The 57,400-nt window shown below is 74.1% G+C and carries 43 protein-coding genes, 3 tRNA genes and 2 pseudogenes (1 of these 48 cut by a window edge); 22 read left to right on the top strand and 26 right to left on the bottom strand.

Translation table 11 applies throughout. The annotated features are described in order from the left end of the window. The 4 genes from ACH4J0_RS20240 to ACH4J0_RS20225 all read left to right on the top strand — a co-directional run. Positions 1–469, top strand: the 3' portion of a protein-coding gene (locus ACH4J0_RS20240; protein ID WP_396241918.1) for a snapalysin family zinc-dependent metalloprotease. The gene continues 236 nt to the left of window position 1, outside the view; the window shows 469 of its 705 coding nt (coding positions 237–705); its start codon lies beyond the left edge, outside the window; it ends in the stop codon at positions 467–469. A 330-nt stretch (positions 470–799) separates the two neighbouring features. Beyond that, positions 800–1,429 (top strand): snapalysin, encoded by a 630-nt coding sequence (gene snpA, locus ACH4J0_RS20235; RefSeq protein ID WP_396241917.1) that lies wholly within the window; start codon positions 800–802, stop codon positions 1,427–1,429. A gap of 175 nt (positions 1,430–1,604) precedes the next feature. After that, entirely contained in the window at positions 1,605–2,264 is a 660-nt protein-coding gene (locus tag ACH4J0_RS20230) for a pentapeptide repeat-containing protein (protein WP_396241916.1), read from the top strand. Between the two features lie 193 nt (positions 2,265–2,457). Continuing rightward, positions 2,458–4,515, top strand: a complete 2,058-nt coding sequence (locus ACH4J0_RS20225) for a phosphocholine-specific phospholipase C (protein ID WP_396241915.1) — start codon at positions 2,458–2,460, stop codon at positions 4,513–4,515. Positions 4,516–4,528: 13 nt separating this feature from the next. Here the strand turns inward: ACH4J0_RS20225 and ACH4J0_RS20220 are convergent, their stop codons facing one another. Further along, positions 4,529–5,308 (bottom strand): phosphoribosyl-dephospho-CoA transferase MdcG domain-containing protein, encoded by a 780-nt coding sequence (locus ACH4J0_RS20220; RefSeq protein ID WP_396241914.1) that lies wholly within the window; start codon positions 5,306–5,308, stop codon positions 4,529–4,531. A gap of 227 nt (positions 5,309–5,535) precedes the next feature. On the opposite strand from ACH4J0_RS20220, the gene ACH4J0_RS20215 reads away from it, so the two are divergent. Further along, the gene (locus ACH4J0_RS20215) at positions 5,536–5,751 is read left to right on the top strand and encodes a hypothetical protein (RefSeq protein WP_396241913.1); all 216 of its coding nucleotides are present in this window, start codon (positions 5,536–5,538) and stop codon (positions 5,749–5,751) included. Between the two features lie 12 nt (positions 5,752–5,763). On the opposite strand, the gene ACH4J0_RS20210 is transcribed toward ACH4J0_RS20215, so the two are convergent. Continuing rightward, entirely contained in the window at positions 5,764–8,991 is a 3,228-nt protein-coding gene (locus ACH4J0_RS20210) for a S41 family peptidase (RefSeq protein WP_396241911.1), read from the bottom strand. Between the two features lie 213 nt (positions 8,992–9,204). On the opposite strand from ACH4J0_RS20210, the gene ACH4J0_RS20205 reads away from it, so the two are divergent. Both ACH4J0_RS20205 and ACH4J0_RS20200 read left to right on the top strand, forming a co-directional pair. Further along, a complete protein-coding gene (locus ACH4J0_RS20205) occupies positions 9,205–10,869 on the top strand; it encodes a chitinase (RefSeq protein WP_396241909.1) in 1,665 nt (554 codons plus the stop codon). 60 nt (positions 10,870–10,929) lie between these two features. After that, positions 10,930–11,322 carry an MFS transporter gene (locus tag ACH4J0_RS20200; RefSeq protein WP_396241907.1) on the top strand — a complete coding sequence of 131 codons (393 nt, stop codon included), beginning with the start codon at positions 10,930–10,932 and terminating at the stop codon, positions 11,320–11,322. 29 nt (positions 11,323–11,351) lie between these two features. Here the strand turns inward: ACH4J0_RS20200 and ACH4J0_RS20195 are convergent, their stop codons facing one another. From ACH4J0_RS20195 to ACH4J0_RS20180, 4 genes are all read right to left on the bottom strand, one after another. Further along, positions 11,352–11,981 (bottom strand): DJ-1/PfpI family protein, encoded by a 630-nt coding sequence (locus ACH4J0_RS20195; protein WP_396241905.1) that lies wholly within the window; start codon positions 11,979–11,981, stop codon positions 11,352–11,354. Continuing rightward, positions 11,981–12,952, bottom strand: a complete 972-nt coding sequence (locus tag ACH4J0_RS20190; protein ID WP_396241903.1) for a GlxA family transcriptional regulator — start codon at positions 12,950–12,952, stop codon at positions 11,981–11,983. Before ACH4J0_RS20190 ends, ACH4J0_RS20195 begins: the two co-directional genes overlap by 1 nt. Positions 12,953–13,093: 141 nt before the next feature. Continuing rightward, positions 13,094–13,167: transfer RNA gene (locus tag ACH4J0_RS20185), tRNA-Lys, on the bottom strand. Positions 13,168–13,193: 26 nt separating this feature from the next. Beyond that, positions 13,194–13,847 carry an NADP-dependent oxidoreductase gene (locus ACH4J0_RS20180; RefSeq protein ID WP_396241901.1) on the bottom strand — a complete coding sequence of 218 codons (654 nt, stop codon included), beginning with the start codon at positions 13,845–13,847 and terminating at the stop codon, positions 13,194–13,196. 249 nt (positions 13,848–14,096) lie between these two features. On the opposite strand from ACH4J0_RS20180, the gene ACH4J0_RS20175 reads away from it, so the two are divergent. Together ACH4J0_RS20175 and pgi are read left to right on the top strand one after the other, a co-directional pair. Further along, positions 14,097–15,680, top strand: coding sequence for a Na+/H+ antiporter (locus tag ACH4J0_RS20175; protein ID WP_396241899.1), 1,584 nt, complete (start codon positions 14,097–14,099; stop codon positions 15,678–15,680). A 228-nt stretch (positions 15,681–15,908) separates the two neighbouring features. Next, positions 15,909–17,570 (top strand): glucose-6-phosphate isomerase, encoded by a 1,662-nt coding sequence (pgi, locus tag ACH4J0_RS20170; RefSeq protein WP_396241897.1) that lies wholly within the window; start codon positions 15,909–15,911, stop codon positions 17,568–17,570. 161 nt (positions 17,571–17,731) lie between these two features. Here the strand turns inward: pgi and ACH4J0_RS20165 are convergent. From ACH4J0_RS20165 to ACH4J0_RS20155, 3 genes are all read right to left on the bottom strand, one after another. Beyond that, positions 17,732–17,805 (bottom strand) — tRNA-Lys (locus tag ACH4J0_RS20165). A 68-nt stretch (positions 17,806–17,873) separates the two neighbouring features. Continuing rightward, on the bottom strand, positions 17,874–18,431 hold the full coding sequence (locus ACH4J0_RS20160; RefSeq protein WP_396241895.1) for a bifunctional DNA primase/polymerase: 558 nt from the start codon (positions 18,429–18,431) through the stop codon (positions 17,874–17,876). Between the two features lie 147 nt (positions 18,432–18,578). Beyond that, a complete protein-coding gene (locus tag ACH4J0_RS20155; RefSeq protein WP_396241893.1) occupies positions 18,579–18,935 on the bottom strand; it encodes a hypothetical protein in 357 nt (118 codons plus the stop codon). A gap of 248 nt (positions 18,936–19,183) precedes the next feature. On the opposite strand from ACH4J0_RS20155, the gene ACH4J0_RS20150 reads away from it, so the two are divergent. Continuing rightward, positions 19,184–19,495 (top strand): hypothetical protein, encoded by a 312-nt coding sequence (locus ACH4J0_RS20150; RefSeq protein ID WP_396241891.1) that lies wholly within the window; start codon positions 19,184–19,186, stop codon positions 19,493–19,495. A gap of 30 nt (positions 19,496–19,525) precedes the next feature. On the opposite strand, the gene ACH4J0_RS20145 is transcribed toward ACH4J0_RS20150, so the two are convergent. From ACH4J0_RS20145 to ACH4J0_RS20135, 3 genes are all read right to left on the bottom strand, one after another. Further along, positions 19,526–20,878, bottom strand: coding sequence for an AAA family ATPase (locus ACH4J0_RS20145; RefSeq protein ID WP_396241889.1), 1,353 nt, complete (start codon positions 20,876–20,878; stop codon positions 19,526–19,528). After that, complete coding sequence (locus tag ACH4J0_RS20140) at positions 20,875–22,482, bottom strand: hypothetical protein (RefSeq protein ID WP_396241887.1); 1,608 nt, start codon at positions 22,480–22,482, stop codon at positions 20,875–20,877. Before ACH4J0_RS20140 ends, ACH4J0_RS20145 begins: the two co-directional genes overlap by 4 nt. Positions 22,483–22,588: 106 nt before the next feature. Then, on the bottom strand, positions 22,589–23,875 hold the full coding sequence (locus ACH4J0_RS20135; RefSeq protein WP_396241885.1) for a hypothetical protein: 1,287 nt from the start codon (positions 23,873–23,875) through the stop codon (positions 22,589–22,591). A gap of 177 nt (positions 23,876–24,052) precedes the next feature. Between ACH4J0_RS20135 and ACH4J0_RS20130 the strand changes: the two genes are divergently transcribed. Then, complete coding sequence (locus ACH4J0_RS20130) at positions 24,053–24,709, top strand: histidine phosphatase family protein (RefSeq protein ID WP_396241883.1); 657 nt, start codon at positions 24,053–24,055, stop codon at positions 24,707–24,709. A gap of 21 nt (positions 24,710–24,730) precedes the next feature. On the opposite strand, the gene ACH4J0_RS20125 is transcribed toward ACH4J0_RS20130, so the two are convergent. Further along, the gene (locus tag ACH4J0_RS20125; RefSeq protein ID WP_396241881.1) at positions 24,731–26,359 is read right to left on the bottom strand and encodes a tetratricopeptide repeat protein; all 1,629 of its coding nucleotides are present in this window, start codon (positions 26,357–26,359) and stop codon (positions 24,731–24,733) included. A 266-nt stretch (positions 26,360–26,625) separates the two neighbouring features. On the opposite strand from ACH4J0_RS20125, the gene ACH4J0_RS20120 reads away from it, so the two are divergent. From ACH4J0_RS20120 to ACH4J0_RS20110, 3 genes are all read left to right on the top strand, one after another. After that, positions 26,626–27,138 carry a hypothetical protein gene (locus ACH4J0_RS20120; protein ID WP_396241879.1) on the top strand — a complete coding sequence of 171 codons (513 nt, stop codon included), beginning with the start codon at positions 26,626–26,628 and terminating at the stop codon, positions 27,136–27,138. Positions 27,139–27,244: 106 nt separating this feature from the next. After that, positions 27,245–28,150 carry a spermidine synthase gene (locus ACH4J0_RS20115; RefSeq protein WP_396241877.1) on the top strand — a complete coding sequence of 302 codons (906 nt, stop codon included), beginning with the start codon at positions 27,245–27,247 and terminating at the stop codon, positions 28,148–28,150. A 103-nt stretch (positions 28,151–28,253) separates the two neighbouring features. After that, positions 28,254–28,715, top strand: a complete 462-nt coding sequence (locus ACH4J0_RS20110) for a GNAT family N-acetyltransferase (RefSeq protein ID WP_396241875.1) — start codon at positions 28,254–28,256, stop codon at positions 28,713–28,715. A gap of 116 nt (positions 28,716–28,831) precedes the next feature. Here the strand turns inward: ACH4J0_RS20110 and ACH4J0_RS20105 are convergent, their stop codons facing one another. The 5 genes and pseudogenes from ACH4J0_RS20105 to ACH4J0_RS20085 form a co-directional block, all read right to left on the bottom strand. After that, positions 28,832–29,692, bottom strand: a complete 861-nt coding sequence (locus ACH4J0_RS20105; RefSeq protein WP_396241873.1) for a hypothetical protein — start codon at positions 29,690–29,692, stop codon at positions 28,832–28,834. 109 nt (positions 29,693–29,801) lie between these two features. Further along, a complete protein-coding gene (locus ACH4J0_RS20100) occupies positions 29,802–30,248 on the bottom strand; it encodes a DUF4442 domain-containing protein (protein ID WP_270146831.1) in 447 nt (148 codons plus the stop codon). 132 nt (positions 30,249–30,380) lie between these two features. After that, positions 30,381–30,456 (bottom strand) — tRNA-His (locus ACH4J0_RS20095). A gap of 144 nt (positions 30,457–30,600) precedes the next feature. Beyond that, positions 30,601–31,203 (bottom strand): oligoribonuclease, encoded by a 603-nt coding sequence (orn, locus tag ACH4J0_RS20090; RefSeq protein ID WP_396241871.1) that lies wholly within the window; start codon positions 31,201–31,203, stop codon positions 30,601–30,603. Between the two features lie 871 nt (positions 31,204–32,074). After that, positions 32,075–33,080, bottom strand: a pseudogene (locus tag ACH4J0_RS20085) (helix-turn-helix domain-containing protein); the annotation flags it as partial. A 1,013-nt stretch (positions 33,081–34,093) separates the two neighbouring features. Here ACH4J0_RS20085 and ACH4J0_RS20080 point away from each other — a divergent pair. Beyond that, complete coding sequence (locus ACH4J0_RS20080; protein WP_396241869.1) at positions 34,094–34,906, top strand: GNAT family N-acetyltransferase; 813 nt, start codon at positions 34,094–34,096, stop codon at positions 34,904–34,906. Between the two features lie 45 nt (positions 34,907–34,951). On the opposite strand, the gene ACH4J0_RS20075 is transcribed toward ACH4J0_RS20080, so the two are convergent. Beyond that, a complete protein-coding gene (locus ACH4J0_RS20075) occupies positions 34,952–36,142 on the bottom strand; it encodes an HAD family hydrolase (protein WP_396241867.1) in 1,191 nt (396 codons plus the stop codon). 807 nt (positions 36,143–36,949) lie between these two features. On the opposite strand from ACH4J0_RS20075, the pseudogene ACH4J0_RS20070 reads away from it, so the two are divergent. Continuing rightward, positions 36,950–37,402: pseudogene (locus ACH4J0_RS20070) on the top strand (universal stress protein); the annotation flags it as partial. Positions 37,403–37,501: 99 nt separating this feature from the next. Here the strand turns inward: ACH4J0_RS20070 and ACH4J0_RS20065 are convergent. The 4 genes from ACH4J0_RS20065 to ACH4J0_RS20050 all read right to left on the bottom strand — a co-directional run bounded on the left by ACH4J0_RS20065 (position 37,502) and on the right by ACH4J0_RS20050 (position 44,047). Beyond that, positions 37,502–38,692, bottom strand: coding sequence for an acyl-CoA dehydrogenase family protein (locus ACH4J0_RS20065; protein ID WP_350504891.1), 1,191 nt, complete (start codon positions 38,690–38,692; stop codon positions 37,502–37,504). Between the two features lie 166 nt (positions 38,693–38,858). Then, entirely contained in the window at positions 38,859–39,803 is a 945-nt protein-coding gene (locus ACH4J0_RS20060; protein ID WP_396242055.1) for a hydroxymethylglutaryl-CoA lyase, read from the bottom strand. A gap of 77 nt (positions 39,804–39,880) precedes the next feature. Then, positions 39,881–42,163: a biotin carboxylase N-terminal domain-containing protein gene (locus tag ACH4J0_RS20055; RefSeq protein WP_396241865.1), complete on the bottom strand. Its 2,283-nt coding sequence runs from the start codon at positions 42,161–42,163 to the stop codon at positions 39,881–39,883. A gap of 171 nt (positions 42,164–42,334) precedes the next feature. Further along, entirely contained in the window at positions 42,335–44,047 is a 1,713-nt protein-coding gene (locus tag ACH4J0_RS20050) for a carboxyl transferase domain-containing protein (protein ID WP_396241863.1), read from the bottom strand. 133 nt (positions 44,048–44,180) lie between these two features. Between ACH4J0_RS20050 and ACH4J0_RS20045 the strand changes: the two genes are divergently transcribed. Further along, positions 44,181–44,900 carry a TetR/AcrR family transcriptional regulator gene (locus ACH4J0_RS20045; RefSeq protein ID WP_396241861.1) on the top strand — a complete coding sequence of 240 codons (720 nt, stop codon included), beginning with the start codon at positions 44,181–44,183 and terminating at the stop codon, positions 44,898–44,900. Positions 44,901–45,207: 307 nt separating this feature from the next. Beyond that, complete coding sequence (locus ACH4J0_RS20040; RefSeq protein ID WP_396241859.1) at positions 45,208–49,359, top strand: ABC transporter transmembrane domain-containing protein; 4,152 nt, start codon at positions 45,208–45,210, stop codon at positions 49,357–49,359. Positions 49,360–49,495: 136 nt separating this feature from the next. Here the strand turns inward: ACH4J0_RS20040 and ACH4J0_RS20035 are convergent, their stop codons facing one another. After that, positions 49,496–50,473 (bottom strand): ATP-grasp domain-containing protein, encoded by a 978-nt coding sequence (locus ACH4J0_RS20035; RefSeq protein ID WP_396241857.1) that lies wholly within the window; start codon positions 50,471–50,473, stop codon positions 49,496–49,498. A 135-nt stretch (positions 50,474–50,608) separates the two neighbouring features. Between ACH4J0_RS20035 and ACH4J0_RS20030 the strand changes: the two genes are divergently transcribed. Continuing rightward, on the top strand, positions 50,609–51,133 hold the full coding sequence (locus tag ACH4J0_RS20030) for an NUDIX hydrolase (protein ID WP_396241855.1): 525 nt from the start codon (positions 50,609–50,611) through the stop codon (positions 51,131–51,133). 22 nt (positions 51,134–51,155) lie between these two features. Here the strand turns inward: ACH4J0_RS20030 and ACH4J0_RS20025 are convergent, their stop codons facing one another. Beyond that, a complete protein-coding gene (locus ACH4J0_RS20025) occupies positions 51,156–52,388 on the bottom strand; it encodes a hypothetical protein (protein WP_396241853.1) in 1,233 nt (410 codons plus the stop codon). A 147-nt stretch (positions 52,389–52,535) separates the two neighbouring features. Then, positions 52,536–53,606 (bottom strand): ABC transporter substrate-binding protein, encoded by a 1,071-nt coding sequence (locus ACH4J0_RS20020; RefSeq protein ID WP_396242054.1) that lies wholly within the window; start codon positions 53,604–53,606, stop codon positions 52,536–52,538. Between the two features lie 468 nt (positions 53,607–54,074). Between ACH4J0_RS20020 and trpS the strand changes: the two genes are divergently transcribed. The 3 genes from trpS to ACH4J0_RS20005 all read left to right on the top strand — a co-directional run bounded on the left by trpS (position 54,075) and on the right by ACH4J0_RS20005 (position 57,017). Beyond that, the gene (gene trpS / locus ACH4J0_RS20015; protein ID WP_396241851.1) at positions 54,075–55,172 is read left to right on the top strand and encodes a tryptophan--tRNA ligase; all 1,098 of its coding nucleotides are present in this window, start codon (positions 54,075–54,077) and stop codon (positions 55,170–55,172) included. Between the two features lie 143 nt (positions 55,173–55,315). After that, positions 55,316–56,302, top strand: coding sequence for an LD-carboxypeptidase (locus ACH4J0_RS20010; RefSeq protein ID WP_396241849.1), 987 nt, complete (start codon positions 55,316–55,318; stop codon positions 56,300–56,302). Positions 56,303–56,342: 40 nt separating this feature from the next. Further along, complete coding sequence (locus ACH4J0_RS20005) at positions 56,343–57,017, top strand: nucleoside/nucleotide kinase family protein (protein WP_396241847.1); 675 nt, start codon at positions 56,343–56,345, stop codon at positions 57,015–57,017. Positions 57,018–57,400: the final 383 nt, after the last annotated feature.

Here is a 57,400-nt window from a genome sequence, read left to right as displayed (position 1 = left end):
CCAGGCCGTGATGGCCTCGGCCAGGGCCAGGCACGCCGCCGACCCGTGGCTGCAGACCGTCACCGTCACCTACGACACCACCAACGCGCCCTCCTTCACCGGCGACATCGCCAACGCCGTGCAGATCTGGAACAGCTCGGTGCACAACGTCCAGCTCCAGGAGACCAGCGGCACCGGCGACTTCTCGTACACCGAGGGTGACGGCAGCGGTTCGTACGCCAGCACCGACGGGCACGGACACGGCTACGTCTTCATCGACCACCAGCAGGCCCAGGAGTACTACTCGCTCCGGATCGTCGCCCACGAGACCGGGCACGTGCTCGGCCTGCCCGACGACTACTCCGGGCCGTGCAGCGAACTGATGTCCGGCCACGGCCCCGGACCGTCCTGCACCAACGCGCACCCCGACGTCAACGAGAGCGCCCAGGTCGACGCGCTCTGGGCGAACGGCGTGGCGGCGGCCAACTGACCTGCCCCCAGGGCCAATCGGGTGCGGCGACCCGCCCGGCCGGAAACGGGCGGGTCGCCGCATGGGTACTTCCCCGACGGGGAGCCTAGCCGCCACCGGAACGGAATGCCAGGGGCATGGCTGAGTCAAGACGAGTAAAAGACGGCTCAAATCCGCGGGCTCCGGGGGTATTGCACCGGGCTATCGCGAGTTGACATCATCCGCACCGCCGCCGGGCTGCCCGAAGCTCTGGGGACACCCGGTCACCAGGTGCCCCCCCGAGGCCGACCCCAACGGCCGCGGCACCGGGGACCGGAGCCCCCACTCCAGGACCCCTTCAGGAGCCCCCACATGAAGCGATCCGTGCTGTCCGCAACCCTCGGCCTCGCCCTCGCGGCCGGCCTCGCCGTGCTGCCCACCACCGCGGCCGCCGCCCCGGCGGGCCCGTCCACAGCGGCCGTGCAGGGCTACACCCCCTCGACGTACGCCGGTTCGGCCCAGGAGGCCGCGGACAACCAGGCGTTCTTCCAGGCCGTGATGGCCTCCGCCAAGGCCAAGCAGGCCGCCAACCCGGGCCTGGCCACCGTCGTGGTCACCTACGACGCCAGCTCCGCCCCGTCCTTCCGCACCCAGATCGCCAACGCCGCCCAGATCTGGAACAGTTCGGTCAGCAACGTCCAGCTGCGGGCCGGCTCCGCCGCCGACTTCCGCTACTACGAGGGCAGCGACAGCCGCGGCTCGTACGCCAGCACCGACGGGCACGGGCGCGGCTACGTCTTCCTCGACTACCAGCAGAACCAGCAGTACAACTCGGTCCGGGTCACGGCCCACGAGACCGGGCACGTGCTCGGCCTGCCGGACCACTACTCCGGTCCGTGCAGCGAGCTCATGTCGGGCGGCGGCCCCGGCCCGTCCTGCACCAACCCGTACCCGAACAGCACCGAGCGCAGCCGGGTCAACTCCTTCTGGGCGCGCGGCTGACGCGCCACCGGTGAACGCCCCGGCCCGGCCGAGTCCGCAGCGGCCGGGCCGGGGCGCGCCCGCGTCGGGGCGCCGCGGTGTTGTCGGTGCCGCGTGCGAGCATGCGGGCGAGACCCTTTGCCCCGCTCCGTTCGCCCCTGCTCCCTTCGCCCCGGATCCGTGAGGTGCCGCCGCCATGCCCCGCCCCGTCCCCGAACAGCTCGCCGACCTCCCGTACGCCGAACTGCTGCGCCCCCACAGCGGCCCGCTGCGCACCGACGCCCGGTACGACACCACGCACTTCGACGACGGCGGGCACACCGACGAGTCCGGCGCCGGCGCCGTCTTCCTGGAGTGCGCCTTCACCGGGGTCGCGCTCAGCGGGGTCAAGCTGCGCCAGGCCCGGTTCAACGAGGTCTGGGTGCAGGCCGGCCGCTGGGTGGCCTGCGACCTGAGCGACACCGAGTGGCAGGACAGCGTCTTCCTCGGCGGCGTGCTGGCCGGGGTCGCCGGGTACGGCTCCGCGCTGCGCCGGGTGGTGTTCCGCGGCTGCAAGCTGGAGGCCGTCAACCTGCGGGCGGCCGTGCTGCGGGACGTGGTGTTCGAGGACTGCCTGCTGCGCGACGTGGATTTCGGCGAGGCCAAGCTGACCGGGGTGTCCTTCCCCGGCTCGACGCTGGAGGAGGTCCGGCTGCGCGGAGCCGTGCTGAGCGGGACCGACCTGCGCGGTGCCACCCGGCTCGGCCTGGCGGACGGCCACCAGGGCCTGCGCGGAGCCGTCATCAGCTCGTCCCAACTGCTGGAGCTGGCACCGCAGTTCGCCCATGCGCTGGGTATCGAGGTCAAGGACCGCTGAGCCTGCACCGTCCCTCCCCGGCGGATCCGTCGGGCGTTCAGCCGTGCGTCGCTCGGTGACACCCGGCCGAACAGTCCGACAACCCTGCTGCGCGCATCTGGTGGCCCGCTCGGGCCGAGGTGGAGACTGCTCCGCGATCGATGAGCCCCGACTTGTGTACACAACATCGCCAGCGAAGGGACGGACCGGGCTGATGGCCGAGTTGAGTCGTAGGAAGTTCGTCACGCTGTCCGGCGCCGCCGCGGCCGGTCTCACGGTGGCCGGCACCGGTGCCGCGGGGGCCGCCGCCGGGACCGCCTCCACCACCGCGCTCAGCACCACCGGCACCATCACCGACGTGCAGCACGTGGTGATCCTGATGCAGGAGAACCGCAGCTTCGACCACTACTTCGGCACCCTCAAGGGTGTGCGCGGCTTCGCCGACAAGGCCACCATCCAGATCTCCGGCGGCTACAGCGTCTTCAACCAGCCGAACGGCCTGTTCGCCCGGCAGTACCCGTGGGCCTTCAACCCCTCCGGCGCCGGCGGCTCCCCGGAGACCCAGGCGCAGTGCAACGGCGACCTCTCGCACGCCTGGTCCGACCAGCACAGGGCCTGGAACGGCGGCAAGATGGACTCCTGGGTGTCCGCCAAGGGCACCGTCCGCACCCTCGGCTACCTCCAGCGCGGCGACATCCCGTTCCACTACGCGCTGGCCGACAACTGGACCATCTGCGACGCCTACCACTGCTCGGTGCTGAGCGCGACCGGCCCCAACCGCACCTACCACTGGTCGGGTTGGATCGACCCGAGTGGCACCGCCGGCGGCCCCGCCTACGACGGCGGGTCCGAGTCCAACCTGCGCTGGCAGACCTACGCCGAGGCGCTGGAGAAGGCAGGCGTCAGCTGGAAGGTCTACCAGAACGCCAACGACAACTTCGGCGACAACGCCCTCGCCTACTTCAGCCAGTTCACCGGCGCCGCGGCCGGCAGCCCGCTCGCCGTCAAGGGCATGGGCTCCGTCCCCGCCGCCACCGGCCGGACCCCGGACGACATAGCCGCCGCGATCCGGGCCGACGTGCTGAACGGCACCCTGCCGCAGGTCTCCTGGATCGTCGCCGACCAGCAGTCCTCCGAGCACCCCTACGCCACCCCCGAGGACGGCGCGCACTTCGTCCACCTGGTGATGGACGCCCTGAACGCGGATCCCAACGTGTTCAACTCCACCGTCCTGCTGATCAACTACGACGAGAACGACGGCTTCTTCGACCACGTCCCGCCGCCGGCCGCGCCCTCCGGCACCGCGGACGAGTTCTACAACTCCACCAACATCGGCCTCGGCTTCCGCGTCCCGCTGATCGCCGTCTCCCCGTGGAGCCGCGGCGGGTGGGTCAACTCCGAGACCTTCGACCACACCTCGGTGCTGCGCTTCCTGGAGGTGTGGACCGCCGCCATCGGCAAGCCGGCCACCAGCCCCAACATCAGCGCCTGGCGCCGCCAGGTCTGCGGCGACCTCACCTCGGTCTTCGACTTCGCCAACCCGGTGTACGGCATGCCCGCGCTGCCCGACACCTCCCAGACCATCGGCCTGTCCACCTGTGGCCCGCTGCCCAACCCCTCGCCGAGCAACAACGCCCTGCCCGCGCAGGAGCCCGGCACCCGCCCGGCCCGCGCCCTGCCGTACCAGCCCAACGCCAACCTGGACCACTGGGACACCGACGCCGGCGGCGTCATGCACGTCTGGCTGAAGATGTCCAACGACGGCGCCGCCCGGTCCGCGCACTTCGCCGCCTACGCCAACGCCTACCGCAGCGGCGGCCCCTGGCAGTACACCGTCGGGTCCGGAAGCCCGGTCACCGACTTCTTCAACTGCGGCACCAACGGCTTCGGCAACGGCAAGTACGACCTCACCGTGGTCGGCCCGAACCGCTTCCTGCGCCGCTTCACCGGCGACCTCACCCAGCCGGGCAAGAACGCCGCCGTCACCGCCTCCTACGCGGTCGAGCCGGGCAGCGGCAAGTTGGCGGTCTACTTCACGATGGCCAACTCCGGCAGCACCCCGATGACCTTCACCATCACCTCCGGCAACTACCGGACGGACGGCCCCTGGACCTACCGGGTGCCGGCCGGCGGCAGCACCAGCGACTTCTTCAACGCGGTCGCCTACAACAACGGCTGGTACGACTTCACCGTCACCGTGGACGCCGACAGCAGCTGGACCCAGCGCTTCACCGGCCACCTGGAGACGGGCGCGCCCAGCGTCAGCGGCTGACCCCGGCCGGCGCTCACCCGTACGGGCCCCGCGGGAACCACGGATCGTGGACCTCGCGGGGCCCGTACGGCGTCAGCAGGGTGAAGGTGTGCGCCCCCGCCGCGTACTCGGCCAGCTGGACCGCGCCGTAGCGGGTCTCCAGCTCGGCCTGCACCGGCACCGGCAGCTTGCTCAGCGCCCGCCGCAGCTGCAGCGCGTCCCGGCGGCTGACCGGGTGCGGGGCGCGCAGCACCAGCCGCAGCGGGCTGAGCGGCCCGGCGACCGGGACGCCGGTGCCCAGTTCGTAGCCGACCGCGCCGATCGGGCCCCAGGCGAGGCGGTGGTCCGCGACCAGCCGGCCGACCTCGGGGAGCAGGGCCAGCGCCGGGATGTCGGTGATCCGCCCGGGGGCGAGCCGTGCCCGCCGTTCGGCCAGCTGCTCGGGCCGCAGGCTGCGGGCCACCGCCGCCCAGGGGGCCAGCGCGTCCAGCCGCTGCCCGGGGCGCGGGCCGCGCGCGGTCACCGGCATCCAGTGCTCGGGCGCCGCCTCCGGGTCCCGGGTGCAGCGCTGCGGCTGCGGGACGTCCACCGGGGTGCCGACCACCGAGGGAGCCCGGCCGACCGTCACCCACGGGTGGGCCCGCAGGACCGTCCGGGCCCAGTCCGGCAGTCCGCCGCCGGTCAGCGGGCGCAGGGAGCCGGGGCACTGCATCAGCAGCAGGTCGTGGGTGCGGGGCAGCCGCCCGTCCAGCGCGGCCAGCGGACCGACCCGCCGGCGCGGCCCGTCGTGCAGTTCCTCGGTCGAGTTCCTCACACCGCCCACCTTCCGCCTGTCGGGCGCCGCCGACCACGGCCCTTCGACGTGTTCCCCACACCGCCCACCTTGCGCCCGCCGGGCGTCCCCGACCACGGCCCTTCGACGCCTTCCACCGGGACCAAAGGCTCAAGGTGCACCCGTGCGCGCCCGGTGTGAGAGTGGGGGCAGCCCGAAAATTCCGTCGGTCCGTCCGCAAGAACGTTCCGTTCGTACAAGGAGGAGCCATGGGCATCTTGGACAGGTTGTTCCACCGGCCGCCGCAGCACGAGAGCACGGGGGAGGGCGCCCAGCGCGCCGCCCTCGCCCACGACGAGGCGGCCGACGCGTTCGGTGACGACGTCGAGCGCTCCAGGGAGACCCAGGAGCGGCGCGCCGCCCAGGAGGAGGCCGACCGGCGGGCCGCCGAGAACATGACGGCCGAGGGCGATCCCTGGGACTGAGGAGTCCGCAGGTCACTCCGCCCGCGGCGGCAGCGGCGGGCGGCGCAGGTCCGGCCGGGGCGTGGACTCCGGCGGGGGTGCCGCCGCGGGCGCGTCCTCCAGCAGCTCCAGGGTTAGCTGGACGGCGGTGACCAGCTCCGGGTGGCGCCCCCGGGCCCAGTCCCGCGGGGTGCGCAGCACGTGCACGTCCGGCTCGACGCCCCGGTTCTCCACCGACCAGCCGAGCCCGCCGCCGAACCAGGAGGCGTTCTTCGGCACCGAGATCTGGGTGCCGTCGCCCAGGGTGTGCCGTCCGGTCATCCCGACGACCCCGCCCCAGGTGCGGTTGCCGATCACCGGACCGAGGCCGAGCAGCTTGATCGCCGCGATGATCACGTCCCCGTCCGAGCTGGTGGCCTCGTCGGCGAGTGCCACCAGCGGTCCGCGCAGCGCGTGCCGGGGCCAGCGGACCGGCTGGCGGTCGCGACTGAAGTCCCAGGCCAGGACGTGCCGGGTGAGCTTCTCCAGGACCAGTTCGGAGACGTTGCCGCCGGCGTTGCCGCGTACGTCCAGCACCAGCGCGGGCTTGTCGAGTTCGCGCCGCAGGTCCCGGTTGAACTGCGCCCAGCCGGAGCCGCCGAGGTCCGGGATGTGCAGGTAGCCGCACCGGCCGTCGCTCAGCTCCCGCACCAGGGAGCGCCGTTTGGCGACCCAGTCCTGGTAGCGGACGGCCCGTTCGTCGGTCAGCGGGGTGACGGTGATCCGCCGCACCGGGCCGTCCGGGCCGCTGCGCAGGGTCAGTTCGACGGTGGTGCCGCCGGTGCCGGCCAGCAGCGGCAGCGGTCCGCGCACCGGGTCCACCGGGCGGCCGCCGACCTCCAGCAGCTCGTCGCCGTTCCGGACGCCCTGGGCGGCGAGCGGGGCGCGGGCGCGCGGGTCGGAGGACTCGCCGGGCAGGATCCGGTCGACCAGCCAGCGGCCGTCGGGGGAGCGGTGGGCGTTGGCGGCGAGCAGGCCGATCGGCTGCTGGACGAGGGTGGGGCCCTCGGCGCGCCGGGAGGGGGTGACGTAGGCGTGCGAGGTGCCGAGTTCGCCCAGGAGTTCGCGCAGCAGGTCGGCGAAGTCGTCGGGTGAGCAGACCCGTTCCAGGAGCGGCTCGTACTGGGCGACCAGCGCGGGCCAGTCCAGGCCGGACATCCGCTCGTCCCAGAACTGGTCCCGGACGATCCGGGCCGCCTCGTGGTACGCCTGGCGCCACTCGGCGGCCGGGTGCACGGTGTGGGTGATCCGACGCAGGTCGACGCCGGTCCCGGCGGAGGGGGCGCCGACCGGGATCACCCGCAGCGTCCCGGCCGAGTAGACGGCGATCGAGCCGCCGTCCCCGGAGACCGCGTAGCCGTCCAGCTTGTCCACCAGTGTGGTGCGGCTGCCCCGAGCCAGGTCGAAGTACTCCAGCGAGGGGCGGCCGGAGGTGTCGTCGGGGCTGGCGAAGGTCTGCCCGAGGGTGCCAGAGATCGGCCAGCGCAGCCAGAGCAGGCCGCCGCGCACCGCGTCGGTGGCCGAGTACTTGGACGCGATGACCGGGAACTGCAGCAGCCGGTCGCCGATGCCCTCGGGGTCGACCCGTACGGTGCCGTCACCGCCGCCGTCCCCGCGCGGGACGCCGTCCTCGGCGGGCGCGGCGAACGGGGAGGGCGTGTCGGCGGTGAGCGGGACGAGGTACGGGCGGCAGCCCACCGGGAAGGAGAGGTCCCCGGTGTGCACGTCGTGCACCGGATCGAAGCCGCGCCAGGACAGGAAGGCCAGGTAGCGGCCGTCCCGGGTGAACACCGGCTGCTCGTCCTCGAAGCGGCCGTCGGTGACGTCGGTGGTCGGTGCGGTCGCATCGGTGCGGGTGAGCCGGATCCGGCGCAGCGAGCGCCCGGCGGCCGGCTGGGACCAGGCGATCCAGTGCGAGTCGGGGGAGAAGCGGGCGCTGGAGACGGGCCCGTGGCCGGAGGCGGCGAGCTCGCGGACCTCGCCGTCGGTGGCGGAGACCAGCAGCAGCCGGCCGTCCGAGGTGGTGGCGGCGAGCCGGGCGCCGTCGGGGGAGGCGGTGAGCTCCAGGACCCGGCCGATCTTCCCGGCGGCGAGCACCCGGTGGTGGTGCCTGCTCCCGCCGGTGAGTTCGGAGGGGGCGTCGTGTCCGGGCAGCGGCATCACCTCGATCGCGTCGGCGCCCCGGGCGTCGGTGATCCAGGCGGCCTCGCCGGTGTGCCCGAGCACCACCGGCAGCCGGGTCCGCACCCCGGGGGTGTCGACGAGCACCCGGGCCGGGCCGTCCTTGTGGGTGAGCCAGTACTGGCTGCCGCGCACGGTGATCACCCCGGCCCGGCCGGTCCGGTCGCAGGCCAGGTCCTTGACCTGGTTGGCCGCATTGACCTGGTACGGGCGGCGGCCGGCCCGGGCGCCGCCGAGCGGGACGTGCAGCCGGCGCGGGGCGGGGGCGTCCAGGCCGTCGAGCAGCCAGAGGTCGCCGGCGTGCTGGTAGACGATCCGGGTGCCGTCGGAGGCGGCCTCGCGGGCGTAGTAGGAGGCGTGGTCGGTGTGCCGGCGCAGGTCGGTGCCGTCGGGCCGGCACGAGTAGAGGTTGCCGACTCCCTCGTGGTCCGAGAGGAAGGCGATCCGGTCGCCGACCGGCATGGGGGAGGAGAGGTGGCCGGTGTGCTCGGGCAGGATCAGTTCGCCGTCCACCCAGAGCCGGCCGATCGCGCCGCCGCGGTAGCGCTTCCAGGCGGCGGGCTCGTGCGGGGCGGAGCCGGTGAGCAGGACGGTCCGCTCCCGGCTCATCTGGGCGTCACCGACCGGGCCCCAGGGCATCCGGCGGCCGGGGGAGCCGTCCGGGGGCAGGGCGTGCGCCCAGGTGTAGTGGCTGAAGGGCTCGTGGTGGGAGGTGACGGCGAGCACCTCGCCGTCCGGCAGCCAGCCGCGCACCCGGGTGTCCAGGCTGCCCCAGTAGCTGAGCCGGCGGCCCTCGCCGCCCTCGACCGGGGCGGTCCACACCTCGGGGGTCAGGCCGAGCCAGCTGGTCCAGGCGAGGGTGGTGCCGTCGGGGGAGAACCGGGGGTGGCTGACGCGGGTGCGGTCGCAGCCGACCCGCCAGGCCCGGCCGGTGGCGGCGGCCTCGGCGTCCAGCGGGGCGAGCCAGACGTCGTCCTCGGCGGTGAAGGTGAGCAGGCCGCCGTGGAGGTGGGGGTGGCGGAGGTAGCCGGGCGGGGTCACCCCTCCATCCTTCGACGGGGTGTCACCCGCGGCAACCGGGGACCGCCGCCGGGATGCCCGAACCGGTCTGGATCATTGACAGCGCACAGTCGGATCCACTTCAGTGGTCTAGTCCAACTTGGGTGCTGCCAGGCCGGGCCGTCCCCCCCACTGGCGCTGCTCCGGCGTGCCCTCGGACGTCCCCCACGACCGCGCCACCGCAGGAGCACCCGCATGCGCAAATCAACCGTGCCCGGACATCGCCGCGCCGTGCTCGCCGCCGGCACCGCCTCGGCCGTCGCCGCCGCCACCCTGGTCGGCGTCACCCTCGGCCTGGCGCCCACCGCCTCGGCCGGGGAGTTCCTGGTCAACGGCGGCTTCGAGTCCGGCTCGCTCGGCCCCTGGAACTGCACCGGCAACTCCGGCAGCGTCGTCACCGGCCCGGTGCACAGCGGCGACCACGCGCTCGCCGCCGCGGCCACCGCGGGTGACACCGCCCAGTGCGCCCAGACCGTCGCCGTCGCGCCCAGCACCACCTACACGCTCAGCGCCTGGGTCAACGGCTCGTACGTCTACCTGGGCGTCGACGGCGGCGGCCCGAGCGCCTGGACTCCCGGCACCGGCGGCGCGTACCAGAAGCTCAGCGTCAGCTTCACCACCGGCGCCGGTCAGACCAGTGCCACCGTCCACACCCACGGCTGGTACGGGCAGGGCACCTACTACGCGGACGACGTCTCGCTGGACGGCCCCGGCGCGCCCAGCCCGACGCCGACCCCGACGCCCACCGGGACCCCGACCGGCACGCCCACGGGCACGCCCACGGGCACGCCCACGGGCACGCCCACGGGCACGCCCACGGGCACGCCCACGGGGACCCCGAGCGGCAGCCACACCCTGGTCGGCTACCTCCACGCCAGCTTCGCCAACGGCGCCGGCTACACCCGGATGGCCGACGTCCCCGACTCCTGGGACATCATCGACCTCTCCTTCGGCGAGCCCACCTCCCCGACCTCCGGCGACATCCGCTTCAACCGCTGCTCGGCCACCGACTGCCCGACCGTCGAGTCCGACGCCGACTTCAAGGCCGCCATCGCCGCGAAGCGCGCCCGGGGCAAGAAGGTGCTGATCTCGATCGGCGGACAGAACGGCCAGGTCCAGCTGACCACCACCGCCGCCCGGGACACCTTCGTCAACTCGGTCTCGGCGATCATCGACAAGTGGGGACTGGACGGCCTGGACATCGACTTCGAGGGCCACTCGCTGTCCCTCGACACCGGTGACACCGACTTCAAGAACCCCAGGAGCGCGGTCATCGTCAACCTGATCTCGGCGCTGAAGACCCTCAAGGCCAAGTACGGCCCGGGCTTCGTGCTGACCATGGCGCCGGAGACCTTCTTCGTCCAACTCGGCTACCAGTACTACGGATCCGGCCCGTGGGGCGGTCAGGACCCGCGCGCCGGGGCGTACCTGCCGGTCATCTACGCGCTGCGCGACGACCTCACCCTGCTGCACGTCCAGGACTACAACTCCGGCTCCGTCATGGGCCTGGACAACCAGTACCACTCCATGGGCGGCGCCGACTTCCACGTCGCGATGACCGACCTGCTGCTCAAGGGCTTCCCGGTGGCGGGCAACACCAGCAACGTGTTTCCGCCGCTGCCCTCCTCGAAGGTCGCCATCGGCATGCCGGCCACCACCAACGCGGGCAACGGCTACGTCGCCCCGGCCGAGGTGGACAAGGCGCTGGACTGCCTCACCAAGCTGGCCAACTGCGGGACGTACGTGCCGCGTTCGGGCGCCCAGCCGAACCTGGCCGGGCTGATGACCTGGTCGATCAACTGGGACCAGTTCGGCGGACGGGAGTTCTCCAAGAACTTCGACGGCTACTTCGGCCGCTGACCCGACCACGGGGGGCCGTGCTTGAACCTGACACCGGTGTGAGGTCCGAGCATGGCCCCCATGGCGACCACACTGACAATCCCGTTACCCCGCAAGGCCTTTCCGCTCCCCGCCCTGCTCGCCCTGGCCACCGCCGTCTTCGTCACGGCGCTCACCGAGACCCTGCCGGCTGGCGTCCTGCCCGGGATGAGCCACGCCCTCGGCGTCAGCGAATCCGCCACCGGGCAGACCGTCACCGTGTACGCGATCGGCACCGCCGCCACCGCGGTCCCGCTCACCGCCGCCACCGCCGGCTGGGGCCGCAAGCGGCTGCTGCTCGCCGCGATGGCCGGCTTCGCGGTGGCCAACACCGTCACCGCGGCCTCCACCGGCTACCCGTTCACCCTGGCCGCCCGCTTCCTCGCGGTGACGCTCGCCGCCCGCCGCCACGGCTTCCCGGCGGGCCGCCGGTAGGGCCGCCAGGAGGGCCGCCGGACCGGTCCCTACCCCTGAAGCAGCCGGCGCGCCCCGGCGACCACCTCGGGGGACGCCTTCGCCAGCGAACCGGCGGCGTACGGCGGCTGCGGGTCGTACTCGACGAGCAGCTGGATCGCCTGCGCGGTCCCGTCCCCGGCGATCAGGCCGGTCAGCGTCAGCGCGAGGTCGATCCCGGCCGAGACCCCGGCCGCGGTGGCGTACTTGCCGTCGACCACGATCCGCTCGGTGCCGGTCGGCTCGGCGCCGAACCGGGACAGCTGGTCGAGCACGCCCCAGTGGCTGGTCGCCCGGCGGCCCTTGAGCAGCCCGGCGGCGCCCAGCAGCAGCGAGCCGGAGCAGACCGAGGTGGTCCAGGTGGTGGTCGCGTCCATCCGGCGCACCCAGTCGAGCACCGCCTCGTCGGTCAGCTGCGCCTCGGTTCCGGGGCCGCCGGGCACCAGCAGCAGGTCGGCCGAGTCCACCTCGTCCAGGGCGGCGTCCGCGGTGATCGCGAGGCTGGTCATGTCGTTGCGGACCGGCCCGCGCTCGGCGGCGGTGAACACCACCTCGGCGCCGGGGATCCGGGACAGCACCTCGTACGGGCCGACGGCGTCCAGGGTGGTGAAGTCGGGGTAGAGCAGAACGGCGATGCGCATCAGTGACCTCCAGTGGGTGCGGAACGGAAGCGGCGTCGGTACTCGGCGGGCGGGGCGGCCAGGGACCGGACGAAGGCGCGCCGCATCGCCTCCGGGGTGCCGTAGCCGCAGGAACGGGCGATCTCCTCGATGCCGTCGTCGGTGTCCTCCAGCAGTCGCCGGGCGGCCTCCAGCCGGACCCCGTCCACGTACCGGCCCGGGGACACCCCCACCTCGGCGGCGAAGGCCCGGGCGAAGTGCCGGGGCGACAGCGCCGACCGGCGGGCCAGCGCCTCGACCGACAGATCGGCCTCCGGGTGCTCGGCGATCCACCGCTGGACCTCGCGCAGCGGCTGCCGGGCCGCCACCTGGGCGGCCAGCTGGGTGCTGAACTGGGCCTGGTTGCCCGGCCGGCGCAGGAAGACCACCAGGTGCCGGGCGATCAGCAGCGCGGCGTCCCGGCCGAAGTCCTCCTCGACCAGGGCCAGCGCGAGGTCGATCCCGGCGGTGACCCCGGCCGAGGTGGCGACGTTCCCGTCCCGGACGTGGATCGGATCCGGGTCGACGGTCACGTCCGGGAACCGCCGGGCCAGCTGCTCGCAGAACGCCCAGTGGGTGGTCGCCCGGCGTCCGGACAGCAGTCCGGCCTCGGCGAGCAGGAAGGCCCCGGTGCACACCGACACCACCCGCTCGGCCCGGCCGGCCAGCTCCCGGATCCGTCCGGCCAGGGCGCCCGCCGGGTCCTCGAACGGCACCCCGCCGGGAACCAGCAGGGTGTGCGCCGGCCCGACGTCGGCCAGGTCCGCGTCCGGCAGCAGCAGCAGCCCGCTGCTGCTGCGCACCGGCAGACCGCCCGGCGAGGCCGTGGTCACCTCGTACGCGCCCGGCTGCCCGGTGGCCGCGCCCGCCCCCGCGAACACCTCCACCGGGCCGGTGACGTCCAGGCTCTGCACGCCGTCGTAGAGGACGACGACCACGCTGCGCGCTCTCATGGGGCCAGCCTGTCAGCGGGCCGGGACGGCAGCAATGACCGGTTTCCCACCTTTCCTGCCACCACCGGAGGGCGAGAGACGTGGGGAGGGCGAAAACGCCGGAAGGCCCCTCGCTCTCGCGAAGGGCCTTCCGGCTGTCTGTGCGCCGCCAGGGACTCGAACCCCGGACCCGCTGATTAAGAGTCAGCTGCTCTAACCAACTGAGCTAGCGGCGCCTGCTGACGTGGAGAACATTACCTGGTCAGCGGCCGAAACACACAATCGGCCCGGACGGCCCCGCCCCGCTCAGGCGGTGAGCACCACCTTGCCCCGGACGTGCCCGGCCGTACGTGATTGGGACGGCGCCCAGCTCCCGCAGGTAGTCGTGGTTGCGCTCGCTCGCGGTGCCGATCACGGTGGCGCCCCAGGCCCGGGCGAGCTGGACGGCGACGGTGCCGACCCCGCCGGCGGCGCCGTGCACCAGCACCGTGTCGCCGGGCCCGACCCCGAGCAGGGTGAGCGCCACGTGGGCGGTCTGCCCGGAGGCGGAGAGCGCGCCGGCCTGCTCCCAGGGCATCCCGGCGGGCTTGGCCACCAGCTGGGCCGCGTCCACGGTGACCAGCTCCGCCTGGCAGCCCAGCAGCCGGAAGCCCAGTACCTCGTCGCCGGTCCGCCAGCCGTCGACGACCGGCCCGAGCCGGTTCACCACCCCGGCGAACTCGTTGCCGAGGACGAACGGCGGCTCGCCCGCCGTCCCCGGCGGGCGGAAGCCCTCCCGGATCGCGAGGTCCACCGGCTGTCCCCCGGCGGCGTACACCCGCACCCGGACCTCGCCCGCTCCGGGCTCGGGGTCGGGAACCTCGGTGACCCGCAGGACCTCCGGACCGCCGGGCCCCGGTACGGTGACCGCCTTCATGAGGTGCTCCTGTCGCACCCGCGCCGATCCGCAGCCGCGCCGATCCGCAGCCGCGCCGATCCGCGGCTACGCCGATCCGCGGCTACGCCGATCCGCGGCTACGCCGATCCGGCGCTCGAACGCCCCGATCATCGAGCGTGAAGTGCGCTTGAGGTCAAGCGCCCGCTCGGCGCGTCCCCACCTATGGGCGCATTGTCAGATTTATCCTGGGCGGCGCTCAGCCGTCCGCCGTCGAGAGGAACCCTTCCCGTGGGCCAGCTGCCCCTGTTCTTCCTGGTGCTGCTCGCCTCCGTGGTGACCATGCCACTCGCCCGCAAGACGGGCGTGCCGCAACCGGTCCTGATGACCCTTCTCGGCATCGTCATGGCGCTCGTCCCGCAGATCCCGGACGTCAAGATCGAACCCGACCTGATCCTCCCGCTGGTCCTGCCGCCGCTGATCTTCGCCGTCGCCCGGCGCTCCTCGGTCCGCTACTTCAAGGCCAACATCCGCTCGATCCTGCTGCTGGCCGTCGCCCTGGTGGTGGTCACCACGATCGCCGTGGCCGGCGCCGTGCACTGGCTGCTGCCCGCGCTGCCGCTGGCCGCCGCGGTCGCGGTCGGCGCGCTGATCTCCCCGCCGGACCCGGTGGCCGCCGTGGCGGTGGCCGGCAGCATCGGGCTGCCCCGGCGCCTGGTGGCGATCCTGGAGAGCGAGGGCCTGTTCAACGACGTCACCGCGATCGTCATCTACTCCCTGTCGATCGGGGCGATGGTCAGCGGCGACTTCTCGGTCGGCGACGCCGCGCTTCGCTTCGTGCTGTCCGCGGTGCTCGCCGTGGTCGTCGGCGTCGGGCTCGGCTGGGTGAACGCCAGGCTCGCCGAACGCCTGGACGACCCGACCCAGCAGGTCGCGCTCAACCTGCTGGTGCCCTTCGCCGCCTACACCGTCGCCGAGGAGATCCACGGCTCCGGTGTGCTCGCCGTGGTGATCTGCGCGCTCTACCTCGCCGAGCGGGCCGCCGACGCCGACGCCGTCTCCTACCGGCTGGTCGGCAACGCCTTCTGGGAGGTGGTCGAGATCCTGATCACCGGTGTCGCCTTCGGTCTGATCGGCCTGGAGCTGGCCACCGTGCTCAAGGAGGCCGGCCGCGGCTGGACCGGCTTCCTCGGCGACGCCGCCGTGGTGATCGCGGTCGTGGTGCTGGTCCGGCTGCTCTGGCTGCTGCCGGCCGGCTGGCTGTCGAAGAAGCTGCGCAAGGGCGCCGAGGAGGACACCCCGTTCAGCTGGAAGGAGAGCGTGGTCCTCTGGTGGTCCGGCATGCGCGGCGTGGCCACCGTCGCCCTGGCCCTCGCCATCCCGCTCACGCTGCACTCCGGCGCGGACTTCCCGGAGCGCGGCCGGCTGGTCTTCATCGCCTTCAGCGTGGTGCTGTTCACCCTGCTGCTCCAGGGCCTGACCCTGCCCTGGCTGGCCAAGCGGCTCGAGCTGGACATCGACCAGGACCGGCACGAGCAGGCCGTGCGAGAACTGTGGTGGCGGGCCGCCAGGGCCGGGCTCGAGCGGCTCGGCGAACTGGAGGAGCAGGACCGGCTGCCCGTCGAGGTCGCCGATCGCCTGCGGGACCGTCAGCACGACCGGCTGGCCCGGCTCTGCCCGGAGAAGTACGCCGAGGAGGAGGCCGCCGAGGCGAAGCTGCGCCTCGCCCAGTGGCGGGCCGCCGCGGAGGTCGAGCAGGAGATGATCGCCGCCTCCCGGCGCGAGATGCTCGCCGCCCGCAGCGAACTCGGCGCCGACCCGGAACTGGTCGACCAGGTGCTGCGCGGGCTGGACCTACGCTCGGAACGGAAGTGACGGGCAGGCGGACGTGACCGGGAGGGGGCCGTGACGCGCAGTCGGAAGTGACGGCCGGTCCGCGCGCGCCGGTCGGAATGTGCGCGGCCCCCTCCGGGGTTGCATAGGCTGAACCCGGGCAGGCCGTCAACGGAGTCGGCGCACCACCAGTACCGCCACGACCTCGCGAACACACCCTCACGCCTGGCCCTGCCGGTTTCTGCACCCAGATGAATCGAGGACCCACCGATGTCGGAGACCCGCGCCGACGCCCGCACCCCGCTCGACCGCACCCCGCAGTGGGCCGCCCTGGCCAAGCACCGGTCCGAGCTGGGCGAGACCCACCTGCGCGAGCTGTTCGCCGCCGACCCCGAGCGCGGCCGCACCCACACCCTCCAGGTCGGCGACCTGTACGTGGACTACGCCAAGCACCTGGTCACCGACGAGACGCTGGAGCTGCTGCGGGAGCTCGCCGCCGCCACCGGCGTCGCCGAGCTGCGGGACGCCATGTTCCGCGGCGAGAAGATCAACATCACCGAGCGGCGCGCCGTCCTGCACACCGCGCTGCGCGCCCCGCGCGACGCCGTGATCGAGGTCGACGGCGTCAACGTCGTCCCCGGCGTGCACGCCGTCCTGGACAAGATGGCCGCCTTCTCCGACCGGGTCCGCAGCGGTGAGTGGAAGGGCCACACCGGCAAGCCGATCCGCACTGTGGTCAACATCGGCATCGGCGGCTCCGACCTCGGCCCGGCGATGGCCTACGAGGTGCTCCGCCCGTACACCGAGCGCGACCTGGACGTGCGCTTCGTGTCCAACGTGGACGGCGCCGACCTGCACGAGGCGGTCCGCGACCTCGATCCGGCCGAGACGCTGTTCATCGTCGCCTCGAAGACCTTCACCACCATCGAGACCATCACCAACGCCATCTCCGCGCGGACCTGGCTGCTCGACGGCCTGGGCGCCGGCACCGAGGCGGTGGCCAAGCACTTCGTCGCGCTGTCCACCAACGCCCGGGGCGTGGAGGACTTCGGCATCGACACCGCCAACATGTTCGAGTTCTGGGACTGGGTCGGCGGCCGCTACTCCTACGACTCGGCGATCGGCCTCTCGCTGATGATCGCCATCGGCCCGGACGCCTTCCGCGAGATGCTGGACGGCTTCCACCTGGTCGACGAGCACTTCCGCACCGCCCCGCCGGAGCAGAACGTCCCGCTGCTGCTCGGCCTGCTGGGCGTCTGGTACGGCGCGTTCTTCGACGCCCAGGCGCACGCGGTGCTGCCCTACTCGCACTACCTGTCCAAGTTCACCGCCTACCTGCAGCAGCTGGACATGGAGTCCAACGGCAAGTCGGTGACCCGCGACGGCACCCCGGTCGGCTGGCAGACCGGCCCGGTGGTCTGGGGCACCCCCGGCACCAACGGCCAGCACGCCTACTACCAGCTGCTGCACCAGGGCACCAAGGTGATCCCGGCCGACTTCATCGGCTTCGCCAAGCCGGTCGCCGACCTGCTCCCCGGTCTGGTCGCCCAGCACGACCTGCTGCTGGCCAACTTCTTCGCCCAGACCCAGGCGCTGGCCTTCGGCAAGACCCCGGAGGAGGTCGCCGCCGAGGGCGTGCCGGCCGAGCTCGTCCCGCACAAGACCTTCAAGGGCAACCACCCGACCACCACCATTCTGGCCGCCGAGCTGACCCCCTCGGTGCTGGGCCAGCTGGTCGCGCTGTACGAGCACAAGGTGTTCGTCCAGGGCGCGGTCTGGAACATCGACTCCTTCGACCAGTGGGGCGTCGAGCTGGGCAAGGTGCTCGCCAAGCGGATCGAGCCGGTGCTGCTCACCGGCGAGGGCGGCGAGCAGCTGGACAGCTCCACCGCCGAGCTGGTCGCCCGCTACCGCTCGCTGCGCGGCCGCTGAGCCCCGGCCGGGCCGTCCGTTCCGGCGGACGGTCCGGCCCGCTCGTCGCGCGGACACGGACGCGGGCACAGGGCACGGGCACTGACCCGAACGCGGACGGGCGGGCGGGCGGAAAACGCCGGAAGGCCCTTCGCTCTCGCGAAGGGCCTTCCGGCTGTCTGTGCGCCGCCAGGGACTCGAACCCCGGACCCGCTGATTAAGAGTCAGCTGCTCTAACCAACTGAGCTAGCGGCGCCTGCTGACAGAGAAGACTCTAGCAGCGGCCCGCGTCCGAGCCAAAATCGAATACCGGTCGCCCGGCGTTCACCCTCCCGTCACGACGACCGGCTCGGCCGGGACGTCCGCTCCGGGTTCGCGCGCCGCCCGTACGCAGGCCCAGAGCACCACCGAGGCCCCGGGCAGCCAGGGCTCCCGCTCCTCCGGGGCGACGATCCAGCGGCCCGAGCCCCGGCCCGGGGAGTCCGGGCCGTGCACCATCCGTTGCAGCGGCGGCACCGTCACGGCGTCGCCCCGGCCGTGGCAGAGCAGCGGCGGCACGTCCCGGGCCCACTCCTCCCAGGCCAGCAGCCGGCGCAGCCGGGGCGCCACGCCGGGCCGGACGAACAGCAGGGTGCGCCCCCGGTAGCCCGCCACCGGGCCGCAGCCGGGGCCGGAGGCCCACAGTTCGTCCAGCACCCGGCGGCCGAACAGCGACGGCATGCTGATCACGTCGAAGGCCCGCCCGCAGGGCAGCACCGAGGGTGCCCACGGGCGGGCCTCCCAGAGGGCCCGCATGCTGCGCGGGTACTCGCTCGCCGAGGCGAGCCAGGCCTCTCCGGCCACGGAGACGTACTCCACCGACTGGTGCGTCCAGATGTCCACGCGCAGCAGCCTGCGCCGTGCGCCGTCCCGGTGGGGCGGAAAGCGGGGTTCGCCGGACAGGGCGGCGGGCGATCGCGTACCCTCCGCCGCTGGCATATGCCAGGGGCTGGGACCGGTCCTCTCGGCCGGTAAGGCCACGCGGCGCGGTCAGTCCTCGTGCCGGCGCGGCTGGAGCAGGCCGCGGCCGTACTCGATCATCTTGGTGGCGTAGTCCGGGGTCCAGTCCGCCCGCTCGGCGATCTCGGTGTGCGGGAGCGCGTCGAACCGGCGCGGGTCGGCGAGCTGGGCGGCGGCGACGGCCTGGAAGTCGGTGGCCCGCTCGGCGGCGGCCCGGAAGGCCAGGGCCAGTTCGGTGGAGCGGCGCAGCAGCTCCGCGGGGTCGTCGATCGACTCCAGGTCGAAGAATCGTTCCGGCTCCGGTTCGGCGGACTGCGGCTCGAACAGGAGCTGCGCGGGGCGCTGGCGCCTGGTGGGCTCGGGCGTCTCGGCGGGGGAGTCGGGCATGGACGGACACCTCCGGGGTCTTGGGTGGGGTGGGCGGGCGGGCTGCTCCGGGCCGCACCGCCCGGTTGTGGCCGTCGTCCATTGTCTCGCGGTGGCGGCCGGTAGCGGAACGGTGCGCGTGCGGGCGCTATTCCCCGGCGCGCGCCGGAGGAGTGCTGCGGGCGCCGCGCTTCCCGGTCGCGTGCGAACCGGTTGTGCCCGGTACACGCAGTTGTCCACCGAAAGCCCCCCACCGAACGGGAGCACCCATGCGCGCACCGTCCACCGGCCTCCTGCTGGCCGCCGCCCTCCTGGTCCCGGCCGCACCCGCCGTACTCGCCGCACCAGCCTTCGCCGCCGAGACGGCCAAGGTCGTCACCGGACCGCCGAGCAGCCCGGGCGGCGTCTCGACCGCGACCTGCCCGGCCGGCACCCACCTGACCGGCGGCGGCTACCGGCTCCAGCCCGACGCGGACGGGCCGGTGCGCGCCAGCGGGCCGACCGCCGACGCGACCGGCTGGAGCGCCCGGGCCGAGCACGGGTCCGTGGTCGCCTTCGCGGTGTGCGAGACCGAGGACTGACCCCCGCCCCCACCCGGGAACCGGCCGCCGCTACCGCAGGCGGACCCGGTGGCCGCTCAGGTGTTGGAGGACCTGGTGGTTGGCCTCCCAGCCGTCCGGGAAGGCCACTGGGACGCCCAACTGCACCGGTTCGGTGGAGGGGTGTTCGTCCAGCAGCTCGGCGATCCCGGCCCGGGCGACCACGATGCAGGCGTGCCGGTGCCGGGAGGCGAGCACGCAGAGCCGGCCGGTCTCCAGGTGGAAGGCGGTCGCGTCGGGGCGCCCGGAGAGCGGGTGCAGCACCACGGTGACGTCGTACTCCCGGCCCTGCAGCCGGTTGGCGGTGTCCACCGTGACGGCCGGCCCGGTCGTGCCGTCCACCGGTACGCCCACCTTGAGCAGGGCCGCCCGGACGGCCGCCGCCTGGTCCCGGTGCGCGGTCCCGACGGCGATCCGGTCCGCGGTGAGCGGGGCCTCGCCCTGCTCGGACCGGGCGGTCAGCCCGCGCTCCAGCAGCCGCCGGACGGTGGCCGCGACCGCCGCCACCGCCTGCGGGTCGGTCCGCACGGTGTGCCGGGCGGGCAGCTCCAGCAGCGCCCAGCCGTGCTCGGCCGCCCGGTCGATCACCGCGTCCAGCGCCGAGCCGTCCGGGCGGACGGCCGCGGACAGCCGGCGGTCGTCCGGGCCGGTGCCGGAGCGGAACGGCGTGTACGGGTAGAACGCCCGCGAGATCAGCGGCGCCGCGCTGGCCGGCAGCCGCCAGGAGACCGGCAGCCGGTGCGGCTCGATCTGCGGGTTGTGCGCCAGCATGGTGACCACCGCGCTGCTGGACGGGTCGTAGGACAGACCCGCCCACTGTTCGGTGCCGACCACGGTGAACGGGTCCAGCTGGCCCGGATCGCCGACGAACAGCGCCCGCTCGAACAGCCGGGCCACCGCGAGCAGGGCGTCCGAGCGCATCTGGTACGCCTCGTCGACGATCGCGTGCCGCCACGGCGCCTCGGCCCGCACCCACTGCCACTTGGCGGAGGTGGAGATCACCACGTCCTGCTCGACCAGGTCGGCGACCTTGTCGGAGGGCGTGACGTTGGAGTGCCGGAGCACCTCCGGCCCGGGCCGGGAATCCGCCGCGTGCAGCCGGCCGATCGTCAACTCCGGCGCCTTCTCGGCCAGACGGACGACCAGGTCGTCCACCTGGCCGTTGGTCTGGGCGACGATCATCAGCCGCTCACCGGCGGCCACCAGCTCACGGGCGGCCCGCACGACCAGGGTGGACTTCCCGGCGCCGGGCGGGGAGTCCACCACCACGCCGCGCGGCGCACCGGCCGCCGGGCGGACGGTGGCCGCCAGGATGCGGGCCACGGCGGCGTCGGCGGCCGCGCCCGGGGGCTGCTCGCTCATCATTCCCAATCCTCGCTAGCGGCGGCGGACGAGCCGGGGGCGGGCGCCGCGGTGCCGGGCGGGCCACCGTGGGTCCACGGGGTGTCGTCCGGCTCCGGCAGCGGCGCGGACTGGCGGACCGTCAACTCGAACAGGGTGAAGGTGACCGGCTCGCCGGGCTCGGGCAGGCTGCCCGGCTCGGGCTCCTTCTTGCGGCCCATGCCGGACAGCATCCGCAGGGTGATGGTGCCCCCGGCCGGGTCGACCGCCACGATCCGCGCCTTCTGCGCGGACGGGCCGTGCACCCGGTGCGCCTCCCGGCCGAGGTCGGCGTGCGGGCGGTCGGCGGTGCGCAGGGTGATCAGCGGGCGGGGCTTGGGGGAGCGGCCGGTGGTGTCGTACTCCGGCACCACCTCGGTCACCACACCGCTGAACGCCTCGCCGGACAGCCGGTGCTCGGCCATCGCCAGCGGGTCGTCCAGTGCCTCCTGGACGTCCAGCCGGGCCTGCTCGCGCTCGCGCTGGGCGAGCTTGCGGGCCGCGGTGACGGCGTCGTCCAGCCGGGGTTGCGGCGGTTCGCCGGCCGCCAGGCGGTCCCGGTGGCCCGTGTAGGACCAGCGGTCGCCGGTCCAGCGCTCCTCCAGGTGCCCGGCCGGGGGCAGGGCGCGCAGCAGGTCCAGGCCGTGCCAGACGTCCCGCCAGGTGGGCAGCAGGACGGCGGACAGCGCCCGCTCCAGCTGGTCGACGGCCGAGCGGACGGCCACCCGGGCGCGCCCGGCGGCGGCCTCGTCGCGCTGCTCGGCGCTGTGCTGCAGGGCGCTGACGGCCGCGTCGTAGCGGGCGATCGCCGGGGCGAGCACCCCCGCGTCGAAGGCCGGGTCGGTGGCCGGACCGGCCGGCGGGTGCACCAGCTGACCGTGTTCGTCGCGCTCGGTCTCGGCCAGCTCGGCGGCCTGCGCGCCGGTCAGCCCTGGCGGCGGGGTGTGCCAGGCGAGCCGGGCCGCCAGGTGCTGGTCCTCCAGGTGGCTCTGGCCGGTGGCCCAGTGCCGGGCGAGCAGGCCGGTCATCGGCAGCAGCAGGCTGGAGCCGGGCACCTGGGCGCGGTCGGTGAGGTGGGTCAGCCAGCGGCCCAGCAGCGGCACCCGCAGCGGCGCCGGATGCGGGCCCGGCTCGGCGTCCTCGGCGGTCCGGCGGAAGCGGGTGGACCGCCCGATCAGGGCGAGGTGGTGCATGCCCGCGCCGTTGGGCACGATCAGCTGCGGCGCGTCGGTGCACAGCTCGCGGAACACCTGGGTCTTCTCGCCGGTCTCCGGGTCCTTCTCGGATCCCTCGATCTGCTCGACGTCCGTGCCGAAGGACTCCAGGTACGGGAGCAGGTCGGCGGCCAGCTCGGCCAGGAAGTCGAATCGCAGGGTGCGGTTGAGCGGCTGGGGCACGATGTGCAGCCGGGGCGCTTCCCGGTCGGTGCCCAGCATGACGGCCAGCGGCGCGCCGGACTCACCGGCGGCGGTCAGCGGGACGAGCACCATCGGGCGCTCGGAGAGGTGCCGGTGCCGGACGGTGGCCAGCGGCTCGGCGTGTCCGCTGCGGACGGCCTCCAGCCGGGCGAGGGTGGTCAGGAGACTCATGCGCCCGCCTCGCTCCGCTCAGCAGGGGCATTCGCCCACCCGCACCTCTCGATGATTCTCCCCCGGCTTCCGGCCGGGGGGACCCCCGTGCTCCGCTCGCTCATGCTCATGCGCCCGCACCCAGGGTCTCCGCGCCCGGCCGCTTCGCACCCAGCGCTTCGGCCCGCAGGGCAGCCGCGTAGGCCAGGCGTTCGGCCGCCTCGTGCGCGCCGTCGGGGCCGTCAGCGCCGTCGGGGCCGTCGGGGCCGTCGGCGTCCCCGGCGTCGTCCGCGTCCCAGGGGCCCGCGCCGGACGCGGCGGCCAGCGCCTCGGCGACCGTGCGGATGCTGCCCAGCTCGCCGCGCACGCCCCGGCCGAGCTGCTCGACCCGGTCGCCGCAGCGGGCCCGGGCGCGGCAGTGGAAGCCGAGCTCGCAGGTGGAGAGGCAGTCCGGGCTGTAGGCGGCGGGCACCGCCTCGACCGAGGCGGTCAGCTGCTCGGTGCTGCGGGCCGGGGCGCCGTCCTCGTCGGTGGCCAGGTCGAAGTCGGTGCCCGGCGGCAGTGCCGCCAGCAGTCGGCCGATGCCGGTCATCCGGCTCAGCTGGCGGCGGGTGGTGGCCAGCTCGCGGCGGACGTCCACGGCCACCGCGGTCGGACGGTTGCCGAAGTCCTTCGGGCAGACCAGCAGCACGCTCGTGCGGGGGCTGCCCGGCAGCCGCTGCTCGGTGTACGGATCGTCGGCGAGCGGCAGCCCGGCCGCCGCCGCGGCGGCGTGCTGGAGCGCCAGCACGTACACCGCGGCCTGGCGGGCGGCGGCGCCGACCTTGGCCGGGTCCGCGCTGCCGTCCAGCACGGGGAAGGACTTGATCTCGACCACCGTGCACCGCCCGCCGTGCACCACCAGGGCGTCCGGCTCCAGGTAGGCGGTGCTGCCGGCCACGGCCAGCCGCAGCATCGGGTGGTCCAGCAGCGTCCAGGCGTCCGGATCGGCGGCGGCCCGGGCCAGTGCCTCGGCCGTCCGGTCGGCGCGGACGGCCGGGCCGGAGCGGTGCAGCAGGTCAGGGACCAGCAGCGGGGCGCGGTCGTCCGCGGGGACGCCGAGGTGGGCGCGGAGCGGCTCCAGCAGGGCGGCGTGGTCGTCCGCCTTCAGCCGGGACTCGAAGACCAGGCCGCGGGCGATCGCGAACGGGGACTGCCCGAAGGGGGCGGGCCGGCCCAGCCGGGCGGCCAGCGCGGACTTGTCCACCCCGGCCGCGTCCAGCACGGCGCGGCGGTGGCAGCCCGGATTGGCGGCCAGGGCGGCGAGGGAGCGGGCGTTCAGACTGCGCTGCGGGGCCGGTCCGCGCAGCTCGGCGAGCCGCTGGGCGAGCGGCTCAGCGGGCCCGCCGAGCGGGACGTTCGTCGAGACGTTCATGGTGCGGCCCAGTGTCGCATCCGGGTCCGACAACCCGGTGCGGAAACCGGCCGGAACCGCCCGGTTCCGTCCGGCCCGGGGCCCGCGTCGTGGCCGCCGCCCCGGTGGGGGATCATGGGAAGCCGGTGCTCGAGGGTGAGACCCGACCGTTGACCGCCCTGTTGCGAGGAGCTCTCCATGCCCGCCCGAATCGTGCTGGTCCGCCACGGCGAGACCGAGTGGTCCGCCTCCGGCCAGCACACCGGCCGCACCGACATCCCGCTGACCGAGGAGGGCCGCGCGATGGCCCGGGCCCTCGGCGCCCGGCTGGCCAGGGCTCCGTGGAACGGACTGCCGGACGCGCTCGTCTACACCAGCCCGCTCGGCCGCGCCAAGGAGACCTGCGAACTGGCCGGCTTCGGTGACCGCGCCGTCGAGCGCCCGGAGCTCATGGAGTGGGACTACGGCCAGTACGAGGGCCGCACCGGCGCCGACATCCGGGCCACCGACCACCCCGGTTGGCTGATCTGGCGCGACGGCGTGCCCGGCGGCGAGAAGCTCTCCGAGGTGGCCGCCCGGGTCGACGGCCTCCTCGCCGACCTCAACGAGGAGTACGGCGTGCCGCAGGCGGACACCACCGTCATGCACTGCGCCGACCGGGACGTCGTCCTGTTCGCGCACGGCCACCTGCTGCGCATCCTGGCCGCCCGCTGGCTGGGCCTGCCGCCCGAGTTCGCCCAGCGGTTCAAGCTCGGTACGGCGGCGCTGTGCGTGCTGTCCTGGGAGTACGGCGCCCCGGCGGTGGAGGTCTGGAACGACCTGTCCCACCTGGACGGGCTGGAGACCGGCCACTGACAGGTGTGCCGTGACGGCCGCTCAGGCGGCCGTGGCCCGTTCGTACCCGATCAGGAACCGGCGGACCTCGGGCACCGCGGCGTGCGGGCGCAACCGCCCCGCGGTGTCCGCCAGCATGCTGCGGATCCGGGCCGAGCGGACCTCGCCGAACAGCGCGACGGCCGCCGAGCCGTGGTGCGCCGCCCCCGCCAAGTCCCCCCGGCCGAGCCGGTCGTGGGCCAGTTCGGCGGTGTACAGCACCCGGTTGCGCACGAAGTGCGGCTCCTGCAGCGCTATGGCCAGTGCGGCCTGGTCGCTGGCGCGGTCCCAGTCCTCCAGCGCGGACCAGCACTGCGACTGCAGGCCGGCGATCTCCGCCTCGCCGAAGAAGGACATCCACTCCGGGTCGGACTCGGACGGCCCCCGGTCGAACAGCGAGTACGCCCGGCCGATCGCGCGCTCGCAGGCGGAGCGGTCCCGCAGCACGGCCCAGGCGCCGGCCTCGCGCATGGCCAGCAGGGCGAGCAGCCGGGCGGAGTCCAACTCCCGGGCGGCGCACTGCCCGGCCTGCGCGGCGCGCAGCGCCTCGCGCGGGCGCCCGGCGTCCCGGGCCAGGAACGCGCTGTTGCAGAAGACGTGCGCCTCCAGTGCGGAGTCCCCGGCCATCCGGGCGGTGGCGAGCGCCTCCGCGTAGAACGACCGGGCGTCCCCGAGCCGGTTCGAGTCGTGTGCCAACCAGCCTACCGAGATGGCCAGTTCGCCGGCCCCGGCCTGGAGCCGGCGCTCCGTCTCGGCGCTGTACTCGCCCTCGTTGAGCAGCAGGTAGGCGGTGCGCAGCGACTGCCCGGCGAGTTCGTACAGCGCGTCCGCGCCGTGCGCGTCGTCGGCCAGTCTGATGTCCCGGACGGCCTGTTCCACGCTGAGCACCTCGGCGGCACCGACCTTGCGCGGTGGCGGCACCGGCCCCGGCCGGCCGGGTACCACCGGCTCGGCGCCGAGCAGCGAGGGCGCGGTGAACTCCGCGCCGGCGGCGGCGGATCGGCCGGTGGCCGGTCCGAATCCGGCACCGGCGGCCGGGGCGGCGGCGGCCGGCCGGTCGATGCCGATCACGGTGGCCAGCGCGGTCGTGCCGCCGGCCAGGAACGTACGGCGACGCACGTCGTCGTTCTCCTCGTCGAGATAGGGCGATCCATCGGGCCCCCGGGGCACCGCGCCGGCCCTCGGCCACGGGGGCCCGTCCGGAGCGGCTGGATCCGCGTACGGCGAGGCAGCGTACGGGAGTTGGGTGGAGAGTGGTGAGCGCGGGGCGGGCAGGGGCGGGAACGGCGGGTGGAGCGGGGGAGCGGGCGGGGTCACCCAGGCGGTGGCCGCCCCGGCGCCGCCCGCCGAGCGGCGGCGGACGGCGGTGCGGGGGGCGAAGCCGAGGTCGGTGAGCGTGCGGCCCGGCCACATGTGCCGGAAGACCCGCTCGTAGGCGTAGTTGGGGCAGCGGATCTCACCGGACTCGACCCGCCCGACGTAGCGGGCGTCGCAGGACACGTGCTCGCCGATCTCGCGGGCGGCCCGGCGGACGGCCATGGCGAACTCGCCGGGTGAGCGGTCGCCGCGCAGCGCGCGCATCACGGTGTTGGGGGACGGTCGGTTCGGCTCGGCCGGTGGGGTGGCTGCCATGGCGCCGAGAATACTCGGAGTCACCGACCGGCCACATTGGGTTTGCGGGACATCAACTGACAATCCGGGGCGAAGCGGGCGTCGGTGCCGGATATCCGCCATGAAATGCCATGCCCTGCTGTAAGGCGCCCCGTGGCCTTCGGCGTTCCCGCCGCGTTGTCCTGGTACGTGGAAGCCCAGGCCGTCCCCCGGCCCGTCCCCCGCCCCGCGGCCCCCACCCCCGGCGGCAGTGCTTCCGACCCGACGAGGTAACAGGAGGGCCCGTGATGGCCACCGGACTGCCGCAGCACCGACCCGTCACCGGGGGAGTGCTCGCCGCGGCCTCCCCCGCCCTGCTGCCCGATCCCGCCGACGAGCGGTTCCCCGGCCGGGGTCCGGTCGAGGGGGGCCGCGGCTCCTGCGGCGGTCTCCCCCGGGAGTACGCCGTCCCGGCCGAGGACACCCTCGTCACCGACCGCGACACGGTGACGGTCGCCCTGCGGCACGGCCTGGAGGCCGTCGACATCCTGCGCCTGCGCCGCGCCTGCGGGGCCGTCCTGCAGAGTCGCGACGGCAGCACCGTCGCCTTCCTCGTCCCGGCCGGCACCTGGGAGACCTGGCACCTGCCCGGCAGTTCCTGTACGGCCGGCGCCCTGGTGCCCGCCGCCACCGACCCGCGCTGGGTGATCCCGCCGTCCGGCGCCGGCCGCGCCGCCCGCCCCACCGACGCCTGGGTGCTCCGATCCGCCCTCTGCGAGGCCGCCTGCACGCTCACCGCGGGCGGCCTCGGCCCGTTCTAGCGGGGCGTGCCGCGCGGATCCGGCCGGGCCGCCCCGCCTCCGGCCGGACCCCCGCAGCACGCCCGTGACCTGGGGGCGCTCCCCCGGGGCGGCGATAATGGCCGGCATGGGACGAAGCAACAGGGCCGCACGCGGCGTCGAACCGGCGCTCACCACCGGACCGGACGGCCGCACCCACGCCCAGGGCGCGCTCACCCGCCCGGTCGGCTCCGGGCTGGCCGAACTGCGCCCCGACCGTGACCGCCCGCACGCCTGGTCGCTGCTGATCGACGGCGCCCCGCAGTCCCTGGTCGACCTCGCCGACCCCACCCACCTGGGCTTCGAGTACCAGCGCCGGCTCGGCCACCTGATCGACCTGGTCGCCGCTCCCGGCCGCCCGTTGTCCGTCCTGCACCTGGGCGGCGGTGCCCTCACCCTGGCCCGGTACGTGGCCGCCACCCGGCCGCGCTCCCGTCAGCAGGTCGCCGAGATCGACACCGCGCTCACCGAACTCGTCCGCGCCGAACTCCCCCTGGAGCGCGGCTGGCAGATCAAGGTGCGCGGCGCGGACGCCCGCAGCGTGCTGGAACGCACCCCCGAGGGCAGCGTCGACCTGGTCGTCACCGACGTCTTCTCCGGCGCCCGCACCCCGGCCCACTGCACCACCGTCGAGTTCACCACCCTCGCGGCCCGTGCCCTCGCCCCCGGCGGCTGGTACACGGCCAACATCGCCGACGGCGGCGCCCTGCCCTTTGCCCGCTCCCAGGTCGCCACCCTCGGCGCGGTCTTCCCCGAACTGTGCCTGACCGCCGACCCCGCCGTGCTGCGCGGCAAGCGCTTCGGCAACCTCGTCCTGGCCGCCGCCCACACCCCGCTCCCGATCGCCGACCTCGCCCGCCGGGTCGCCTCCGACTCCTCCCACGGCCGCGTCGAACACGGCCGCGCCCTCGGCGACTTCACCGCCGGCGCCACCCCGGCCACCGACGCCACGGCGGCCCCCTCCCCGGTGCCGCCGCCGGGCGTCTTCCGCTGACGGCGGGGCGCCCGTGCCCGGCCCGCCGTAAAACCATTGGTGGACGACCGAGTTGCGGCGCACAATGGCCGCGGGCGTCCGGCTGGCGACGTGAGGGGACGACATGCACATCCGACCCGCCCGCCCGGACGAGGCCGGACTGCTCACCGGCATCGCCCTGCGGGCCAAGGCGTACTGGGGCTACGACGAGGTCTTCATGGCCGCCTGCCGCGAGGAGCTGACCCTGGAGCCCACCGCCGTCGAACGGGCGTTGACGGTGGTGGCCGAGGACGGCGGCCGGGTGCTGGGCTTCGCCGCGCTCACCGGCGCCCCGCCGTCCGGCGAACTGGCCATGCTCTTCGTCGAGCCCGACCGGATCGGCCGCGGCATCGGCCGGGCGCTGTTCGAACACGTCCGGGAGCGGGCCCGGGCCGCCGGCCTGCGCCGCCTCACCATCGACTCCGATCCGAACGCCGAGCCCTTCTACCTGGCCATGGGTGCCACCCGCATCGGCAGCACCCCGTCCGGCTCCGTACCGGGGCGCGAACTCCCGCTGCTGGAGCTGGAGCTGTCCCCCGGCGTCTGAGGACGGTCCGTGAACTCCCGTCCGCGGGAACCGGTGGAGCACCGTGGGGCACTGAAGGGGCATCGGTGGGGGGGGATCGGTGGGGCATCGATCCCCTCACCTCGTATCCGGGCTGCTCAGTGCCCGCGCGGCAGCCCCCGGTGCTTGTACATCGCCGCGCCGGTGAGCACCAGCCCGGCGGCGATGGGAGCGAGCACCGCGGTGGCGGTGGCGGCGCCGTCCTCCCGGGCGGTCACCGCCACCGTGTCGGCGAGGGCGAGCGCCTCGCGCGTCCGCTCGCCCCCCGCTCCCGCGGTGTCGGCGGGCACCGCGGAGGGGGCCGCCGACACCGCGGGACCGGGCCCCTCGTGAGCCGCGGCCTCCCGGACCGGGGAAGTCCCGGCCGCCTCGGGCGGGGCCGGTCTGGCCTGGTCGGCCGACCCGGAGCGCGGCCGGACGGTGGCGGGCAGCGTGGCGGGTCCGCCTTCGCGGGGGGCGCGGGTCCCGGTGGGGCCGCACTGGGCGGGGACGGCGCCGAGCAGGCCGGAGGCGAGCGCGAAGGCGTCGGGGACGGCTGCCCGCTGGCCGGGCAGGGGGAGTCCGCCGGCCCGGATGTGTTCATGGAGGACGTCGCCGACCGCGACGGTGCTCCCGTCGGTCGGTCCGCCGTCGGTCAGCTCGCCGAGGAGTCCGGGGGAGCGGCCGACGGGGTCCGCGGTACCCGGGTGTCCCGGTCCGACGGGCCGGACGGCTGACGGGCCGTCGAGTGCGGGCGCGTCGTGCAGGGCCCGGCGGACGGCGGGCCCGGGCTGTCCGGACGGCGGTCCGGCGGCGGCCGCGTACGCACCGGGGGCGCCGACGCCCCAGAGCTGTGCGAGCAGGGCCCCGCCGACGGCGAGTATCCGGGGGCGGAGCAGCCACCGGGCGACCGCCCGTCGCACTTCGGCGACGCCGCGGGGGGCGGGTTCCTGGGGCTCGGTCGCGTGATTGGCTCGCACGTGAGTTGAGAACGAGCGGGCGGGCGCCGAGGTCACGGCCGTCGTCACGGACAGTCATCGCACGGGTGGCCCCGGGGTGGTGCTCCCGGAGCCACCGACCGCGCGTCGGTCAGGAGTTGGGACGGAGGGTCCAGGTGACCGTCATCACACCGGTGACGGCGCCGTCGGCGCGGGTGATCTCGACGGTGACCGGGAACTCGGGGCGGCCGCCGGCGTCCAGCTCGGCGACGACCTCGGCGGCCGGGCGGCCGAGCACGGCGGTGGCGGTGACCTCGCCCATGGCCAGCTTCTTGTAGGCGATCTCGGCGTTCACGGCGAGCGGCACGGCCCGGGACAGCTGGTCCCCGAAGGCGGCGAGCACGATGCAGCCGCTGGCGGACTCGGCGAGGGTGAACATCGCGCCGGCGTGCGGGCCCCCGACGTGGTTGTGGTACGCGGGCTGGTCGGGCAGCCGGAGCACGGCGCGTTCCGGGGTGGTCTCCAGGTACTCGAGCTTGAGGGTGTGCGCCATCGGCACGGTGGCGTCGAGCATCTGGCCGATCGAAGGAGTGGTCATGGCGGATATGTTACTAGCCGGTAGCTTGTCGCGGCAGGGGCCGACCGGAAAACCCGGGCCGCCGCGGACAACTGAGGCAACGCGAAAACGCCTGAGGGGCCGATCTCTTGAAGAGATCGGCCCCTCAGGCTCTGGGGTGAGTGACGGGACTCGAACCCGCGGCCACCTGGACCACAACCAGGTGCTCTACCAACTGAGCTACACCCACCATCTGTCCGGTCGGTTCCCGCTCTCGCGTTCCCGTTCCGACAGGAAGAACTCTACAGGATCCGAGAGGGTGCTCGCGCCAGGGTTCCGTTCCGGCGAACGGAAGCACCCCCTCCGACCCCGCGGCGGGCCGTGACCGCCCGGCTCAGTCGGTCGCGGCCCGGTACTTCTCGGCGATGGCACGCGCGGTGTCGGCGTCCGGCCCGGGCTGCGGGACGAACACCGCCTCGCGGTAGTACCGCAGTTCGTCGATGCTCTCGCGGATGTCCGCGAGCGCCCGGTGGTTCCCGCCCTTCGGCGGGCTGTTGTAGTACGCCTTCGGGTACCAGCGGCGGGCCAGCTCCTTGATCGAGGAGACGTCCACGATCCGGTAGTGCAGGTGCTTCTCCAGCGTCGGCATGTCCCGGGTCAGGAAGCCGCGGTCGGTGGCCACCGAGTTGCCGCACAGCGGCGTCTTCCCGGCCTCCGGCACGTGCTCGCGCACGTACGCGAGGACCCGCTCCTCGGCCTCGGCCAGGGTCACGCCCTGCTCCAGCTCCTCCAGCAGGCCGGAGGCGGTGTGCATGGCGAGCACCACATCCGGCATGTTCGCCAGAGCCTCGGCGGGCGGGCGGATGATGACGTCCACGCCCTCGCCGAGGATGTTCAGCTCGGAGTCCGTCACCAGCACCGCGACCTCGACCAGGGCGTCCCGGTCGAGGTCGAGGCCGGTCATTTCACAGTCGATCCATACCAAACGGTCATTCACGCAACTCACCCTACGGCGCGATCACGCGCCGCGGGGACCGGTGGAGCCGAGCGGGGTGCCGGAGCGCAGGCCTCGGCCTGGTGCTCCTCCGCCCCTTCGTGCGTGCCGTGGCCGTCCGGATGCTCGCCCTCCCGGCCGGTCCGGACGGCGTGACCGTCCCGCCCGGGACGGGTCTCGCGCGCCGCCCGTCCGCCGCCGTCCGCCGCAGTGGCCCGGGCGCCAGGGGTGCGGACCTGCGGCACCCGCGCCTGCCGGTCCCGGAGCTGTCCCGCCCCGGCCGCCGGCTGCCCGGGGGCGCCGGCCGGCACCCGGCCGGTCGGCGAACCGTGCGCCCGCCCGGCCGCACCCGGCTCGTCACCGGGGCGCTCGACCGCGCTGCGGTGCCCCTGGCCCTGACCGCGCGCCCCCGGCTGGGGGTGGCCGTCCTCGGCCGCCGCGTGCTCGGCGGTGCGCGGCGGACGCCCCGCACCCGGACCGGCCTGCGGCGGAACCAGCGGCGACCGCACCGGACCGCGCGCCGCACCCTGCTGCCCGGGGTGCGACTGCTGGGCGGCCTGCTGGTGCGGGTACGGCTGGCCCGCGCGGGCGTGGAAGCCCTGGGCGGCCGGCGTCCCGGCCTGCCCCGGACCGTACGGACCGGACTGTCCGTGCGGCACCGGCTGCCCGTGGCCCGGCTGGCCGATCGGCGCCTGCGCTCCCGGACCGGCCGGGAACGGGTGCGCCTGCTGCCCGCCGTGACCCGCACCGCCGTGACCCGCACCGCCGTACGGCCCGCCGCCCGCCGCCGAGGCGGCCGCGGTGGCCGCCGGGTGCGGCAGGGCGCCGGGTAGCCGGAGGTCGCCGTGCACGCCGGCCGGGGTCGGCGACTGCTGCCCGGGCCGGCGCGCACGGTAGCTGGTCCGGTACGCGGCCGGGGAGACCCCGAGCTGGCGGCGGAAGTGCCCGCGCAGCGCGACCGGCGAACGGAACCCGCACCGACGCGCCACGTCGTCCACCGACAGCTCCGAGGTCTCCAGCAGCCGCTGCGCCTGGAGCACCCGCTGGGTGATCAGCCACTGCAACGGGGCGCTGCCGGTGAGCGTGCGGAAGCGGCGGTCGAAGGTGCGCCGGCTCATGTAGGCACGGGCCGCCAGCACCTCGACGTCGAACTGCTGGTTGAGGTTCTCCAGCGCCCAGGTGACCACCTCGGCCAGCGGGTCGTTGCCGATCTCCTCCGGTAAAGACTGATCGATGTACTGGGCCTGTCCGCCGCCGCTGCGGCGGCTGGGCACCACCAGGCGGCGGGCCAGCGCGTTGGCGGCCTCGGCGCCGTGGTCGCTGCGCACCACGTGCAGGCACAGGTCGATCCCGGCGGCCGTACCGGCCGAGGTCAGCACGTCGCCGTCGTCCACGAAGAGCTCGCGCGGGTCCACGTGCACCCGCGGGTAGCGCTTGGCCAGGGTGGGCGCGTACATCCAGTGGGTGGTCGCCGGACGGCCGTCCAGCAGACCGGCCGCGGCGAGCACGAAGGCGCCGGTGCACAGTCCGATGATCCGCGCGCCCTCGTGGTGGGCCTTGCGCAGCGCGGTGATCGCCTCGACCGGCGGCGGCTGGGAGATCGAGCGCCAGGCCGGTACGACGATCGTGCCGGCCCGGGCGAGGGCCTCCAAGCCGTACGGCGCGGAGAGGGTCAGGCCGCCGGTGGTGGCCAGCGGGCCCTCCTCTCCCGCACAGACCAGCAGCCGGTACCGGGGGACCCCGGCGTCCTGGCGGTCCACGCCGAAGACGGAGAGCGGGATGGAGCTCTCGAAGATCGGTGCGCCGCCGAAGATCAGCACCGCGACCGTCTCCCGGCGGCGCCGGCCGGACAGCTTGCGCGGGGCGCCGACCGCCGCCAGGGCGGACGGGGAGCCGGTGCCGCCCGGGCCGCCGTGTCCCAGTGGGCCGTGGCCGGAGGCGGTGCCCAGGGCGAGGCCGCCGAGCGGGCCGGTGCCGGTGCCGCTCAGTCCGGGGGCCGCGCCGGCGGCGGGGTGGCCCGGGTGGCCGGGGTGGCCTGCCGGTCCCGCGTGCCCCGGGTGCTCGCCGCCGTAGGGCTGGGCCGGACCGCCGTAGATCTGGGCCGGTCCGCCATGGGCCTGGGCGAGGCTGACGGAGCCTCGGCTGACGGGCTGTCCGGGGTGGTTCGGGTTCCCGCCCTGGGCCGACTGCACCGCACCGTACGGTGTGGGGCCACCGTGGGTCGTACCGCTGTGGACCGGACCGCCCTGCGCGGAGCCGCCGTGGTCGCCCGGAGCGTGGCCGGCGGTGGCGGCGGACGACACGGCCGGATAGGGGGTGTGCGAGGCGGGGCCCGAGGTGCTCGGGGTGCCGGAGGTGCGGGTGGTGGCGGCGATCGCGGAGGTGCCGGTGCTTCTCGCGGACCGGCTCACGGTGCCGGTCGGCGCCTGGCCGCTGTCAGGACCCGCGTCGCTCCTGCTCACCCTGCTCAAGGCGCTCAAGCCCCCTCGGTGGTGTGGTGTGGGTGGTGCGGCACTGCTGGCCAAGATCGAAATCTATCGGGTGGACCGTTGCCGTTGTGACAAGTTCACCATCCGACGCTATGTCGACATGGCAATTTGGCGTGATGCATTCGATCACGAAGCGTGGCACCCGTCGACCCTTCTGGGAAGAGGGCCGGTGAAACGGTGGCTGGTTGTCGCGGGACGACTCCTGGAGCGTCCGGCTTCCGGGCGCCCGGCCGGCCGGTCTGGGCTGCGCATTTGCCCAAGCGAGAGGGAGCGAGGCGAAATTGACCGAAAATCGGCGGTGCGCGAGAGGGCGCACGAGTGCCGGCCGTGCGCCTCCCAGGCTTCATCCGGCCAGTGTCGGGACGGCCGGACCGGCATCCCCGCGGCCGGGCTACGGTCCTGTCGTGGACACCAGCAGCCGGCTCGAACAGGCCAACGACAACGCCGCCGCATTCTGGCTCGCCCAAGCCCGCGCGCACGGCTGGCAGAGCCACGTCCGACCGGGTTTCACCGCAGTCCGCTGCGCCCGCACCGCTGACGACTCACAGCGCTTCCTGGTCACCCGTCCCTATGTCGAACCTGTCGACGTGGAGGAGCAGTTGGCCGACCTGCTGGGCCGGTGGGAGACCATCCGCTTCACCCTGGAGGACCCGTACGACGGACTCGACCTGACGCGCTTCGGCGCGATCCGGATGCCGATCATGCCGGTGATGGCCCGGGAGCCCGGGCCGGTCGAGGGCGTGCCCGCCGGGCCGGCCGCCGCGCTGCCCGCCGTCACACCGGCGCACGGCGACGGCACCCTGACGGTCGATGAGGCGCTGGACGGCGACACCTTCGCGCTGGTCGAGCGGACCATCGTGGACGGCTTCCCGCTGCCCGCCCGGCAGCCCTGGACCCGCGGCGACGCGCTCCCCGAACGGCTGCTACGCCAGCCCGGCTGCCGGGCCTGGATCGCCCGGGTCGACGGCGCACCGGCCGGTGCCTGCCTCACCCATGACGACGGGGCCGCCACCGGGGTGTACTGGGTCACCACCCTGCCCGACCAGCGCGGCCGGGGAGTGGCCCGCTCCGTGCTGGGGACCGCCCTCGCCCGCGCCCACCCGGACCGCCCGGCCACCCTGGTCGCCACCTCCGCCGGCGAACCGGTCTACCGCAAGCTCGGGTTCACCAGGCAGGCCCCCACGTGCTGGTGGAGCCGCACCTCACCGGGCGGCTGACCAGCGGTGTTCTCCCGGGGCCGCGACCGGGCCCGGGGCCGGGCGCTACTGGGCGACCGCTGCGACGACGGGCACCGCGGTGAGCGGCGCCGCGGCACTCGGCGCCGCGGCGAAGACGGTCCTGGCAGGCCCGGCCCCGTCAGGCCCACCAGCACCACCGGCCCCACCGGCCGCCGTGCGGAGGGGTGTCGGCCGCACCAGCGCGACCGCCCGGCCGCCGTCCACCCCAGGACCCGCCGCGCCGCCCGTCCACAGGTCGGCGACCGCCCCGGCCCCCGGCCCCTTCCGTGCCCCCGCGTCCGGGAGGCCGTCGGCGATCGCGGCAAACTCGCCTGATCGGTTTCGGACACCGAACCCCGCTCCGGACGCCGGGGAAGCCGCCGCCCCGGCTGTCCCGGCAACGGGTGCATTCGGGCCTTCCGGGGCGGCCACCGTCGGACGTACGCCGGACCGCACGCCGAGCAGCGCCGTCGCGCGCACCGGCACTCCGTCCGCCTCCCGCCGTCCCGCCCCGTCCGGCCGGGGGCCTCCCGGCCGGACTCCCGAGCGGGTGCCGGGGCGGGTCGAGGGCACGTTGCGCGCGGCCAGCACCAGCCCGACGGCCTCCGGCAGACCGGCAGCCTTCAGTGTCGGCCGGTAGCCGTTCTCCGCCCACGGCCGGCCGTGGTGCAGCCAGACGCTGCGCAGCCCGGCCAGTTCGGCACCGGCGATGTCGGCGGGCGCGTGGTCCCCGACCATCCAGGTGTGGGCGGCCCAGTCCCCGATCGGTCGGATGCCGCACCGCCGGGCGGCTAGCTCGAAGATCAGCGGATCCGGCTTGACGCAGTCGGCCTCCTCCGAGATCACCCAGCCGTCGACCAGGGGCCCCAGTCCGGTCCGCCGGATCTTCTCCAACTGGGGCCGGGTGCCGCCGTTGGAGACGATCCCGAGGGTCCACCCGGCCGCCCGCGCCGTCCGCAGCGCCTCGATGTGGCGGGGCGGACAGTGGATGTGCGAGTTGATGCCGCGTCGGAAGTGTGCCAGCAGGAAGTCCACGGAGGCGTCCAGGCCGTAGCGGCGCCGGACGGCCGACAGTACGGTGCTGCGCGGCACGTAACCGCCGCCGTCGAGGGTGACGAACCAGTCCAGGTCGCCGGGCGGCAGATGGTGTTCGGACAGGAAGTCCTGCGCCCAGGCCCGGAAGGCGGCGTCCCGGGGGAGCAGCGTGTTGTCGAGGTCGAACAGGAGCAGGGGCATGCCGAGCATGGTGCCAGCGGCCGCGCCCATGCACCTGGCAAATGCCAGAGCGCGTCGGGAAGCCGTACGAAGTGGCTGAAAGGGCCCGGACGCTCGGTGGGCGGTGCGGGGCCCGAGGGACGGAAGGGCAGGTCGGGGCTCGTGGGGCGTGACGGTTCGCGACGTCCCGCAACGGATCGTCGCCGATCCATGACAGTCCGGTCACGGTGTCCGGTGGGCCTGTTGCGCCGCCCGGCCCGCTCAGTCAAGCTCCTTAGAACCTCCGTTCTGGAGGGGGGCGCGACCGCCCGCGGACGGGGCGCACTGCCACGGCGGGCGCATCCCTCGTTCGCGGGAACAAAGTCGCTCCGGGGCTTCGCCGCTGGGCTCGGCCCCATGCCCGTCGTACTCTGAAAGGAACAGGTCACATACGGTGCTGCGCGGCGCAGACCGACGTCATCCCGTGGGCGGGCCTGCTGCCCGGGCAGCGTTGTCCTCTCCTGTCGGCCCCTCTCCCTCGAAGAGCCGTGAGCCATGGCTGGTTTTGAGTCCTCCCGACCGGTCGAACCGGATGCGTCCGGCAGTGCGGGCCCAGGGCCCGAGGGAGATGGCGCGCGCGCGAACCCCAGAGCCGGTGACCTCGCGCGCGCTCTGCGCGGCCTCCGTCGCGGCAGCCTCTCCCGGCGTGACCGCCCAGGGCCCCGCCAGCGGCGTGACGGGCACCAGGCGGGCCCCGTGGAGCCTCCGGTGACGGCGGGCCGCCCCGGCCCCGGTGCCGAGCGTCCGGACACGACGTCCGGCGCCGTCGGCGGGCACACCGGGTCGTCGGCGGAGGAGGCGCCCGGGCACTCCCTCGATCCGGTGTTCCAGCACGGCGTCGTGGTCGGCTTCGACGGCTCGCTGTCGAGCGAGCGAGCCCTCGCCTACGCGGTCGGCATGGCCCGCCGGTCGCAGTGCGGCCTGGTGATCGTGCACGTCGCCAACCGCCTGCCCGCCACGGTCTGGGCGGGCTGTGAACCTCCTGTCTTCGTCGACCTCCCGGACCACCGCACGGAGGTCCTCGGGCTTGAACTCGCGTGCGCGGACTTCCTCGCGGGGGTGCCGTGGATCCTGATCGAGCGGGGCGGCGACATCTGCCACGAGATCGAGGAGGTCGGCCGCGAGTACGCCGCCGACGCGATCGTCGTCGGCACGACGCACGGCCTGCTCGGCAAGATCTTCGGCTCGGTCTCCGGGCGGCTGGCGCGGCGGGCCAACCGCCCGGTGATCGTGATCCCCTGAGGGTTGCCGCTCCACAACACCGGCTGTGGGCAGGTGAGTTGACCCGGCGGGCTCGGTTCAGGAAGTGGCCGTCACGACGTGATCGTCACGACGTGGCCGTCACGACGTGACGCCGAGCTGCCGGGCGATGAGCATGCGCTGGACCTCAGACGTGCCCTCCCCGATCTCGAGGATCTTGCAGTCGCGCCAGAAGCGGGCGACCGGGAATTCGTTCATGAAGCCGTACCCGCCGTGGATCTGGGTCGCCTCGCGGGCGTTGTCGACGGCGGCCTCGGACGAGTACAGCTTCGCGATCGCGGCCTCCTTCTTGAACGGTTCGCCGTGCAGCAGCCGGGAAGCGGCGTCCCGCCAGGCCAGGCGGGAGGTGTGGGCGCGCAGCTCCATGTCGGCGAGCTTGAACTGGATGGCCTGGTTGGCACCGATCGGGCGGCCGAAGGCCCGTCGGGTGCCGGCGTACTTGACGGACTCGTCGACGCAGCCCTGGGCCAGGCCGGTGGCCAGGGCCGCGATCGCGATGCGGCCCTCGTCGAGGATCCGCAGGAACTGGGCGTAGCCTCGGCCACGCTCGCCCAGCAGGTTGGCCGCGGGAACGCGGCAGTCGGTGAAGGACAGTTCGCGGGTGTCGGATGCGTTCCACCCGACCTTCGAGTACTTCTTCGAGACCTGGAACCCCGGGGTCCCGGTGGGCACGATGATGGAGGAGATCTCCCGCACGGGCGAGCGGAATTCGCCCTCTTCACTCGAACGAGCGATCGGTTCGGTGAGCGCGGTGACGGTGACCAGTCCGGTGATGTCGGTGCCGGAGTTGGTGATGAAGCACTTGGTGCCGTTGATGACCCACTCGTCGGTGGTCTCGTCGTAGCGCGCGGTGGTGCGGGTGGCACCGGCGTCCGAGCCGCCCTCCGGCTCGGTGAGGCCGAAGGCGCCGAGGAGTTCGCCCGAGGTCAGCCGGGGCAGCCACTCGCGCTTCTGCTCCTCCGTGCCGAACCGGTAGATCGGCATCGCGCCGAGCGAGACGGCGGCCTCCAGGGTGATCGCCACCGAGGAGTCCACGCGGGCGAGTTCCTCCAGGGCGAGGCCGAGGGCGAAGTAGTCGCCGCCCATGCCGCCGTACTCCTCCGGGAAGGGCAGGCCGAACAGGCCCATCCGTCCCATCTCGCGGACGATCTCGTACGGGAACTCCTCCCGCTCGTAGAACTCGCCGATCTTCGGCGCCACCACGTCCTGGGCGAACTCGGCGACGGTGCGCCGCAGTTCCTCGTACTCGCTGCTGAGTCGGTGGTCGAGCATCTGATCCTCCTGGTGCCCGGCCGGGGTGGCCGCGGGCATGAGCGGAATGACCGGCGTCCGTCTGACGGTGTGACGGTCGCACGGTGTGGTTGAGGGATGAACGCGGTGGCGGCGCCGGCCGGAGCGAACGGGGCGGCCGGCGCCGGTTGGTGGGGGCGGAGCGGGGTCAGCCCCGGGTGGCGCCGAGCAGCGCCCGGACGGTGCGGGAGGGGCTCGGGCGGCCGAGGCGTCCGGCCATCCAGCCGCTGGTCGCGACCAGCGCGCGCAGGTCGACACCGGTCCGGATGCCGAGCCCGTGCAGCATCCACACCAGGTCCTCGGTGGCCAGGTTGCCGGTGGCGCTCTTCGCGTACGGGCAGCCGCCCAGGCCGCCCGCCGAGGCGTCCACCGTGGTGACGCCCTCGCGCAGCGCCGCCAGGGTGTTGCTGAGCGCCTGGCCGTAGGTGTCGTGGAAGTGCACGGCGAGACTGCCGACCGGCACGCCGGCCCGGGCGAAGCCGGCCAGCAGGGCGCTGACCTGGCCCGGGGTGGCCACGCCGATGGTGTCGCCGAGGCTCAGCTCGGCGCAGCCCATCTCCAGCAGCTGGACGCCGTAGCGGACCACCTGGTCGACCGGGACGGGACCCTCCCAGGGGTCGCCGAAGCACATCGAGAGGTAGCCGCGGACCGTGACCCCGGCCTCGGTGGCCCGGGTCACGACCGGGCGGAACATCTCCATGGCCTCGTCCGCCGAGCGGTTCAGGTTGCGCCGGGCGAAGGTCTCGGTCGCGCTGGCGAACACCGCGATGTCGGTGGCGTGGTGGGCGAGCGCTCGGTCGAGGCCGCGCTTGTTGGGCACCAGCACCGGCAGCCGCAGCCCGGGGTGGCGCCCCGGCAGGTCGGCGAGCCGGGGCATCAGCTCCTCGGCGTCGGCCAGCTGGGGTACCCATTTCGGGTGAACGAAGCTGGTCGCCTCGACGGTCCGCAGTCCGACGGCGGCGAGTCGGCCGATGAACTCGGCCTTGGCCTCGACGGGCACCAGGGAGCCCTCGTTCTGCAGTCCGTCGCGCGGCCCGACCTCGTGGATCCGGACCTCCTCGGGCAGGCCGGGAGCGCGGACCGGGTCGGGCAGCCCGAGGTCGAGGGCGTCGGGCTCGTGCGTGGCACCGTCCTGGGCGGCGGTCGCCCGGGCGGTGCTCTCCTGGGACGTCACGACCGCACCTCCGCGAGCTCGGCGGCCTCCTCGGCCGGCGCGACCACGACCAGCAGGTCCTCCATCGCGACGGTGGCGCCGGCGGTGGCCCGCAGCTCGGCCACCACGCCGTCGTGCGGCGCGGCGATCACGTGTTCCATCTTCATGGCCTCCAGCACGAGCAGGGGCTGGCCCTTGCGGACCGCCTCGCCCGCCGTGGTCTTGACGACCGTGACGGTGCCGGGCATCGGGGCGGTCAGGGCGCCGTGGTGGGCCGCGGCACCGGCGGCGCTCTCGACCACCGGGTCGTAGGCGTGCATCGGCCAGGCGTCGCCCTCGATGCCGAGCCAGGTCACCGGACCGGCCGGGAGGCCGGGGGTGGCGTCGGTGGCCAGTGCGAAGGCGGTCTGCAGGCCGTCGACGGTCAGGTGCAGCCGGTCCGCGGCCAGGGTCGCCCGGGCCCGGTGCACGGGGCCGGCGTCGAGCCGGAGCTCCACCTCGCGGGTGGGCCCGGGGGAATTGTCAGTGGCCTCGGTTACGTTGCCCGCAGTGATCGAACGGATGCACACCGAAACCGGGTCCTGGCCGGGGGTACGGAGTCGGTGGGTGGTCCAGGCGGGGGTGCCGCCCAGGCGCCAGCCGGAGGGGAAGGAGAACGGGTCGGTCCAGCCGCCGGGGTCGGCGGCCGGGGTGAGGTCCAGGTGCCGTGCCAGCGCGGCCGCGTAGTAGAGGAGGTGGGCAGGTGACGGGGATCCGGTCGCCGGGGTGTCGCTGCCGTCCGCAGGCCGGTCCGCGGGTGCGGCGGAGTCCGCGGCCCCGGCGGTGGCGGGCTCGGTGGGCGGCGCCGCGTTCGACGGGGAATGAGGCGCGACGAGCAGGGCGGGCTGCTGCTGGGCCGTCTGTTCCACCAGGCCGGTGTCCAGTCGGCCGGCGACGACGTCGGGGTGGGCGAGCAGTCGGCGCAGGAAGCCGGTGTTGGTGGTGACGCCCAGGATGCGGGTGTCGGCCAGCGCGGCGCGGAGCCGGCGCAGCGCGGTCGGGCGGTCGGGCCCATACGCGATGACCTTGGCGAGCATGGGGTCGTAGGCGCTGGTGACGACGGTCCCGGGGGCGACCCCGGAGTCGACGCGGATGCCCTCGCCCAGGGGCTCGTCCAGGGCGAGGATGCGACCGCCGGTGGGCAGGAAGTCCCGTTCCGGGTCCTCGGCGCAGATGCGGGCCTCGATGGCGTGGCCCAGGAAGGAGATGTCGGACTGGGTGAAGGAGAGCGGCTCGCCCGCGGCGACGCGCAGCTGCCACTCGACCAGGTCCAGTCGGGCCGAGTCCGGACCGACGGCGACGGCGAGTTCGGTGACGGGGTGTTCGACCTGGAGGCGGGTGTTCATCTCCATGAAGAAGAAGTCCCGCACCCCCTCGGCGGCGGAGGCGAGGGCGTCCGGGTCGATGCCGGGGACGATGAACTCCACGGTGCCGGCCCCGGTGTAGCCGCAGGATTCCGCGGCGCGGACGGCCGCGGCACCCATCGCGGCGCGGGTCTCGGCATTGAGGAGAACGGAGGGAGCCTCTTCGATCAGTTTCTGGTGGCGGCGCTGGAGGCTGCACTCGCGCTCGCCGAGGTGGACGGTGGTGCCGTGGGCGTCGGCGAGCACCTGCACCTCGATGTGGCGCGGCCGGTCCACCCAGCGCTCCAGCAGCAGGGTGTCGTCACCGAAGGCGGTCCGGGCGACGCGGCGGGCGGCGCTGATCTCGGTGGGCAGGTCGGCGGGGTCCCGCACCAGGCGCATGCCCTTGCCGCCACCACCCGCGGAGGGCTTGAGCAGGACGGGGTAGCCGATCTCGTCGGCGGCGGCGACGAGTTCCTCGTCGGTGGGCGCGGTGGCCTGGCTGCCGGGGACCACCGGGACGCCGGCGGCCCGTACGGCCTCCTTGGCGTTGATCTTGTCACCCATCAGCTCGACGGCACCGGGAGGTGGTCCGATGAAGACGAGGCCCGCGTCGGCGCAGGCGCGGGCGAAGCCGGGGTTCTCGGCGAGGAAGCCGTAACCGGGGTGGACGGCCTGGGCGCCGGTGCGGCGGGCGGCGGCGAGGATCTGGTCGGTGCGCAGGTAGGTCTCGGCCGCCGAGCTGTCGCTGCGGTCGGCCGGGCCGAGGCGGACCGCGACGTCGGCCTCGCGGACGTGCGGGGCGTCGGCGTCCGCGTCGCTGAACACGGCGACCGAGCGGACACCGAGCCGCCGCAGGGTGCGGATCACCCGCAGCGCGATCTCGCCGCGGTTGGCGACCAGAACTGTGTCGAACATGGGAGGCGTTCCTCCGGGTCGAGGGGAGCCGTAAGAAGGAGGTGGCGGTGGGCGGTCGGGGCGCAGGCCCGGTCGTCGGACCGGCGCCCCGGAAGTCACACCCGGAAGAGAGGGATCACATCGAAGCGGTCATGGGGCGGCCGGCGGAGGCGGCGCGACCGGCGTGCGGCGTCACATGCGGAAGACGCCGTACGGCGCGGGCGGTGCCAGCGGGGCGTTGGCGCAGGCGGTGAGGGCGAGGCCGACGACGGTGCGGGTGTCCATCGGGTCGATCACGCCGTCGTCCCAGAGCCGGGCGGTGGCGTAGTAGGCGTTGCCCTGGCGCTCGTACTGCTCGCGGACGGGGCGCTTGAACTCCTCCTCCGCCTCGGTCGGCCACTCCTCGCCGTGCGCCTCCAACTGGTCACGGCGGACGGTGGCCAGCACGGAGGCCGCCTGCTCGCCGCCCATCACGGAGATCTTGGCGCCCGGCCACATCCACAGGAAGCGGGGCGAGTACGCCCGGCCGCACATCGAGTAGTTGCCGGCTCCGTACGAGCCGCCGATCACCACGGTCAGCTTCGGGACCCGGGTGCAGGCGACGGCGTTGACCATCTTGGCGCCGTGCTTGGCGATGCCGCCCGCCTCGTACTGCCGACCGACCATGAAACCGGTGATGTTCTGCAGGAAGAGGAGGGGGATGCCGCGCTGGTCGCACAACTCGATGAAGTGGGCGCCCTTGACGGCCGACTCGGAGAACAGCACGCCGTTGTTGGCGACGATGCCGACGGGGTGGCCGTGGATCCGCGCGAAGCCGGTGACCAGGGTCGCGCCGTACTCGGCCTTGAACTCGGCGAAGCGGCTGCCGTCGACCAGCCGGGCGATCACCTCGCGCACGTCGTAGGGCGTGCGCGGGTCGACCGGCACGGCGCCGTACAGGCCGGCCGGGTCGACGGTCGGCGGCTCGACCGGGACGAGCGGCCACGGCCTGGCCGCGCGCGGGCCGAGCCCGGACACGATGGTGCGGACGATGGACAGGGCGTGGGCGTCGTCCTCGGCCAGATGGTCCGTCACGCCCGAGGTACGGGAGTGCAGCTCGCCGCCGCCCAGCTCCTCGGCGGTGACCACCTCGCCGGTGGCGGCCTTCACCAGCGGTGGTCCGCCCAGGAAGATCGTGCCCTGGTTGCGGACGATCACCGCCTGGTCGCTCATCGCCGGGACGTACGCGCCGCCGGCCGTGCAGGAGCCCAGCACGGCGGCGATCTGCGGGATGCCCGCGGCCGAGAGCCGGGCCTGGTTGTAGAAGATCCGGCCGAAGTGGTCCCGGTCGGGGAAGACCTCGTCCTGCATCGGGAGGAAGGCGCCGCCGGAGTCCACCAGGTAGATGCAGGGGAGGCGGTTCTCCAGCGCGACCTCCTGGGCGCGCAGGTGCTTCTTCACCGTCATCGGGTAGTAGGTGCCGCCCTTGACGGTGGCGTCGTTGGCGACCACCACCACCTCGCGTCCGGCGACCCGACCGATGCCGGCGATCACCCCGGCCGCGGGCGCCGCGCCGTCGTACATCCCGTCGGCGGCCAGCGGGGCCAGCTCCAGGAACGGCGAGGCCGGGTCGAGCAGGGTGTCCACCCGGTCACGGGGGAGGAGCTTGCCGCGCGACGTGTGTCGGGCGCGGGCCTTGGCGCCTCCGCCGAGGGCGGCGGCGTCGAGCTTGGCGCGCAGTTCGGCGACGAGCGCCTGGTGCGCCTCGGTGTTGGCCCGGTAGGCCGCGGAACCCGGGTCGGCGGAGGTGCCGAGCCGGGGCGCCGGAGCGGCGGCTCCCGGCGGTACGGCACCCGGTGCCGTCGCCGTGCCAGTCGCTGCGCTGAGCCGGACGCCGGAGGGTGCGCCGGTGGTTGAGATGACCATTCCCAAGAGCTCCCTTGCCCTCGGCAGCAGGTGGGCGGGCCGAGTGCGGTTCGCCCGTGATCCCCACGTTAATTAACGTTAACTTACGCCGCCAGGTTAACGGCCGATAACCCGACTGTCTACGATGGGCAGCATGCCGAACGTCCCCGCAGCCTCCGCGCTCCCACGCCGCGACCAGATCCGCCGGGAGGCGGCGCGGCTGTTCGCCGCCCGGGGCTTCCTCGGTGTGGGCGTGGACGAGATCGGCAAGGCCGTCGGTATCAGCGGCCCCGGCCTCTACCGCCACTTCGCCGGCAAGGACGCGATGCTGGCCGACCTGCTGATCGGCATCAGCGAGCGACTGCTGGAGGAGGGGCGCCGCCGCGCGGGCGGTGGCGACGGTCCGGCTGCCACGCTGGACGCGCTGATCAGCGGCCACGTCGACTTCGCCCTGAACGACCGCGACCTGATCACGCTGCACGACCGTGAGCTGCTGAACCTCAAGGAGGAGGACCGGCGCACGGTGCGGCGCCTCCAGCGCGGCTACGTCGAGCTGTGGGTGGACGTGGTCCGGCAGGCCCACCCGTCGCTCGCCGCCCCCGCGGCCGAGCCGATGGCGCGGGCCGCCGTGCACGCGGTGTTCGGCCTGATCAACTCGACCCCGCACAGCCTCGGCCCGCACCCGGCCCAGGGCGAGCGCACCGGTCTGCAGCGCGACGGCATGGCCGCGCTGCTGCACACCCTCGCCCACGGCGCCTTCGCAGCCGCCGCGGACTCCGCGGCCGCGGACTCCCCTGAAGCCGGCCCCGTGGCCACCGGCTCGGCCGCTGGGGGCGCTTCCGGGTCGGCCGGTCCCGTGTCCGACTCGGCCTGAGGTCGAGCGTCCGGCCGATCTCTCTCCCCCCGCCGCATCCGCTGGCCCTCCGCCGGCCCTAGGCCAAAAGGACGGCGCCCGCCCGCCCCCGGTCCACTGGGCGTGCGGCGGTTCGTCGGGCGACCCTTGAAGCAAGGGCGGGCCGATGAGTCGCAGCTGCGTTCGACTGGGAATCACCGCAGGCGGTGGACTGTTGCCCAGTCCGCCGGACCGGACGATCCGGGCCGCCCCGGAACCAGCCCGGAACGCCTCGTGCGGCCGGAAAAGTCATGGCGGTCACCCGACGAAATGGTTAGCATCCCTAAATATGCCCGAGACTCACGGATCCATGGTGGAGCAATCCCCGAGCGGCTCACCGGCCCCCGGCCCCGACCGGGAGGGCTCCGGCGACAGCCCGCAGACTGCCGACGCGCGCCCCGAGCAGAACGGGAACGCGGAGCAGAACGGGAACCCGGAGCAGAACGGGAACCCGGAGCCGAGCGACAGCACCGGCAATACCGCGGACGCCGGCCCGAGCCTGGCCACGCCCGCTGAGGCCGACGGCTGGCTGCGCCGCCTGATCGGCTACAGCTGGCGGTCCCGCCGCAGCCTGCTGCTCGCCTTCGGCGCCTCGCTGCTCGGCATGGCCGTCACCGCGCTGGTGCCGCTGGTCACCAAGTTGATCATCGACGACGTCATCGTCGCCCACACCCGCTCGCTGACCCCCTGGGCGGTGGTGCTGCTGCTCGCCGCCGTCGTGGTCTTCGGCTGCACCCAGATCCGTCGCTACTACGGCGGTCAGCTCGCCCTCGACGTCCAGCACGACATGCGCAGCGACCTGTTCCGCTCGCTCGGCCGGCTGGACGGTCACCGCCAGGACCGCCTGGACACCGGCCAGGTGGTGGGGCGCGCGACCTCGGACCTCCAGCTGATCAACGGCCTGCTGTCGATGCTGCCGATGATGACCGGCTACCTGTTGATGTTCGTGATGTCGGTCGCCGTGATGGTCTGGCTCTCCGCGCCGCTGACCCTGATCGCCCTGGTGATGGCCCCCGCGCTGTGGTGGGTCAGCGTGCTCAGCCGCAAGCGCCTGTTCCCGGCCACCTGGGCCGCCCAGCAGGAGGCCGCCGCCGTCGCCGGTGTGGTGGACGGTGCGATCGGCGGCGTCCGGGTGGTCAAGGGCTTCGGCCAGGAGGCGCAGGAGCAGGACAAGCTGGAGCTGGCCTCCCGCAACCTGTTCGCCGCCCGGCTCCGGTCGATACGACTCAACGCCCGCTACAACCCGGCGATGCAGGTGATCCCGGCCCTCGCCCAGGTCGCGGTGCTGGCCTTCGGCGGCTGGCTGGCCGTCGACGGGAGCGTCTCGCTCGGGACCTTCGTCGCCTTCTCCACCTACGTGGCACAGATGACCGGGCCGGTGCGGATGCTGACCATGGTGATCACGGTCGGCCAGCAGGCCCGGGCGGGCGTGGAGCGCGTCCTGCAGCTGATCGACGAGCGCCCGCTGGTCCAGGAGCGCCCGGACGCGCTCAGCCTCGACCTCACCCTGGGCCTCGCCCCCGACGGCAGCGCCGCCGTAGACGCGCCGGATGGCAGCGCCGCCGCAGACGCGTCGGCCGGCAGCTCGGCCGGGCCCCGTACTACCGACGTCGTCCTGGAGTTCGACCAGGTCGAGTTCCGCTACGACCCGGAGCACCCCGCCCCCGTCCTGCACGGCCTCAGCCTGAAGCTGGCCCCCGGCGAGACCCTCGCCCTGGTCGGCGCGTCCGGCTCCGGCAAGTCGACGGTGGCCCAGCTGGTGCCCCGCTTCTACGACCCGGCGGCCGGCGCCGTCCGTCTCTACGGCCACGATCTGCGCGACCTCACCCTGGACTCGGTCCGCGCGGCGGTCGGCATCGTCCCCGAGGAGAGCTTCCTCTTCTCCGAGTCGGTCCGCACCAACATCGCCTACGGCCGCCCGGACGCCACCGACGAGCAGATCGTCGCCGCCGCCCGGGCCGCCCAGGCGGACGACTTCGTCCGCGCCCTTCCGGACGGTTACGAGACCAAGGTCGGCGAGCAGGGTCTGACCCTCTCCGGCGGACAGCGCCAGCGCATCGCCCTGGCCCGGGCGATCCTCACCGACCCCCGGATCCTGCTGCTGGACGACGCGACCTCGGCCGTCGACCCGCAGGTCGAGGCGGAGATCCACGACGCGCTGCGCTCCGTGATGACCGGCCGCACCACCCTGCTGATCGCCCACCGCCGCTCGACCCTCCAGCTCGCCGACCGGATCGCCGTCCTGGACCGCGGGCGGCTGCTGGACCTCGGCACGCACGATGAACTCGAAGCCCGATGTCCCCAGTACCGGGCCCTGATCACCGACCCCGAGGCCGGCCGGGCCCCCGAGCCGCAGAGCCGGCAGACCGAACAGCCCGCGCGACAGCCCGCGCCAGTCGAACAGCCCGCGCCAGTCGAACAACCAGCACAGTCCGAACAACCAGCACAGTCCGAACAACCAGCACAGGCCGAACGATCGGCACGGTCCGAACAGCCCCCGCAGGGCGAACAGCCCCAGCCGAAGACCCCCCAGCCGAAGACCCCTGCGCTCCCCACCCCCGCCCTCGCCAAGGCCGCCCGCACCGCCGACCCCGACCTGCTGGCCAGGGTCGCCGACCTCCCGCCGGCCGCCGACGTCCCTGCCGTGCCCCGCCCCGAGGCCGAGGCCGGTGATCCCGACTTCAGCCTCGGCCGCCTGCTACGCCCCTTCCGCACCCCGCTGCTCATCGCCCTCCTGCTGGTCGCCCTCGACGCGGCCGCCGGGCTGGTGCTGCCGGTGCTGATCAGGCACGGCATCGACGAGGGCGTCCGCAAGGGCCTGATGTCCGGCGTCGCGGTGGCCTCGGTCGCCGCGCTGGTGATCGTCCTGCTGGACTGGCTGGTGCAGAGTGCCGAGAACCGGGTGAGCGGCCGTACGGGTGAGCGCGTGCTGTACACCCTCCGGCTCAAGATCTTCGCCCATCTCAACCGGCTCGGCCTGGACTACTACGAGCGCGAGTTGACCGGCCGGATCATGACCCGGATGACCACCGACCTGGACTCGCTGACCTCCTTCCTGCAGACCGGCATGGTCACCGCCGTGGTCAGCCTGCTGACCTTCGCCGGGATCTTCGCTGCCCTGCTGATCATCGACGCCGGGCTGGCCCTGGTGGTCTTCGCCGTGCTGCCACTGCTGGTGATCGCCACCCTGGTGTTCCGGAAGAAGTCCAAGGACCAGTACGAGCGCTCCCGGGACCTGATCAGCACGGTCAACGCCGACTTGCAGGAGAACGTGGCCGGGATGCGGATCGTCCAGGCCTTCCGCCGTCTGGACACCAACACCGACCGCTTCGTGGCCCGCGGGATCGCCTACCGGGAGGCCCGGGTCCGCGCCCAGCTCTACATCTCGCTGTACTTCCCGTTCGTCCAGTTCCTCTCCAGCGTGGCGGCCGCCCTGGTGCTGATCGTCGGTGCCTCCCGGGTGGACGCGGGGACGCTGACGGTCGGTGCGCTCGTCGCGTACCTGCTCTACATCGACCTGTTCTTCGCCCCGGTCAACCAGCTGTCCCAGGTCTTCGACGGCTATCAGCAGGCCTCGGTCGGCCTCGGCCGGATCCGCGAGCTGCTGCGCACGCCGACCACCACCGCGCAGGCGGTCGACCCGGTCCCGGTGACCAAGGCACTGCGCGGCGAGATCAGCTTCGAGGGCGTCGGCTTCGCCTACAACGGCGGCGCGGACGGTGCCCCGGACGTGCTGAGCGGCGTGGACCTGCGGATACCCGCCGGCCAGACGGTGGCGCTGGTCGGTGAGACCGGCGCGGGCAAGTCGACGCTGGTCAAGCTGGTCGCCCGGTTCTACGACGCCACCCGGGGCACCGTCCGGGTGGACGGCGTCGACCTGACCCGCTACGACCTGGCCCAGTACCGCCACCGCCTGGGCGTGGTGCCCCAGGAGGCGTACCTGTTCGCGGGCACGGTCCGCGAGGCGATCGCGTACGGCCGACCGGACGCCTCGGCGGCCGAGGTGGAGGCGGCGGCCCGTGCGGTCGGTGCCCACGACATGATCGTCCGATTGTCGGGCGGCTACGACCACGAGGTCGCGGGCCGCGGGCGGAACCTCTCGGCAGGCCAGCGCCAGCTGATCGCGCTGGCCCGGGCCGAACTGGTCGACCCGGACATCCTGCTGCTGGACGAGGCCACCGCGGCGCTCGACCTGGCCACCGAGGCCGCGGTCAACCAGGCCGCCGACCGGCTCAGCGGAGGCCGCACCACGCTGGTCATCGCCCACCGCCTGACCACCGCCGAACGCGCCGACCGGGTGGTCGTGCTGGACCACGGCCGGGTGGTCGAGGACGGCACGCACACCGAACTGCTCGCGCTGAACGGTGCGTACGCCCGGCTCTGGCAGGCGTTCGTCGCGGACGGTCACCCGGCACCGGCCGAGACGGTCGCCGCCGGGTAACCACCCGGCCACCGCCAGGCGGGGCAGGGGGCAGCGGGGGCGGCGGGCGGACCACCCGAGAACGGACCGACCCCCCGGCCCCGCCGACCCCCCGGCCCCGCCGACCTCCGACCCTGCCGACTCGCCGGTCCGTCCGTCAGGCGGCGATCAGCGAGGCCAGCAGCCCCGAGGCGTCGATGCCGCGCGGCAGGTCGCTCACCTGGCCGTCCCCGACCTCCACCACCCGCCAGCCGGACCCGTCGGCCCGGCTGGCGAGGTCGGTGGTGACGAAGCGGCAGCCGAGTCTTCGCACCAGTGCGGAGACCTCGGTGAGCTCGGGCTCGACCTGGAGGTGCGGGGCGTCCGGGTGCGGCCCGACCAGGACCGGCCGGCCGTCCAGCCACCACACCCGGGCCTCCACCGCCCGCCGCTCGCCGCCCGCGGCACCCGCGGCACCCGCGGAACCCGTTCCGACCGCGGCATCGCCGCCGTTCCGGTCCGGCCCGCCCGCGCCGTTCGGCCCGCCCTCCCGCTCGAACTCCTCGTACCGCCGCAGCACCACCCCGCCGGCCAGGAACTCGCCCTGCAGCTCGACGAACCGTCGGACCACCCGTCCGACGGCCGCCAGATCGGCCAACTCCGGCAGGTAGCAGGCTTCGTGCCACTCGTGCTTGCGCGACTTCACGTAGTCCTTCACGATCGCCGGCCCGCTCCCGCCGAGCCGGGCCACGGCCTCCGCCAGCTCCTCCGGCGTGGGTGGCAGCGCCCCGGTGGTCGGGATCCAGGCGCTGGGCGGGGTCGCTCCCTCGAACACCCCGTACCAGCCGGGCAGTTCGTGCGCCGACGCGTAACCGGGCGGGCTGGTCAGCAGGTTGCCGCCGCGGGCGGTGAGTGCGGCGGCGAACTCGGCGTACCGGGCGGAGGGGAGCATCCAGCCCCGGTACCAGAGCGGTCCGCAGCCCCGGGGCAGCCACCGGACCGCCGCCTCGGCGTGTCCGGCGAGCAGCGCGTCGTGGTCGACCAGGAGGTTTTCGCCGCCCAACTCCCGGATCAGCCTGGCCTCCCAGGCGAAGTGCGGATCGGGTCGGCGCGGATTGAGCGGATCGGCGGGGAAGAGGATCGAGGGTACGGGCATGGCGGTCAGGGTAAGGCCGGCGGGCCGCCCGCGACTGCGGATCGGCGCAGGCCGGGGGCCGGGAAGCGGCTCAAGTCGGTTGCCGGGGGCGGCAATCCGGTCGACGCCCCGGTCGGTCGCTGTCAGAGTGTCCCGATGCGAAGACTTCTGCGACCGCGCAAACGCGTTCCCCGTCAGGCCGCCCGCACGGTGGTCCTGGACCGGGACGGCTCGGTGTTCCTGCTCCGTTCGGACAACGACGAGGTCGGCGTCCACTGGACCATGCCCGGTGGCGGGCTGGAACCGGGCGAGACCCCTCGGGCCGGTGCCCGGCGCGAGCTGTGGGAGGAGACCGGCTGGACCGACCTCGAACCCGGCCCGCTTCTCTGCACCTGGGAGCACGACTTCACCTGGCACGGCACCCCGGTCCGCCAGCACGAGCACATCTACCTGAGCAACGGACCGCACCGCGGCCCCGTCGGCGACGTCAGTGCGGTGCACGCCCAGGACCGGATCCTCGACTGGCGCTGGTGGACCCCGGCCGACCTCGCCGACGAGGACGCCGACGCGCTCTGGCCGCCCCGGCTCCCGGAGTTGCTGGACGCGGTCCGCGCGGGCTGGGCGGTCGACGGGCGCCCTCCGGTGCCCGTCGACCTCGGCTACGTCCCGAACTCCCGCTGACGGGCCAGCCCTCGGACAGGCCCTAGCCGCGCCCGCCGCGCCGCGACCGCCCGGGCGGGCCGGCCGGGCCCGGCTCCCAGCCGTGCAGGTCCAGCTCCCGGTCGTGCAGTGCCCAGGGGTTCATCCGCACCGTCAGCCGGGCGCCGGCCAGTTGCTCGACGGTGAGGCCGGTCTCGACGACCAACTGCTCGGTCGAGACCGAGACCGCGATGGCGGGACGCCAGGACGGCAGCAACACCAGGCTGGTCCCGCGCCCGACCCGGATCGGCTCCGCCGCCACCCGGACCGGCGTCCGCTCCTCCGGACGGCCGACGGTCTCCGACTGGACCGGACTGCCGCCGATCAGGATGCCGAGCGGCGGGACGGCCCGGGACTCCTCGGTCCCGCCCCCCACGACGGTCCAGGCGTCCGTACCGGCTGCCGGGGGCGTGCCGTCGGCCACCGTCCTCGTCGCACCGGTCGGTTCACCCGACCGCCCCGTTCCGCGCGGCTCCGCCCCGGTCGGGTCGGCGGCGGCCGTCTCCCGTGCGGTCGCCCCCTGCCCGGTCCGGTCGGCCTGGGGGTGCATCCGGCGCAGTCGCCGGGAGGGGGAGGGCCGCCGCGAGCCGAGGCTCCGCACCTCCTCACGCATCGACTCGCGCATCGATCCGCGCACCGACTCACGCATCGATCCGCGGGACGGCTCGCGGGACGGCTCACGCGAGGACTCGCGCGCCGAAGGCGGCACCGGCGTGGGCGGGTTGCCCTCGGACGGCGCCGCCACCTGCTGGAACCGGACGAATCCCGGCCCGACCCCGTCGAAGGGGGCGCCGGTGGCGCCGTACCCGTCCTCCTCCCCGGCCTCGCCGAGCAGCGCCCGCACGTCCTCCACCGACCGCCGGCACGCCGCCGCCAGCTCGGCGAGCGAGCGTCCTTCGGCGCGGGCGGCCCGCAGCCGGTCGGCGAACGCCGCCCGGAGCCGGTCCGCCGTCGCATCGCCGTCCGCCGAAGTACGGCGGAGCTGCGTCTCGACGTCCTTCGGGGTGCGCGGCTGCGGCACCGAGTGGTGGCGGGTGGGGGCACCGGCCACGCCGGTCGAGCAGCCCTCGGCCGCCGTCACGACGGAGCAGACCGGCGCCCACGGAACGGACGGGCCGGGCGGTGCGTCGGCCGGGCTTGAGGGGTCGGCACCGTCCACGGGCGAGCCGGGCGAGCCGGGCGAGCCGGGCGAGCCGGTCAGGGCGGGGTCGGTGGAGCTGGGATGGAGCGAGGTCATCGGCGGGCCCTTCGGGGGACGGTCCCGATGATCCTCCCGCACCGCGCGACCAGCTCCAAGCGTCATTCCCGGGCGTGTGCCCGGGAGCACGGCGGGTTCACCCGACGAGCGACGGAGAGCGGCGGCGCCCCTGTCCGGCGCGCCGGCTCAACTGCCGGGCGCCACGAAGCCCTTGAGGTCGGCGAGCACCGCGTTGGCGGCCGCGACGCCGAGCCCCAGGAACCAGGTCTCGTCCGAAACCGGCCGGGCCTGGCCGGACTTGACCGCGCCGAGCGTCTTCCAGAGCGCGCCGCCGAACACCGCGTCCTGGTTGGTCGAACCGGGGCTGCCGTAGACGCCGTAGAAGATCCAGTCGGCGTCGGCCTTGTCGATCTGCTCCGGGCTGACCTCCACCGCCAGCTCCTTGACCTGCTCGATCTTCGGCTGCGGCAGGGGCACGTCGGTGAAAATGGTCCCGATGAAGGAGAGCTCGGCGTAGAGCCTGGTCCGGCCGGGCATGAAGCGCAGCGGCGTGATGGTGGGCCGCTTGTCGCCGAGCCCGGTGCCGATCGCGGCAGCGGCTGCCTGGTACGCGTCGAGCTGCGCCTTGGCCTCGGCCTGGAGGTCGAAGGGGCTGGCGTTGAGCAGGAAGTTCTGCTTCCAGGGGTAGCCGGGGCGCAGCGAGAACACGGTCGGTGCGATCTTCGACAGCTGCGCGTACTGGTCCTGGGCGCGCAGCTGGCTGCCGAGGATCAGGTCGGGCTTGAGCGCGGCGACGGCTTCCAGGTTGAGGCTGTTGATGGTACCGACGGCGGCCGGGTCGCCGGCCTTGTCCCTGAGGTAGGAGGGCAGGGACTTGGAAGCGTCGGTGTGGACGACGCCGACCGGTTGGATCCCGAGCGAGACGACGTTGTCGAGCTCGCCGGTGTCCAGCACCACGACCCGGGTGGGCTTGGCGGGGATGACGGTCTCGCCCATGGCGTGCCTGACGGTGCGCGGATAGACGCCGGGGGCGGCGTCGGTGCCGAAGCCCTTCATCTTCTCGATGACGGTGGCGTAGTCGTCGCCGCCCTGCTTGACCGACTTCTGGTCGGGGGAGGAGCCGCCACCCGGCTTCGAGCCGCTGCCGCCTGCGCCGCCCGAGCCTCCGCTGCTGCCGCAGGCGGTGAGGAGTCCGCCGAGGCCGAGCACGGCGGCGCCGGTCACGCCGGCCGTGAGGAAGCGGCGGCGGCTGGGGATGCGGGCGGCGAGGGTCGGGCCGTCGGAGTCGGGGGCCACGCGACGCTCCTTCAAGAGTCGGGACCGGGCGGCCGGCGGGGGGGTCGGCCCGGGAACCAAGGTTAGGTGAGGCAAACCTATCCCGCTGTCCGCCGCGCCCTCCGAACGGGGGTGCTCGCCGAAGGGGGCAAAGTCATCCGCAGTGCACGAAATCGCCAGAAGTCGGTTTGTCCAACCGGCCTGGTGCGGACGGAGTTCTTCCACGGCGAGACGCCGCGCAAGGGCGCCCCTGCCTTGGTAGTTGACGGCTGACGCTATTGTTGGGGCCATGAAGCGCTTCGTGGGCCTGTGCTGGTGGCCGTCCTAGGACGGCCATCACACCTGCCTGAACAGGGCCGTCCGGGATGGACGGCCCTGTTGCGTTTCCCCACGGGACGGGCCCCGCGCCCCGGACGGCCGCCACCACCGCCGTACCGAGGGAGAAACCCGATGACCGCCACCGCCCACGCCACCACGAGCCGTGCCACCACCGACCACGGCGTCGCGGAGCCGACCGGCGCCCCCGTCCTGACGACCGCCGATCTGAGCGCCGACCCGGGCACCCACCGCGTCCTCACCGGTGACCGCCCCACCGGCCCGCTCCACCTCGGCCACTACTTCGGCACCCTGCAGAACCGGGTCCGGCTCCAGGACCAGGGCGTCGAGATGTTCGTGCTGGTCGCCGACTACCAGGTCATCACCGACCGCGACCTGGCCGACCGGCTCGCCGAGCACACCGAGAACCTCGTCCTCGACTACCTCGCGACCGGCCTCGATCCCGAGCGGGCCACGGTCTTCGCGCACAGCGCCGTCCCCGCCCTCAACCAGCTGCTGCTGCCCTTCCTCAGCCTGGTGAGCGTCGCCGAACTGAGCCGCAACCCCACCGTCAAGGACGAGATCGCCCACTCCAGCCAGGCCGCCGTCAACGGACTGATGTTCACCTACCCCGTCCACCAGGCCGCCGACATCTTGTTCTGCAAGGCCGACCTCGTCCCGGTCGGGCAGGACCAGCTGCCCCACCTCGAAGTCGCCCGCACCGTCGCCCGCCGCTTCAACGAGCGCTACCCGCACGCCGACGGCAGCGCCGTCTTCCCCCGCCCCCGGGCCCTGATCTCCGACGTCCCGATGCTGCTCGGCACCGACGGCGGCAAGATGAGCAAGAGCCGCGGCAACGCGGTCGCCCTCGGCGCCGACGAGGACGAGACTGCCCGGATCATCCGCGGCGCCAAGACCGACGCCGATCGCCGCATCACCTACGACCCGACCGGTCGACCCGAGGTCTCCGGCCTCGTCCTGCTCGCCGCGCTCTGCCAGGACCGCGCCCCGGAGGCGATCGCCGAGGAGATCGGCGACGGCGGTGCCGCCGCCCTCAAGCGCACCGTCATCGAGTCCGTCAACGAGTACTTCCGCCCGTTGCGCGCCCGCCGCGCCGACCTCGCCGCCGACCGTGGCCACCTGCGCCAGGTGCTGCGCGCAGGCGCCGAGCGGGCCAATGCCATCGCCGACGCCACCCTCGCCGAGGTACGGGAGGTGATGGGCGCGATCTGAAGAGCCCTCAACCGCCCGGGCCCTCCCGGGTCCGCCCGTCCAGGGACATCGGCCCGTCGACCCGCGGGCATATCGTCACCGGGCGGCCTCGACCACACCCCGAGGCCGCCCGCTGCCCGCCCCCTCCCCGAAAGGCCCGGTCCATGGACCAGCAACCTACCGCGCCCGGCCAGGGCCTGACCCGCCCGCCACAGCTACGCCCCGGCGACCACATCGCCGTCGTCGCCCCCAGCGGCCCGATCGACTCCGAGCGTCTCACCGCCGGCTGCGCGATCCTGCGCTCCTGGGGCCTGCGCGTCACCGTCGCCCCGCACGTCCTCGACACCCACCCCACCCTCGGCTACCTGGCCGGCACCGACGCCGACCGCGCCGCCGACCTCCAGAGCGCCTGGCTCGACCCCACCGTCGACGCCGTCATCTGCGCCCGCGGCGGCTACGGCGTCCACCGCATCGTCGAGCTGCTCGACTGGACCGCCATGCGCGCTGCCCGGCCCAAGCCCTTCATCGGCTTCAGCGACGTCAGCTCCCTGCACGAGGCCTTCGCCCAGCGCCTCGGCCTCGCCACCCTGTACGGGCCGCTGGCCTCCGGTTCCTCCTTCGTGAACGACGGCCCCACCGCCGAACACCTGCGCCGCACCCTCTTCGACCCCGCCGCCACCACCGTCCTCACCTCGCCCACCGCCACCGCACTCGTCCCCGGGCGCGCCCGCGGCGTCACCGCCGGAGGCTGCGCTCACGTCCTCGCCGCCGAGCGCGGCACGCCCGCCGCCCGCCCCTCCTACGCGGGCAGCATCCTGATCCTCGAAGACGTGAACGAGCACCCCTACCAGCTCGACCGCCTGCTCACCCAGTTCCTGCGCTCCGGCGCCCTCGACGGCGTGGCCGGCATAGCCCTCGGCTCCTGGGAGGGCTGCGGACGGCCCGAACGGGTCCGTGACGTGATGCTCGACCGCCTCGGCGGGCTCGGCGTGCCCGTGATCTGGGAGCTGGGTTTCGGCCACTGCCCATCGACCATCACCGTCCCGCTCGGCGTCCCCGCCCTGCTCGACGCGGACGACGGCACCCTCACCCTGGACGTGCCCGGTCTCGTCCCTGCTCCCTCTTCTGTCCCTGCCCCTACGGTCGTCTGAGCCGGCCGTCGGGCCGCGGCGAAGTGAGTAGGGTGCGGCCATGAACGAGGACCGCCTCACCGCCCTTGCCCTCGGACTCCTCCGCGGCCCGGGCAGCAACGCCCGTACGATCCTCGGACTTGTCGGCCCGCCCGGAGCCGGCAAGTCCACCCTGGCACGCCACCTCGTCGCCGAGGTCGAACGCGTCGAAGGCACCGGTACGGCCGCCTACCTCCCGCTCGACGGCTTCCACCTCTCGGGCGCCCAGCTCGACCGCCTCGGGCTGAGCCACCGCAAGGGCGCCCCGGCCACCTTCGACGCCCACGGGTACGTCGCCCTGCTGCACCGGGTCGCCGCCGACCGTTTCCAGGACATCTACGTCCCCGACTTCGACCGCACCCTGGACGAGCCGGTCGCCGCCCGCCACGTCGTCCGCCCGCACACCCGGCTCGTCATCACCGAGGGCAACTACCTCGCCTCCGCGGACACCCCCTGGCCGGAAGCCCGCAGGTTGCTGCGCGAACTCTGGTACGTCGACACCGAAGACACCGTCCGCCAGGAACGCCTGCTCCGCCGCCATCGTGACGGCGGCCGCGACGAGACGACCGCCCTGCACTGGGTCACCACCAACGACCACCCCAACGGCGAGTACGTGAAGCAGGGCCGTGCGCTCTGCACCCGGACCGTTCCGGGGACCGGTTTGCCTCAGGCCCCGCAGAGGGGTAGTGTTTTCTAGTCGCTCGACAGGGAGCACCGGACACGCATCGGCGCGGACGGTCCCGGGGCGGCCAATCCTCTGAAACACCACTTCCGGTTCTCGCCGGTCGTTCCGCTTTTCGCGGCGCGGCCTCGTGCTTATTCGGCATGTGCGTTTTATCGGATTGCGGTCGGACTCGGCTGGATTCGCTTTTCGGAGCGGGGATCGGCTAGAGTTTGAAACGTCGGACGGGGCGTCAAGCCGCGGAAGACACCGGTGAGTTGGATGACGAAGCCCCGGAAAACGGAGCGGAAAACATCTGATAAGCTGGGAACACGAAAGAACGAAGCGCCCGGAGGGCCCGCTGGAAGGCGGTCCGAAGGAAGCGTCCGTTCCTTGAGAACTCAACAGCGTGCCAAAAG

It is taken from the genome of Kitasatospora sp. NPDC017646 (genome assembly GCF_044329365.1).
Taxonomy (GTDB): Bacteria; Actinomycetota; Actinomycetes; order Streptomycetales; family Streptomycetaceae; genus Kitasatospora.
Note: the sequence above shows the minus strand (reverse complement) of the source record. Positions and strands in the feature narration are given on the sequence as shown.

Bases quoted from the DNA above. Each gene is read 5' to 3' on its own strand.
- snpA (WP_396241917.1), top strand. From the start codon at position 800: ATGAAGCGATCCGTGCTGTCCGCAACCCTCGGCCTCGCCCTCGCGGCC.
- ACH4J0_RS20230 (WP_396241916.1), top strand. From the start codon at position 1,605: ATGCCCCGCCCCGTCCCCGAACAGCTCGCCGACCTCCCGTACGCCGAA.
- ACH4J0_RS20225 (WP_396241915.1), top strand. From the start codon at position 2,458: ATGGCCGAGTTGAGTCGTAGGAAGTTCGTCACGCTGTCCGGCGCCGCC.
- ACH4J0_RS20215 (WP_396241913.1), top strand. From the start codon at position 5,536: ATGGGCATCTTGGACAGGTTGTTCCACCGGCCGCCGCAGCACGAGAGC.
- ACH4J0_RS20205 (WP_396241909.1), top strand. From the start codon at position 9,205: ATGCGCAAATCAACCGTGCCCGGACATCGCCGCGCCGTGCTCGCCGCC.
- ACH4J0_RS20200 (WP_396241907.1), top strand. From the start codon at position 10,930: ATGGCGACCACACTGACAATCCCGTTACCCCGCAAGGCCTTTCCGCTC.
- ACH4J0_RS20195 (WP_396241905.1), bottom strand. From the start codon at position 11,981: ATGCGCATCGCCGTTCTGCTCTACCCCGACTTCACCACCCTGGACGCC.
- ACH4J0_RS20190 (WP_396241903.1), bottom strand. From the start codon at position 12,952: ATGAGAGCGCGCAGCGTGGTCGTCGTCCTCTACGACGGCGTGCAGAGC.
- ACH4J0_RS20180 (WP_396241901.1), bottom strand. From the start codon at position 13,847: ATGAAGGCGGTCACCGTACCGGGGCCCGGCGGTCCGGAGGTCCTGCGG.
- pgi (WP_396241897.1), top strand. From the start codon at position 15,909: ATGTCGGAGACCCGCGCCGACGCCCGCACCCCGCTCGACCGCACCCCG.
- ACH4J0_RS20155 (WP_396241893.1), bottom strand. From the start codon at position 18,935: ATGCCCGACTCCCCCGCCGAGACGCCCGAGCCCACCAGGCGCCAGCGC.
- ACH4J0_RS20150 (WP_396241891.1), top strand. From the start codon at position 19,184: ATGCGCGCACCGTCCACCGGCCTCCTGCTGGCCGCCGCCCTCCTGGTC.
- ACH4J0_RS20145 (WP_396241889.1), bottom strand. From the start codon at position 20,878: ATGATGAGCGAGCAGCCCCCGGGCGCGGCCGCCGACGCCGCCGTGGCC.
- ACH4J0_RS20140 (WP_396241887.1), bottom strand. From the start codon at position 22,482: ATGAGTCTCCTGACCACCCTCGCCCGGCTGGAGGCCGTCCGCAGCGGA.
- ACH4J0_RS20135 (WP_396241885.1), bottom strand. From the start codon at position 23,875: ATGAACGTCTCGACGAACGTCCCGCTCGGCGGGCCCGCTGAGCCGCTC.
- ACH4J0_RS20130 (WP_396241883.1), top strand. From the start codon at position 24,053: ATGCCCGCCCGAATCGTGCTGGTCCGCCACGGCGAGACCGAGTGGTCC.
- ACH4J0_RS20125 (WP_396241881.1), bottom strand. From the start codon at position 26,359: ATGGCAGCCACCCCACCGGCCGAGCCGAACCGACCGTCCCCCAACACC.
- ACH4J0_RS20120 (WP_396241879.1), top strand. From the start codon at position 26,626: ATGGCCACCGGACTGCCGCAGCACCGACCCGTCACCGGGGGAGTGCTC.
- ACH4J0_RS20115 (WP_396241877.1), top strand. From the start codon at position 27,245: ATGGGACGAAGCAACAGGGCCGCACGCGGCGTCGAACCGGCGCTCACC.
- ACH4J0_RS20110 (WP_396241875.1), top strand. From the start codon at position 28,254: ATGCACATCCGACCCGCCCGCCCGGACGAGGCCGGACTGCTCACCGGC.
- ACH4J0_RS20100 (WP_270146831.1), bottom strand. From the start codon at position 30,248: ATGACCACTCCTTCGATCGGCCAGATGCTCGACGCCACCGTGCCGATG.
- ACH4J0_RS20075 (WP_396241867.1), bottom strand. From the start codon at position 36,142: ATGCCCCTGCTCCTGTTCGACCTCGACAACACGCTGCTCCCCCGGGAC.
- ACH4J0_RS20065 (WP_350504891.1), bottom strand. From the start codon at position 38,692: ATGCTCGACCACCGACTCAGCAGCGAGTACGAGGAACTGCGGCGCACC.
- ACH4J0_RS20055 (WP_396241865.1), bottom strand. From the start codon at position 42,163: ATGTTCGACACAGTTCTGGTCGCCAACCGCGGCGAGATCGCGCTGCGG.
- ACH4J0_RS20050 (WP_396241863.1), bottom strand. From the start codon at position 44,047: ATGGTCATCTCAACCACCGGCGCACCCTCCGGCGTCCGGCTCAGCGCA.
- ACH4J0_RS20045 (WP_396241861.1), top strand. From the start codon at position 44,181: ATGCCGAACGTCCCCGCAGCCTCCGCGCTCCCACGCCGCGACCAGATC.
- ACH4J0_RS20040 (WP_396241859.1), top strand. From the start codon at position 45,208: ATGCCCGAGACTCACGGATCCATGGTGGAGCAATCCCCGAGCGGCTCA.
- ACH4J0_RS20035 (WP_396241857.1), bottom strand. From the start codon at position 50,473: ATGCCCGTACCCTCGATCCTCTTCCCCGCCGATCCGCTCAATCCGCGC.
- ACH4J0_RS20030 (WP_396241855.1), top strand. From the start codon at position 50,609: ATGCGAAGACTTCTGCGACCGCGCAAACGCGTTCCCCGTCAGGCCGCC.
- ACH4J0_RS20025 (WP_396241853.1), bottom strand. From the start codon at position 52,388: ATGACCTCGCTCCATCCCAGCTCCACCGACCCCGCCCTGACCGGCTCG.
- trpS (WP_396241851.1), top strand. From the start codon at position 54,075: ATGACCGCCACCGCCCACGCCACCACGAGCCGTGCCACCACCGACCAC.
- ACH4J0_RS20010 (WP_396241849.1), top strand. From the start codon at position 55,316: ATGGACCAGCAACCTACCGCGCCCGGCCAGGGCCTGACCCGCCCGCCA.
- ACH4J0_RS20005 (WP_396241847.1), top strand. From the start codon at position 56,343: ATGAACGAGGACCGCCTCACCGCCCTTGCCCTCGGACTCCTCCGCGGC.